This is a genomic window from Myroides odoratimimus, assembly GCF_001485415.1.
In the GTDB taxonomy this organism is placed as follows: domain Bacteria; phylum Bacteroidota; class Bacteroidia; order Flavobacteriales; family Flavobacteriaceae; genus Flavobacterium; species Flavobacterium odoratimimum.
Genome location: NZ_BCMQ01000020.1, coordinates 1 through 57,671 on the forward strand (window position 1 = coordinate 1; position 57,671 = coordinate 57,671).

General features: G+C 33.6%; 48 protein-coding genes. 15 read left to right on the top strand and 33 right to left on the bottom strand.

Features of this window, described 5'->3' with window-relative positions; all coding sequences use genetic code 11:
- Positions 1 to 252 precede the first annotated feature (252 nt).
- Together MODO_RS14465 and MODO_RS14470 are read right to left on the bottom strand one after the other, a co-directional pair.
- A complete protein-coding gene (locus MODO_RS14465) occupies positions 253 to 795 on the bottom strand; it encodes a hypothetical protein (protein WP_039328908.1) in 543 nt (180 codons plus the stop codon).
- Between the two features lie 49 nt (positions 796 to 844).
- Positions 845 to 1,840: an LLM class flavin-dependent oxidoreductase gene (locus MODO_RS14470; RefSeq protein ID WP_039328906.1), complete on the bottom strand. Its 996-nt coding sequence runs from the start codon at positions 1,838 to 1,840 to the stop codon at positions 845 to 847.
- Positions 1,841 to 2,017: 177 nt separating this feature from the next.
- Here MODO_RS14470 and MODO_RS14475 point away from each other — a divergent pair, with 177 nt between their 5' ends.
- Both MODO_RS14475 and MODO_RS14480 read left to right on the top strand, forming a co-directional pair.
- Positions 2,018 to 2,359, top strand: coding sequence for a cupin domain-containing protein (locus tag MODO_RS14475; protein ID WP_006257175.1), 342 nt, complete (start codon positions 2,018 to 2,020; stop codon positions 2,357 to 2,359).
- A gap of 111 nt (positions 2,360 to 2,470) precedes the next feature.
- Entirely contained in the window at positions 2,471 to 3,412 is a 942-nt protein-coding gene (locus MODO_RS14480) for an MBL fold metallo-hydrolase (protein WP_039328904.1), read from the top strand.
- Positions 3,413 to 3,467: 55 nt separating this feature from the next.
- On the opposite strand, the gene brnQ is transcribed toward MODO_RS14480, so the two are convergent.
- Positions 3,468 to 4,793: a branched-chain amino acid transport system II carrier protein gene (brnQ, locus tag MODO_RS14485; protein WP_039328902.1), complete on the bottom strand. Its 1,326-nt coding sequence runs from the start codon at positions 4,791 to 4,793 to the stop codon at positions 3,468 to 3,470.
- Between the two features lie 264 nt (positions 4,794 to 5,057).
- Here brnQ and MODO_RS14490 point away from each other — a divergent pair, with 264 nt between their 5' ends.
- The gene (locus MODO_RS14490) at positions 5,058 to 5,585 is read left to right on the top strand and encodes a GNAT family N-acetyltransferase (protein ID WP_039328900.1); all 528 of its coding nucleotides are present in this window, start codon (positions 5,058 to 5,060) and stop codon (positions 5,583 to 5,585) included.
- On the opposite strand, the gene MODO_RS14495 is transcribed toward MODO_RS14490, so the two are convergent.
- Complete coding sequence (locus MODO_RS14495; protein WP_006260590.1) at positions 5,571 to 5,885, bottom strand: winged helix-turn-helix transcriptional regulator; 315 nt, start codon at positions 5,883 to 5,885, stop codon at positions 5,571 to 5,573. The genes MODO_RS14490 and MODO_RS14495 overlap by 15 nt on opposite strands.
- Positions 5,886 to 6,410: 525 nt before the next feature.
- On the opposite strand from MODO_RS14495, the gene MODO_RS14500 reads away from it, so the two are divergent.
- Complete coding sequence (locus MODO_RS14500) at positions 6,411 to 7,286, top strand: helix-turn-helix domain-containing protein (RefSeq protein ID WP_006257180.1); 876 nt, start codon at positions 6,411 to 6,413, stop codon at positions 7,284 to 7,286.
- A gap of 224 nt (positions 7,287 to 7,510) precedes the next feature.
- On the opposite strand, the gene MODO_RS14505 is transcribed toward MODO_RS14500, so the two are convergent.
- The 10 genes from MODO_RS14505 to MODO_RS14550 form a co-directional block, all read right to left on the bottom strand.
- On the bottom strand, positions 7,511 to 7,945 hold the full coding sequence (locus tag MODO_RS14505) for an FKBP-type peptidyl-prolyl cis-trans isomerase (RefSeq protein WP_006262895.1): 435 nt from the start codon (positions 7,943 to 7,945) through the stop codon (positions 7,511 to 7,513).
- A 47-nt stretch (positions 7,946 to 7,992) separates the two neighbouring features.
- Complete coding sequence (locus MODO_RS14510) at positions 7,993 to 9,738, bottom strand: nuclease-related domain-containing DEAD/DEAH box helicase (protein ID WP_006257182.1); 1,746 nt, start codon at positions 9,736 to 9,738, stop codon at positions 7,993 to 7,995.
- Between the two features lie 243 nt (positions 9,739 to 9,981).
- Positions 9,982 to 11,127 (bottom strand): cytochrome-c peroxidase, encoded by a 1,146-nt coding sequence (locus MODO_RS14515; RefSeq protein WP_006257183.1) that lies wholly within the window; start codon positions 11,125 to 11,127, stop codon positions 9,982 to 9,984.
- 28 nt (positions 11,128 to 11,155) lie between these two features.
- Positions 11,156 to 12,685: a DUF6850 family outer membrane beta-barrel protein gene (locus tag MODO_RS14520; protein ID WP_006260588.1), complete on the bottom strand. Its 1,530-nt coding sequence runs from the start codon at positions 12,683 to 12,685 to the stop codon at positions 11,156 to 11,158.
- A 12-nt stretch (positions 12,686 to 12,697) separates the two neighbouring features.
- Complete coding sequence (locus tag MODO_RS14525) at positions 12,698 to 13,930, bottom strand: DUF4876 domain-containing protein (RefSeq protein ID WP_006260587.1); 1,233 nt, start codon at positions 13,928 to 13,930, stop codon at positions 12,698 to 12,700.
- Between the two features lie 4 nt (positions 13,931 to 13,934).
- The gene (locus MODO_RS14530) at positions 13,935 to 16,676 is read right to left on the bottom strand and encodes a TonB-dependent receptor (protein ID WP_006260586.1); all 2,742 of its coding nucleotides are present in this window, start codon (positions 16,674 to 16,676) and stop codon (positions 13,935 to 13,937) included.
- Positions 16,677 to 16,981: 305 nt separating this feature from the next.
- Complete coding sequence (locus MODO_RS14535) at positions 16,982 to 18,112, bottom strand: cytochrome-c peroxidase (RefSeq protein WP_006260585.1); 1,131 nt, start codon at positions 18,110 to 18,112, stop codon at positions 16,982 to 16,984.
- Between the two features lie 16 nt (positions 18,113 to 18,128).
- Positions 18,129 to 19,646: a DUF6850 family outer membrane beta-barrel protein gene (locus MODO_RS14540; RefSeq protein ID WP_006260584.1), complete on the bottom strand. Its 1,518-nt coding sequence runs from the start codon at positions 19,644 to 19,646 to the stop codon at positions 18,129 to 18,131.
- Positions 19,647 to 19,656: 10 nt separating this feature from the next.
- Positions 19,657 to 20,880, bottom strand: a complete 1,224-nt coding sequence (locus tag MODO_RS14545; protein ID WP_006260583.1) for a DUF4876 domain-containing protein — start codon at positions 20,878 to 20,880, stop codon at positions 19,657 to 19,659.
- A gap of 12 nt (positions 20,881 to 20,892) precedes the next feature.
- Entirely contained in the window at positions 20,893 to 23,721 is a 2,829-nt protein-coding gene (locus MODO_RS14550) for a TonB-dependent receptor (RefSeq protein ID WP_006260582.1), read from the bottom strand.
- A 270-nt stretch (positions 23,722 to 23,991) separates the two neighbouring features.
- Between MODO_RS14550 and MODO_RS14555 the strand changes: the two genes are divergently transcribed.
- Entirely contained in the window at positions 23,992 to 24,996 is a 1,005-nt protein-coding gene (locus tag MODO_RS14555) for a GlxA family transcriptional regulator (protein WP_036496596.1), read from the top strand.
- A gap of 102 nt (positions 24,997 to 25,098) precedes the next feature.
- Positions 25,099 to 25,710, top strand: a complete 612-nt coding sequence (locus MODO_RS14560) for a DJ-1/PfpI family protein (RefSeq protein ID WP_006260580.1) — start codon at positions 25,099 to 25,101, stop codon at positions 25,708 to 25,710.
- A 233-nt stretch (positions 25,711 to 25,943) separates the two neighbouring features.
- Here the strand turns inward: MODO_RS14560 and MODO_RS14565 are convergent, their stop codons facing one another.
- Positions 25,944 to 26,435, bottom strand: a complete 492-nt coding sequence (locus tag MODO_RS14565) for a hypothetical protein (RefSeq protein WP_006260579.1) — start codon at positions 26,433 to 26,435, stop codon at positions 25,944 to 25,946.
- 450 nt (positions 26,436 to 26,885) lie between these two features.
- The gene (locus MODO_RS14570; RefSeq protein ID WP_016650225.1) at positions 26,886 to 28,121 is read right to left on the bottom strand and encodes an ABC transporter permease; all 1,236 of its coding nucleotides are present in this window, start codon (positions 28,119 to 28,121) and stop codon (positions 26,886 to 26,888) included.
- Positions 28,122 to 28,128: 7 nt separating this feature from the next.
- Here MODO_RS14570 and MODO_RS14575 point away from each other — a divergent pair, with 7 nt between their 5' ends.
- From MODO_RS14575 to MODO_RS14605, 7 genes are all read left to right on the top strand, one after another.
- Positions 28,129 to 29,346 carry an exo-beta-N-acetylmuramidase NamZ family protein gene (locus MODO_RS14575; protein ID WP_006260577.1) on the top strand — a complete coding sequence of 406 codons (1,218 nt, stop codon included), beginning with the start codon at positions 28,129 to 28,131 and terminating at the stop codon, positions 29,344 to 29,346.
- Between the two features lie 58 nt (positions 29,347 to 29,404).
- Positions 29,405 to 30,916, top strand: a complete 1,512-nt coding sequence (locus tag MODO_RS14580; protein ID WP_006260576.1) for a sensor histidine kinase — start codon at positions 29,405 to 29,407, stop codon at positions 30,914 to 30,916.
- Between the two features lie 105 nt (positions 30,917 to 31,021).
- Positions 31,022 to 33,613 carry a zinc-dependent metalloprotease gene (locus tag MODO_RS14585; protein ID WP_039328893.1) on the top strand — a complete coding sequence of 864 codons (2,592 nt, stop codon included), beginning with the start codon at positions 31,022 to 31,024 and terminating at the stop codon, positions 33,611 to 33,613.
- Positions 33,614 to 33,646: 33 nt separating this feature from the next.
- Positions 33,647 to 37,006, top strand: coding sequence for a SusC/RagA family TonB-linked outer membrane protein (locus tag MODO_RS14590; protein ID WP_006260574.1), 3,360 nt, complete (start codon positions 33,647 to 33,649; stop codon positions 37,004 to 37,006).
- A 13-nt stretch (positions 37,007 to 37,019) separates the two neighbouring features.
- On the top strand, positions 37,020 to 38,348 hold the full coding sequence (locus tag MODO_RS14595) for a RagB/SusD family nutrient uptake outer membrane protein (RefSeq protein ID WP_006260573.1): 1,329 nt from the start codon (positions 37,020 to 37,022) through the stop codon (positions 38,346 to 38,348).
- A gap of 137 nt (positions 38,349 to 38,485) precedes the next feature.
- Entirely contained in the window at positions 38,486 to 39,247 is a 762-nt protein-coding gene (locus tag MODO_RS14600) for a LytR/AlgR family response regulator transcription factor (RefSeq protein ID WP_006260572.1), read from the top strand.
- Between the two features lie 110 nt (positions 39,248 to 39,357).
- A complete protein-coding gene (locus MODO_RS14605) occupies positions 39,358 to 39,564 on the top strand; it encodes a hypothetical protein (protein ID WP_006257202.1) in 207 nt (68 codons plus the stop codon).
- A 3-nt stretch (positions 39,565 to 39,567) separates the two neighbouring features.
- On the opposite strand, the gene MODO_RS14610 is transcribed toward MODO_RS14605, so the two are convergent.
- Entirely contained in the window at positions 39,568 to 40,065 is a 498-nt protein-coding gene (locus MODO_RS14610) for a YkgJ family cysteine cluster protein (RefSeq protein ID WP_006257203.1), read from the bottom strand.
- A 63-nt stretch (positions 40,066 to 40,128) separates the two neighbouring features.
- Here MODO_RS14610 and MODO_RS14615 point away from each other — a divergent pair, with 63 nt between their 5' ends.
- The gene (locus MODO_RS14615; RefSeq protein WP_006257204.1) at positions 40,129 to 40,839 is read left to right on the top strand and encodes a class I SAM-dependent methyltransferase; all 711 of its coding nucleotides are present in this window, start codon (positions 40,129 to 40,131) and stop codon (positions 40,837 to 40,839) included.
- 47 nt (positions 40,840 to 40,886) lie between these two features.
- Here MODO_RS14615 and MODO_RS14620 read toward each other — a convergent pair whose 3' ends face one another.
- The 8 genes from MODO_RS14620 to MODO_RS14660 all read right to left on the bottom strand — a co-directional run bounded on the left by MODO_RS14620 (position 40,887) and on the right by MODO_RS14660 (position 48,047).
- On the bottom strand, positions 40,887 to 41,291 hold the full coding sequence (locus MODO_RS14620) for a DUF2059 domain-containing protein (protein WP_006257205.1): 405 nt from the start codon (positions 41,289 to 41,291) through the stop codon (positions 40,887 to 40,889).
- Positions 41,292 to 41,330: 39 nt separating this feature from the next.
- Complete coding sequence (locus tag MODO_RS14625) at positions 41,331 to 41,963, bottom strand: 7-carboxy-7-deazaguanine synthase QueE (RefSeq protein WP_006257206.1); 633 nt, start codon at positions 41,961 to 41,963, stop codon at positions 41,331 to 41,333.
- A 116-nt stretch (positions 41,964 to 42,079) separates the two neighbouring features.
- Complete coding sequence (locus MODO_RS14630; RefSeq protein WP_006257207.1) at positions 42,080 to 43,735, bottom strand: tetratricopeptide repeat protein; 1,656 nt, start codon at positions 43,733 to 43,735, stop codon at positions 42,080 to 42,082.
- 34 nt (positions 43,736 to 43,769) lie between these two features.
- Positions 43,770 to 44,726, bottom strand: coding sequence for a PstS family phosphate ABC transporter substrate-binding protein (locus MODO_RS14635; RefSeq protein WP_006260571.1), 957 nt, complete (start codon positions 44,724 to 44,726; stop codon positions 43,770 to 43,772).
- Between the two features lie 334 nt (positions 44,727 to 45,060).
- The gene (locus tag MODO_RS14645) at positions 45,061 to 45,915 is read right to left on the bottom strand and encodes an energy transducer TonB (RefSeq protein ID WP_006257209.1); all 855 of its coding nucleotides are present in this window, start codon (positions 45,913 to 45,915) and stop codon (positions 45,061 to 45,063) included.
- A 23-nt stretch (positions 45,916 to 45,938) separates the two neighbouring features.
- Positions 45,939 to 46,478 carry an ExbD/TolR family protein gene (locus MODO_RS14650; protein ID WP_006257210.1) on the bottom strand — a complete coding sequence of 180 codons (540 nt, stop codon included), beginning with the start codon at positions 46,476 to 46,478 and terminating at the stop codon, positions 45,939 to 45,941.
- A gap of 18 nt (positions 46,479 to 46,496) precedes the next feature.
- A complete protein-coding gene (locus MODO_RS14655) occupies positions 46,497 to 47,126 on the bottom strand; it encodes an ExbD/TolR family protein (RefSeq protein ID WP_006257211.1) in 630 nt (209 codons plus the stop codon).
- Between the two features lie 81 nt (positions 47,127 to 47,207).
- A complete protein-coding gene (locus MODO_RS14660; RefSeq protein WP_006257212.1) occupies positions 47,208 to 48,047 on the bottom strand; it encodes a MotA/TolQ/ExbB proton channel family protein in 840 nt (279 codons plus the stop codon).
- 339 nt (positions 48,048 to 48,386) lie between these two features.
- Between MODO_RS14660 and MODO_RS14665 the strand changes: the two genes are divergently transcribed.
- The gene (locus tag MODO_RS14665) at positions 48,387 to 49,919 is read left to right on the top strand and encodes a helicase HerA-like domain-containing protein (RefSeq protein WP_006260569.1); all 1,533 of its coding nucleotides are present in this window, start codon (positions 48,387 to 48,389) and stop codon (positions 49,917 to 49,919) included.
- A 44-nt stretch (positions 49,920 to 49,963) separates the two neighbouring features.
- On the opposite strand, the gene MODO_RS14670 is transcribed toward MODO_RS14665, so the two are convergent.
- The 8 genes from MODO_RS14670 to dtd all read right to left on the bottom strand — a co-directional run bounded on the left by MODO_RS14670 (position 49,964) and on the right by dtd (position 57,656).
- A complete protein-coding gene (locus MODO_RS14670; RefSeq protein WP_006260568.1) occupies positions 49,964 to 51,298 on the bottom strand; it encodes an FAD-dependent oxidoreductase in 1,335 nt (444 codons plus the stop codon).
- A 305-nt stretch (positions 51,299 to 51,603) separates the two neighbouring features.
- A complete protein-coding gene (locus tag MODO_RS14675; RefSeq protein ID WP_006257215.1) occupies positions 51,604 to 52,689 on the bottom strand; it encodes an agmatinase family protein in 1,086 nt (361 codons plus the stop codon).
- A 132-nt stretch (positions 52,690 to 52,821) separates the two neighbouring features.
- The gene (kynU, locus tag MODO_RS14680) at positions 52,822 to 54,099 is read right to left on the bottom strand and encodes a kynureninase (protein ID WP_006260566.1); all 1,278 of its coding nucleotides are present in this window, start codon (positions 54,097 to 54,099) and stop codon (positions 52,822 to 52,824) included.
- A 153-nt stretch (positions 54,100 to 54,252) separates the two neighbouring features.
- Positions 54,253 to 55,302 carry a tRNA preQ1(34) S-adenosylmethionine ribosyltransferase-isomerase QueA gene (gene queA, locus MODO_RS14685; RefSeq protein WP_006257217.1) on the bottom strand — a complete coding sequence of 350 codons (1,050 nt, stop codon included), beginning with the start codon at positions 55,300 to 55,302 and terminating at the stop codon, positions 54,253 to 54,255.
- A 135-nt stretch (positions 55,303 to 55,437) separates the two neighbouring features.
- Positions 55,438 to 56,664 carry a 3-phosphoshikimate 1-carboxyvinyltransferase gene (locus MODO_RS14690; RefSeq protein WP_006257218.1) on the bottom strand — a complete coding sequence of 409 codons (1,227 nt, stop codon included), beginning with the start codon at positions 56,662 to 56,664 and terminating at the stop codon, positions 55,438 to 55,440.
- A gap of 7 nt (positions 56,665 to 56,671) precedes the next feature.
- Entirely contained in the window at positions 56,672 to 56,998 is a 327-nt protein-coding gene (locus MODO_RS14695; RefSeq protein WP_006257219.1) for a nucleotide pyrophosphohydrolase, read from the bottom strand.
- 2 nt (positions 56,999 to 57,000) lie between these two features.
- Positions 57,001 to 57,204, bottom strand: a complete 204-nt coding sequence (locus tag MODO_RS14700; RefSeq protein WP_006257220.1) for a hypothetical protein — start codon at positions 57,202 to 57,204, stop codon at positions 57,001 to 57,003.
- Complete coding sequence (gene dtd, locus MODO_RS14705) at positions 57,204 to 57,656, bottom strand: D-aminoacyl-tRNA deacylase (RefSeq protein ID WP_006257221.1); 453 nt, start codon at positions 57,654 to 57,656, stop codon at positions 57,204 to 57,206. Before dtd ends, MODO_RS14700 begins: the two co-directional genes overlap by 1 nt.
- Between the last annotated feature and the right edge of the window lie 15 nt (positions 57,657 to 57,671).

Sequence of the window (57,671 nt, forward strand, 5' to 3'; positions counted from 1 at the left end):
AAACACTTCTGTATCCCAGTAATAGCAAGCCTTTATGCCTACTTCTTCAACACCGCTTCAACATTTCTCCAAAATTACTCTACCTGAGCACCTCTTTCTTGAAGCAATATTGAAGAGGTCTTGTCGCACTCTTGAAGAGGGGGCTTAAAATATAGTAACAAAAAAGCCCTAGACTATATGATCTAGGGCTGCGGGTAATACATTCTTTAATGAAAAAAGCTCTTACCTACTGACAAGAGCTTTACTCTATAATTATTTCTTTTCTTTAAAGGATTCAAGCATTGAAGTCATCACGCTCTCATATTTCTTCTTTTTAACCATAGTAGTCCAGCTCACTATTTGATAGTATCTATCTTTTCCTTCTATACAAGCTAGTTTATAATGAACGAGAGTCCCATCTAAATCTCCATCATAACTAGTCAAATAAGCAGGTAGTCCATTCACACTAGTCTGTTCTAGTTCTGTATCTTGTTTTAAATTCAAACTAGAAGCGATAGAAGAATTTGCTAATTCAGCATATACTTTAAAGTTAGGAACTGGATTGCCATAAACCTCTTCAACAATCTCCTTAAACTCTACCTTATTATCTTCCACTATCACTACATAGAAATCATCCTTTTTATTTTCCATTTGAAAGATGGCATCTTTATTCAGGTTTTTGGCAAGAGAGAGTTCACTAGGAACCTCTATCGTCCCCAAATCACCAATATTTACTTCTTTAGGCACTGTAGACTCACTACAAGAAATCAAAAAGAAAGTAAATAAACTCATCATTATGACAATACTTCTTATCATCGTTATTCTGTTATTTTAAATATTATAGGATTGTAAAGGAACAAAACTTTTATTTGTTTTTCATAATCTCTGAAAACAATTCAACACTTCTTAAACGTTCTTCTACTCCATAGATTGGAGTAGTGATCATAATCTCGTCAACCTCAATCGTATTAAAGAAATCTGTTAAACCACTTTTTACTTTTTCTTTGTCTCCTATAAAAGAGAAGAATGTTTTTTGCTTTACAATGAACTCTTCATAGTCTGTCCAATTGCCCTCCATAGATTCACAAGGTCTCTGAAGAGGTTTTCTATCATTTCTAATAATTCCTAAAAACATTTTATAAAATGATGTAGCTAGTTGTTCAGCCTTTTCATTCGTATCTGCAACTATTACATTCACACAAGGCATAAAATAGGGTTTATCTAATTGTGCAGATGGTACAAAATTCTTTCTATAAATATTAGCTGCTTGTAATAAATGATCTGGAGCAAAATGACTTGCAAATGCATACGGCAAACCTAACTCAGCTGCTAAATATGCACTATCTGTACTAGATCCTAGTATCCACATCGGTATATCACATCCTTCTCCAGGAAATGCTCTTACCTTAGCTCCTTCATTTACTTTAAAAAAACGCTTTAGCTCCTCTATCTGTTGTGGGAAAAAATTAGCTGCATGTACGTCATTACGTCTCAAAGCAAGGGCTGTAGCCTGATCGGTACCTGGTGCCCTACCTAATCCAAGATCTATTCTACCTGGATATAACGCCTCCAAGGTTCCAAACTGTTCAGCAATAACTAAAGATGGATGGTTTGGTAACATCACCCCTCCTGAACCTATTCTCAATGTAGATGTCCCTCCTGCCAAATATCCAATCAAAACAGATGTGGCGGAAGAAGCTATATGTGGCATATTATGATGTTCTGCCAACCATAGTCTATTAAAGCCAACTTTTTCAATATGTTGTGCTACTTTTAAAACATTCTGTAAAGTTTCAGTCGTTGTTTTATCCTCACCTATAATCGCAAGATCTAAGAATGAGAATGGTATATTATGATTCATATAAAAATTCAATTAAAATGATATGACACAAGATAACATTAATAAACAGAATGCTATTCGCTGTTATAAAAAATTAACACCATGAGTTATATTAACTTATTAATAAGCTTATAAACAATAATTTATACCAATAAAAAATCGTAAATTTATAACACTAATCATTACTTAAATAATATGATGCACATACAGAACTTATTAGAGCAGATAGAGTATGGTGAGAAGAAACCAGCTATCAAAATACTAGTGGATAACGACTTTTCTAAAGAAATCAGAATTGTATTCAAAAAAGGACAAGAGATGAAAGAACATAAGACATCCTTCCCTATAGTCGTGGAAATCGTAAAAGGAGCGATAACATTCGGGGTGGAAGGAAAGCCTTATGACTTAAAAGAGGGACACTTAATCGCACTAGAACCTAATATCCCACATGACCTAACAGCTCTAGAGGATAGCATAGTACGACTAACCTTACATAAATCTGATCAGGTCACAAGAGTGATGAATGTCATCAAGGACTAAGTATAGTTATCTTCTACAAGTATTACTACGCCTATACCTGCTAAAATATATTGCTTATTAGATAACAAAGAATCCTTATAAGTACAGTAAATTTGCACAAATCAGAAAAAAATGAAAAAAATAATATCTAGCATACTGTTACTATCAAGTACATTCTGTCTGGCACAAAATCTAGAAATTATCCCATTAGGGGTCTATGGTGGTGGAGATGAGAGCAACTTATCGTCTTATCTTATCGGAGTAGAAAACACAAATAGCTATATCGCTCTAGATGCTGGTACTATACATAGTGGTATCAATAAAGCAATCGAAGAAAAAACATTCTCAGCAGATAATGGTACGATACTACGCGATTATATCAAAGGGTATTTTATATCACATGGTCATCTGGATCATCTATCAGGACTAATCATAAATTCTCCTGAGGATTCTTCTAAGCCTATATATGCGTTACCATTTGTCATTGATATTTTTAAGAACAACTATTTCACTAATGCTTCATGGGCAAACTTCGGTAATGAAGGAGAAAAACCTATACTAGGTAAATATAAATATACAAGAGTAAAACCTGCACAATCCTTCAATATAGAGAACACTTCTCTGTCTGCTGAAGTATTTGAACTTAGTCATGTAAATCCACAGTTAAGCTCTGCTATATTAGTAAGAAATAATGATGAATATGTACTCTACTTCGGAGATACAGGAGCAGATAGAGTAGAGAAAACAACTAAACTTAACTATATCTGGGAGTACATAGCACCTCTGATCATTAATAAGAACCTTAAGACTATATTATTAGAAGTATCTTTCCCAAATAGTCAGCCAGAGGATAAGTTATTCGGACACTTAACACCCAAACTGTTAAATGAGGAATTAGGTAATCTAGCAAATCATGTAGGTAAGGAAAACTTAAGAGATTTAAATATAGTTATTACACATCTAAAACCTAGTGGAACAGCTATAAGTACTATCAAAGAAGAATTAGCTACTCAAAACGAATTTAAAGTCAACTATATCTTCCCTGTACAAGGGCAAAAAATAAAGTTACAATAACCAAAAAAGCCGTCTATGTAGACGGCTTTTTTGGTTATATACTATATCCTTATCATTAATTTGATTTTTGTTTAAAGAACATCTTGTCTACAATAAACACAAGAATGAATGCTACTAAAGATGGAATCAGCCAAGGCACATCATAACTACTCATTGGCAGTGTCTTAATAAATTCTTCAGATGACTGAGAATACTCTATAAAGTCATATTTAAAAGCAATAAAAGAGCTAAACTGAATCAATGCTACAACTGTAGTAGTTAAGATTGCTCCAACGAAAGGAGCTTTTCTAGTCACAGATTTACCAAAAGCCACCATATAAATGATCAATGTCAATGTAATAGGATATATGATTCCTAAAAATGGAGCTGCATAATCAATGATACTATCTACCCCTTTCACTGCTAATATTGCAGAAGAAACACAAGTAATAACTACAACTAGCTGATAGCTAAGTTTTCCTTTCGTTAATTGGCTAAAGAATGTACCTGTAGCACACACTAACGCAATCGCAGTGGTCAAACAAGCTAAAGCTATACATAATGATAATGCTAGAGTCCCCTGACTACCTAATACTCCATTAGAGATATGCAACAATAGTTCTGTTCTCTTTAAATCATCTGTAATAGGGTAACCTGAGGTTGCTCCTAGGTATACTAATCCACCATATATGAATAATAAACATGAGATAGCAACAACACCTGACATATAAGTAACCTTAGTTTTCTCTTTAGAACTCACATAGCCAGCAGCCTTCACTGCAGAGATGATAATACCAGCATAAATCACTGATGCTAATACATCCATAGTCTGGTATCCCTCAGCAAATCCAAGTCTAAATGGATCTGGATAAGAAGTATTAACTAACTTAGAAGTATCTAAAGGATTGACTATACCAATCACTACCATCGCTACCAAAAGAACTAATAACATAGGTGTCAAATACTTACCTATAATATTAACTACCTTAGACGGAGATATCGAAAGTAACAACGTAATCCCAAAGAAAATAACAGAAGACCATACTGCACTAAAATCAGGAAAGACAGATAATACCCCTATCTCAAAGGTAGTCGCTGCTGTACGAGGAATAGCAACCAATGGTCCTATACTAAGAATAATAGCTGTAGCTAATACCCATCCTAATGTACTATTGATCCGTTTACCTAAGTCTGTAAATTCGTCTCCAGAAATCAATACAGCAACAATTCCTAAAAAGGGTGCTAGTATTGCGGTGATAGAAAACCCTGTAACAGCCGAGGTCCAAGAACCTTCTGTAAACAATCCAATAATAGGAGGCAAAATTATATTTCCAGCACCAAAAAACATGGCAAACAATGCAAAACCAATAGTTACTGCATCAAAGATGGATTTTTTATTCATTCATTAAATTTTAGGTAGTTAACATTTGTTTTATTCTATAGTAAAATCAGTAAAATTTCTTAAAATTTGTACTTAAAAATAACATTCAATATCTTTAGTTTTACTTAAGAGGAGCACAATATATAAAATAATAATCGGCTTAGATATATACATACCAATATTTTACACCATATTCATTTAGATTCAGTGATAATTTAACACCTTCTAGAATATGTTAAAAAAAACAACACCAATAACCGAATTAGAAACAAAAAAAACTAAAAAATGATTCTTTTTACTACCAATAACTTAAAAATAGAAACAATTCAATTAGGAGAAGACTTAAATGACCTATTAAAGATTCATAACTCTCCTGACACAATGAAATGGATTCCATCTAGGGCAAATCACTGGGATTCTGATGCTTTAAGAAATAAATATGCAAAAAACGATCTCCTCTACTCTCAAGGGTTAGGAATCTATAAAATTTCTCTAAACAATAACTCCCAAACTGATATAATAGGGGAAGTACTACTCATAAAATACGGAGAGCAAGAAGAAAAAATAGAAATAGGGTACATTATACATAAGGATTATTGGCAAAAAGGTTACGGTACAGAATTACTACATGGCATAGAACTCTTCATGCAACAAATATATCCTTCAAAAATCCTTATCGCACAACTCTACGAGAGTAATATAGCCTCTCGTAAACTATTAGAAAAAATGAATTATTCACTTATAGATAGACAAGAACTGGATAATAACACCTACAAGTTAATCTACCAGAAAGAAATCTTATCTACTTTGTAGCTCATTATATAGATTGTCAAATACAGGTATCACTAGTCTAGCTCTCTCTGTAAGGGAGTACTCTATATGTAAAGGTTTTTCATTAATTACACTCTTAATTAAGAACCCATCCTCTTCCAACTCTTTTAAAGCTACAGAGACAGATTGCTTATTAGCACCTTCTAACAAGCGCATATAATCTCTAAACCTCCTAGGCTCCTCTTCTGTAATATGAATGATATGAACTTTCCATTTGCCACCAAGAGTCTTTATTAGTTCTTCTGCTGGGCACTTAGTAGTTTTTTCATCGCTTTTAATCATAATCCATATTTATTTAGTTACAAAGCTACACAATTCCCTTTATAATGGAAAAACTAGTGTAATTGATATTCTTTTAATACTACAGAATATTAAAATATAACATCACTTCCAACAATTTCTCATTTTAGACTAAGCAAATAGTCAAAAAAGTCTCATTTTTTGCTTTATTATTTTATCATATAAATTACAAAATAATATGTTCCAAATATTAAATTATAATCAATCATATGTAATAAATCGTAAAAATAAAATACTCATATATACAAATCAAATGAATAAATAACAATTTTAAAACACAATAAATACAATAATCAATTCATTTTAAGTAAAAAAGACAATAAAAAACACTTTTTACACAACATTGATATATTTCATATTATTAATTTTACACTAACAAAACATCAACATATTATTAACATAAAATTTAAATATGATTAGCCATTTAAAAAACACGACTTAGTATAAACCTAATACACAAAACTCACACTCCCCAACCGAGTTTGCGTATTAAAAATCACCTACATCATGACAAGCACAGCATCAAAGATCGTAATTCCAACTAAAATAGTGGAATTTAAGAATCCACCTAAAGATGATTTTATCATTTTTCAACAAGGGGACGAAACAAAGAAAATATCTCCATATAACAAAAGGAGTTATTACAAACTTTCTTATTTAAAATCAAAGAGTAAATTCTTTGATGGAAATAAAGTGATTGAGTTAGAAGGTCCATCATTATTCTTTTCTAACCCGGTATCTCATTATACATTCGAACCAGTATCAGAAAAACCGGAAGGATACTACTGTTTATTTAACAGCAGCTTCTTAGGCTATAAAAGTCACTTATTAAAAAGCATTCTTGCCCACTTACACGAGAATCCTATTTACCTTTTAACGCCACAACAAGATGAGTTTATTTCTTATGTATTTAAGAGAATTGAAGAAGAAAACAATCAAAAGTATGCGCAGAAATACGAATTAATGCGTAACTATATTGAAATCATAATACATCAAAGCAATAAGCTCAATGCGACATATACTGTAGACCAGAGTGTAAATGCACCACAAAGATTGTGTTCAAAATTCTTAGAATTATTAGAAAAGCAATTTCCGATTGAAAAAACAAATACAGTAATCAAATTGAAAACGCCTAATGATTTTGCAAAAGTGCTGAATGTACACGTAAATCATCTCAATCATACTTTAAAGAAAACAATAGGAAAATGTACTAGTGACTGTATCCAAGAGAGACTATTAATAGAGTCACAAAAATTACTAAAGTCTAAACCATGGAGTGTAGCTGAAATAGGCTATTGTTTAGGTTTTGAATACCCAACGTATTTTTCTAGCTTTTTTAAGAAATATACTTTACTTACTCCTAATCAATATCGCAAAAATTAAATAATGATACAAAGATGTTTGAATTGTTTTACAATCAATTGAATAACTCAACTTAACTTTGTGGAAGAACATAGAAAACAACTTTACTAAAAATTACAATTGCAGAAAACTGCAAAAACACATTGCTTATCTTCAAGCTAAAAAAATGAAGAATAGTAGCCCTAAATCTTTTTTATTGTTAAAAAAGCCACCTTTTTAGAAGGTGGCTTTTTGTTTTGTCACTATTAAAGTTTATTTACTAATTCTACTTCAAATACAAGAGTGCTATAGGGACCAATCTCTTTACTAATATGCTCTTCTCTATAAGCGTATTCTGGAGGTGTGACCATTCTAAACTTAGTGCCTATTGGCAATAATGGAACAACCTGTTGATAGGCTAGAATTAATTTGCTCAGGTTGAAAGAAGCGGTCTTTCCTCTAGCAATAGAACTATCAAAAACTTCTCCATTGATATTAGTACCATGATAATGACATTCTATGCGATCAGAAAGTTCTACTTTGTCCCCTTCACCTAATGCTATAATCTCATAAGCTACACCTGAGGGCAATAAGATCACTCCGTCCTTCTTTACATATTCTTCTAAATACTTAGCTCCTTCTTCTTTATTCTTCTGTTCTAACTGCTCTTTCCTTTTTTTTAATAACTCTGCGACACTCATAAGTATTACTCTATTTTAAACTTACCTGCAAAAATAATAGATAATTTCTATCCTTCATGCTCTTTATAAGTATGTAATTGCCAAATACTAAGGTTATCCATAGCACGTGTACATCCCACATACCATTCATAAGGAGTTAGTTTATTCGGTTTATCCACTACAAGAATAACATTCTTACGTTCTAATCCTTTAAACTTAACTGCTGTAGTATACTGGAGTTTCTTAGGCTTTAATGTAAGATTCTCAACTGTAAGCTCCTCCATTCCTAATTCTAGAATTAAATCAGCAACGTTATTACGTCTCTGCCACACTTTACTTTGTACCAACACAATTACATCCTCAGCGTTTAATGAAGAACTAGGGTCATTAATACTGCGTATCACTTCTTCCATTGCTTCTTTAATCGTCACTTGATCATAGAATGAACGCAATTCAATTTCATCATACTCTTTCTGATGCACACTCACCTCATCCCAATCATCAGGATGCGTTTGAATATGTTCTGAAATCTGACGAATCTGTGACTTCTGTGCACTTCGTCGTATTTTGTGTAATTTAAAATGAGTAAAATACTCTTTCAAGAAGTAAGCATAATCAGAAACATCACGTCCAAAAAGAGAGAAGCTTTGGTCTAGATCATAAAGAAGCATAATATTCCCTTGTTTCATTCCATTGTGATTACCACATAACTTATGCATCATTAAGTGAAGATTACGATCAAACAAATCTTGTGCTTCGTCTACAATCATATAATCATAATTAGGAAGCTTATCTATTTCTTCTAAATGAGTAATCGTCTTTCTAATATAGTCTGCAAATTTCTCTGGTTCTATATATAAAAGATCACGCTCAGTAACACCAGGTAAATACTTCATCACAAACTGTGTGAATGTAATGCAGTCTATACGAACATTACTCGCCTTAAACCTCTGTGCATTATAAGCACATAACAAAGAATTCCAGCACAAATAAATACCGTGTCTTCCCACCTGCATCTCACTATACGCCATCGCCATAGTAGTCTTACCTGTACCTGGCGCTCCTTCTATCATTAAACGCGGGTTTTCAGAAAGAGAGTACAGTATCTCTAAGTTTCGTTCTTTTAGCCATTCTAACGAATTTCTAGATTGGAAGACATTGGTATCCTGAATCATTGGACTGAATGTATTCACAATATTATCCAATTCTGCTTTCGATAGATTATTAAATCTAATAGGGTGTGTATTCTCTAATTTCTGCTTAGAATAATCATAGATATGTAATAGAAATTTTTCTATATTCTTATATCTATTGCGTCGAGTGTAGTCACTAAATATAAGATTCTTATCATAAATAGTATTCTCAATAGCAATTTTAGTAGTTGGAAAGGCCACTGCTTCACAGAATAATATATGCTTAAAGCTAGGGAACACTTTATTCATCAAAGTGTATTTATATCCCTTCACTTGTTCAAAAGGGTTTTGGTTTAGCCACTTCTTACGCTTACCATCCTTAAAACAGAAACGTCCTTGGTCAACAAAAATATTCCCCCCTTTTACTTCTAAGACAATAATTCCAAATTTAGAAACAATGATAAAGTCAAGCTCAGCGTCCGCTTTAGCCCTTTTTATCTTAGAGTTATCATGAAAAGGAAGTTTCATACTATACCATACATACCAATCATGAGGGCTTTTAGACAGGGATTCTACAATATCTCCATATATTAAAAACTCTCCATAAGGAACCTTGTTCCCATTTATAAAAAGTTGCTCGAGCTCATCTAGAGGGTACTCCGGATAAATCTTTAAAGCCATGACTCTACATTTTTTTGATGAACATCTAAATTACGTCTTTTACCTCAACTCTACTCTATATTCTACAATTAAAAAAGGATAAACTAAAAATAGCTTATCCTTCTATAACATTTACATTTAAATTATGAAAAACTCCCTCTTCATCTTCATTATTCTATTGCAAAAATAGACCTAGAGAATGTCATAAGATATCATTCAAAAAATAAACGACTATTTAGAAATAAATAGTCGTTTATAAATATATTATTCTGTTGGAAACTCAGGTCTTCTCATCTTAAATCTACTTCCAGATAGAGACTCTAAGAATGCTACTATCGCTTTTGTTTCTTCTTTCGTTAACTCTAGAGGTTTCATTAAAGGATCTGTCACAGGATATAAAGGATCTTTCGCTTTTTGTTCAGCAGTAGGATCTATCATGTGCATACCACTGTTGTACATATTAACGATTCCTTCCAGATCGTCAAATAATCCATTATGCATCCAAGGTCTAGTGTTTAAAAGATCTCTTAAACCAGGAGTTTTAAACTTCCCTACATCATTAGGATCTTTCGTTACTTCATATCTACCGAGATCTTCAAACTTGCGTTTATAGTAAGTCAATCCAATATTGTGAAAAGACTCATCTGTCAAGTACTGCCCATGATGACAATTCATACATCTACCTTTCGTTCTAAACAAATGCATACCATAAATTTCTTGGTCATTAAGCGCTTTATATTTACCGTCTATAAAAGCATCTACTCGACTAGGTTGACTCTTAATTGTCTTTTGAAACGTAGCAATTGCTCCTACAATACGGTCATAGGTAATCTTCTCATCACCGAAAGCTTCTTTAAAATAAGGTTTATACCCTTGTACTTTACTCAATTTGGCAGGTAAATCTACTACGTCCATTGCCATTTCGTTATGAGCAGATAATGGTCCATTAGCCTGTTCTTCTAAACTATTAGCTCTACCGTCCCAAAAATAAGAAGTACGCTCTGCAGTATTATATAACGAAGGGGTATTACGTGCTCCTTTTAAGTGATCATGTCCAAGTCCCACCATACGTCTATCTGTCCATCCTAATTCAGGATCATGACATGAACTACACGATATCTGATTAGACTTTGACAATTTAGGATCAAAGAATAACATACGACCTAAAATTACTTCAGGTTTCGCTTGTTCTGTAAAATAGTCGTTATCACGTTTAATACTTCCCATCTCACTCCATTCCACACCTTCATCTATAGTTGGTGCCGGCCATTGTGAAATAGGCTGCTTATAGCTTTCTATTATTTTTTGATACTCAGGGTTGTCGCTTCCTAAGAATCCTACAAACTTTGGACTAAAACTAAATAATCCAAAAGCTAAGAATCCAGATAATAAAATAACTACCTTTTTCATTGTTTATTTGTTGTTAGTTAATAACTGCTTAGAAAATAACTCCTAGAGACATTCCTATATAGTTATTTGTTTTGTTTATATTATACTTTGTCTGTTCATACTGAATCTGAGCAAACATGGCTGGTATATTACTAACCTTCACATCATATCTGGCTGTAATACCATAAGTCTGATAATTAGCAGTCTGAATCGCTAAATCATGTTGTACCCATTCTGTCATAGCAGGGCTCTTATACGATGTTACCAAATTCACAGTATCCTCCTTAAGATTACGCACTCTAAAATAAGGGCTTACTGTTATGATATTAGATTGATTCAATTGTCGCATATAATCAACTTCTAATCCATAATGTAAATATGTGAATCGCTGTCTAGCCTGAGTATCTCTTCTCTTTTCTTCTGTCTGTTCTACTGTGAAAGAAGGTGAAACTACTAATCTACTAACATCTGTACTATATTGATAAAATAAAGACGTATACACATCACTTCTTACAAACTTATACAGATCTTGCTCTCCTATCTTTCTCTCTAACTTTTCTGTTTTAGAATAAAAAGACTCAATTCCTCTTGATTCACTTAGTAAGTAATTAACTTTTGCTCCTAAACGATGTTCATCTAGATCAATATATTTAATTCCTCCTATTGTATATTTTTTAGTTTTAAGTACAGACATTTCTTTTGAAGGACTACTTCCAAAGTTCTTCTCAATATCAAACTGCCCAAACGAACCTTGTATCAAAAAGTCCTTACCTTTATTCTTAGCTATAGTTCCTCCTACCTCATATCCTGTTCCCTCATAAATCATCTTCATATCTACAGCAGAACTAAAGTAATAATTATAAGCTCCTAAACCTGTCAGGTGATACGCTATGGGCTTCCCTAATAGACTGACAAACTTAATTGTACTATTCTGAGTATATTTATTCCAATTTGCATACACTCCTAATTCGTAGTCCTTATAAACATTATAGTTTACTCCAATGCGCAAATTTAAATCTGAAGAGGTATTCTTAGGTCTTGGGTCTACTTCTCTATATCCACTTTTAGCCATATAACTAACTTCTCCTCCTACTGTCCACTTATCAAACTGTTTAGCCATCCCTCCTGCAAATTGATAAATCTCTTGCTTCATGGTACCTCCTATAGAATCACCTAACACATAAGGTCCTAGGATATGTCTGTCAAGATTCTCATTCCACTTCATATTCTTTTGCTTCTGAGTATTATAAGAAGCGCTTCCCCATAGGACAGTATTATTCTTTAATCGTTGATAAGAAGAAGTATTTACCTTAAAGGCATCTAAGCCATCTCCATCCTGGATTAAATAAGCATCCTTACTATCTGATAGATAATTCAAACTTAATTCAGAAAAAGACAAAGGACTATACGATGTCATGAAAGCACGATTAGCAAAAAAGTCTTGTCCGAATACGATATTCATATCCCGTTGAGCTAGTCTACTCTCGTATAAATTAGAATCTGTTCTATCCTGAGCTTGAACCTCAGCACAAAACAATACACTAATTATTCCAACTATATTTATATATGTATTTCTCAATGTACTCCTATTTTATTTATGATGTATTCCGTCTTTTAGAGACATCTCTGACTGAGGAATAAAATCATCTGAAGAATTATTAGTATCCTTATACACATTGCGACCTTGCTCATTAGGTCCTAAGACTTTTCTTCTGATAGTCTTTCCATAACGCGCTTTATCAGATTCTGAAGTTGCACAGTATGAGTAGCCGCTATCTAAAGAAGGAGCAGTCACTAGACGTTCAAACTTATCAGGAATACTTCCATTAACAGCATCAATAACCCATGTATTAGGCATTTTATATCTGCTGAACTTTTGTTCTTTACCTGCAGCTGTCAAATAGCTATAATCAAACTTATAATTAGCTAGCCAAGTATCCACATTCTCTCCTTTAGGAAAACGAGCTACGATATATCCTGTCTGTCCACGATCATGCATAGCGAACATACTAAAGTTTAACTTCGTATAAATCATCATCACATTAGGTACATTAGGATTATCTGGTTGTACATTCTTAGGGTTTTCAGTAATAGGAAATTCAAAGTCAGCATTAGATAAATCAGCCCCTGGTACATTGGCTAAGTTATGATTCTGAGCATTATCTGCTATTACAATAAAATCTCCTGGCTCTACTGGGTACTGGGTACCGTTACCTGGTAACATCATTACAGATTGTAAAACAAAAGCTTCGTTTAATACATCTGGTGTTTCTTTATTATCTCTAGTCGTCAAAAACTCCGATTGAGCGATCAATAATCCATCTGCATAAAGCACTCTATCTGTATTGTTAACTAGTTTAAAGTATTTACCTGTTTGGTATGTTTTTAATTCTGTAGTTTGTAATCCAGCAAAGAATATTTCTTCAAAGATAAAGTCATCGTTAAGTTGTTTGACAAATAAATTAATTGTCATATTTACTATCTGATCGGTCACGTCTAGCATTTCGCTTTTACTACCTAATCCTACTTCTTCTTTATCTTCTAGGACACCTATTCCTTCTGCTGACATTCTATAAGATCCCACAGGTAGAGCGACAGAGAAATAAGGAGAACCTACTGCTTTCTCCACTATTCGTAAACCTGTATTAACTTCAACAAACTCTACTTCTAATTCTTTTATTTCTTTAATACCTTCTACTTTAAATGCCATAGAAACAGTCGAATTCTGATTACTTCCAAGCGCATTATCATCTGTCAAACACGAGCTCATTAATAAGCTCATTGTCATCATCAATCCGTATAAAAATATATGCTTTAATCTCATTGTCTTAAATATTGAAGTTTATTTCCATTCCAAAGTAAGGTCCGCTATCATCTTTTCTATTTACATTCACTCCATTATATGTATATGAAGAATAGTGTGTGAATAATCGATTAACGAACATGGATGCCTTTACTGATTTATATATTCTCTTTGATATTTTAAAATTAGCATTAAATGTAAATGGTCTTCTCTCCTCCATACCATCTGTCTTAGAAACAGGTCTAACTAGATGTTGTAGTAATGGATCATTTGCACTTTCTTCTGTATAAGGATGAACTACATTATCTATTCCCATATATGCATAAGGAGCAGCAACTCTATTTAGGTTTAGGTTTCTTCTAAACACATCTCCCTGTAAAGAGGCAGATATATTCATATCTAAGCTAGGCAAATAAGTGTCTACAACTACATTGTACACTAGAGATGATCTTCTATTCCCATTATCATCTGCATAAATACCTGTGTATAAATACTGTTGTCCATTTACAGAGATACCAGGTCTCCAAAGAATAGAAGCACTATTAGAATACGTCGTTTTAAACCATGCTCCATTTAAAGTAATACGAGTATTAATCCCTTCAAAACGAGGTGAAGAATATCCAAACTCTATTCCTTCTTTTAATGTTGAACTTCCATTTTCAGTATGTGTATACTGCATCATGTCTTGTCTGTATGAATATGGGGATTGATCTAAATCTGGCTTGCCTAACTCATCATTCCACACTATATCTTTAGACTCATATCGCTTATATTCAAACCCCATAAACTGAGTCATATCTCTAAATCCTGTTGTCATCTTCTCATCGAAGTAGGTGATATAAAACTTGTGTTTTTTATATTCTAAATCTAAACGAATCTCTTTCTTCGTATTCTTCGCGCCTATCAAACTATGGTTAGCCAAAGGCATTCTGTAAGTATAGAACTGTGCGTATGCATTATCTGTCTTAGGATCTAGGTAACTTACTTGCACCATATCGAAGTAACGATCTTGTGGATATAGAAGAGCTAAAGTAGGTTGTTTATACAGTTCTCCATATCCTACTGTAATATCAGTCTTTAGATATTCCTGTCCCATCTTTAGCTTAGGAAGTCCCCATTGGAAGTTGACACGTGGCTCTGCAAATACCCTATCACTAATGCTAAACTCTTTTCCAACACCTAATAATTTAGACATTCTAACTCCTGCATATAATTGTAAGTGATGTTGACCTAAGTCATATTCCATACGATCACCTATATAAGCAGCTAATATCTGAGAAGCTGGTACTTCGTTAAAAGGGCGAGGACGTTTCATAGTCCCTACAGAAGGAGGTAATAAAGGATCGAATAACTCTCCTCTACCATTATTCTTTGAGTATCTAAAGTCCATCCCTACTTCTCCATGATGTTTAATCCCAAAAGTAGAAAAACCTAATTCTGACTGTAACTTTGTGTTGATATTTAAAGGACGGCCTTCTGTCTTAGATGTTGCTATGTATGATGTTGGTAAAAATACACCTTCATTTTCTCCTGTTTCATTTCCAACAGGAATAGCTACACGTCCATTCTGCTGTATAAAGATAGTCTCCTTAATATCTTCTATTCCTTGAGATACATAAGCATTCAAGGTTATATTCTTGAATAAAGCTTCTTTGCCAAAGTCAAGTTTTAGATTGTTACCTAATGAAAAGTACTGCTTTTTATTCTTATAACTATCTGTTCTATCATAACCTGTATCTGGATCAAACTTATCGTTATCAACAGTACCACTATAATCAAAATTTGCTTTCCAACTCAGATCATATCCTCCTACTACAAATGTTCTATCTGATCTCAATGATGATGATACTCTCTTATAGTTCTGAAGGACATCTGTAGGATCGTTCTTAGCATCCAAGAAATCTACACTTGCATTCAGTTTCCATCCTGTCTTAGTATCTATTCCTTTCCCTACATAATACAGTTTGCTAAAACCATCTACTTTAAAACGAGCTTGTAGTGGTGTATACCCTATCTTTCTATTTATCTTAATCAGACCTGAACTCAAATCTCCATAGGCAGCTGTAGGTATACCGCGAATAACCTCAACACTTTCGATATCATTAGTTGCCAAACTACGCATATCCACTCCTATATGAGAAGTCTTAGCTCCTCCTACAGATACCTGCATATCCGCATTAGTATTGATAATATTATCGTCTACCATAAACTGTACTCCTAATGCACCTGTTGCATATTTCTCTCCTGGGTTATTCTCTCTAATTAAAGCAGCATTCGCTACCGTAAGTTTAGGATCCTTTGCTTGCCCTCCTGGTAATAATTCCATTAAATCAGCAAAGCTTGATGGTTGTAAATGTTCCATCGCTTGACGATTAATCACAGAAGTAGAAGTAAGTCCCTTACTCTCTGTAGCAGTAATAACCATTTCTTCTAATATATTAGAAGATGCTGTCAACGTAATAGGTAATGTCTGACTTTGAAGTAAATTAACTACAGTAGAAGAACTTCCATAGCCAATATGAAATACTTCAACAGTATAAGTATCAGCTTTCAAATCAAAAATAGCAATACCTTGATCATCACTAACCTTTAATTGTGACTCTTTTGTTCCAGTTACCTGAATACTAGCATTATTAATATCTTTATTTTGAGCATCTTGCAATACGATCTTCAATTGCAACTTAGAAGATTGTGCAAAAATAGAAGAACAGAACAAGACTGTGAAAGTAACAAGTAGAACTTGAATAACTTGATATAAGCGTGTCATTGAATAACTTAATTAATCGGATGCCAAAAGTAGTCAACAAAACCTATATCTTCCAAGTTATTTAGACTTGATTCAAATTAATTCTATATATCTATTTAAGAATGAATGTAAATAAGTTTAAATCTTTATTTTATACAATAATTAAACACAATCATCAAATAAAACATAATATTACATACAATTCATCAGCACATTATAAGTTACTTCGATATAAATAGTATACTTTATACTACTAATAATATAAAAAGGCTTCTTTAGAACTAACTCTAAAGAAGCCTTTTACATTTAATTAAAGTAAATAAGCGTTACTTCGTTGGAAATATAGGACGTTCCATTTTATAGTAACTTCCTGACATTGATTCTAAAAATGCTACAATAGCTTTTATTTCTTTCTCATTTAATTTTAATGGTTTCATCAGTGGATCTGTTAGAGGAAAGAGCGGATCTAATGCTTTCTCTTCCTCTGTAGGATCTATCATGTGCATCCCACTATTATACAGATTCACTATTCCTTCTAAGTCATCCATTAACCCATTATGCATCCATGGCTTAGTCACTAATAGATCTCTTAAAGAAGGAGTTTTAAATTTCCCTACATCTTCTGCTTTTTTGGTATGTAAGTACAGTCCTAAATCTTCGTACTCTCTCTTATAATATGTCAACCCTATATTGTGAAAAGACTCATCAGTAAGATATTTCCCATGATGACAATTCATACATCCTGCCTTAGTTCTAAATAAGTGCATTCCATATATCTCTTGTTCTGTTAGGTACTGATACTCCCCTTGTATAAACTTATCGAAACGACTAGGCTGACTTTTGATTGTCTTTTGAAAAGTAGCTATTGCACCCACTATTCTTTCATAAGTCACTTTATCATCTCCGTAAGTTTCTTTAAACAAGGGTTTGTACTCTTTATACTTGCTTAACTTCGCAGGTAGTGATTTGACATCCATATCCATTTCGTGATGAGCAGATAAAGGTCCCATCGCTTGCTCTTCTAACGTTAATGCTCTACCATCCCAAAAGAAAGAACTACGCTCAGCAATATTGTATAAAGAAGGAGTATTCCTAGCTCCTAATAAATGATCATTCCCCAGTGATACCTGTCTATGGTCTGTCCATCCCATTTCAGGATCGTGACAAGAGCTACAAGATATCTGATTAGACTTTGATAACTTAGGGTCAAAGAACAGTGCCTTACCTAATACCACTTCTGGCAAATCTTGTGTCTCATAGTATAATGTATCTACCTCTATTGCCCCAAACTCTTTCCATTCTACACTCTTATCTATTATCGGACTAGGCCAATAGCTTATAGGTCTTTTATATTGATCCGTAATCTCTGTGTATTCAGAAACTGATCTTACTTCGAAATTAGTGTATCCTATGAATAGTAAAACCGCCCCAATAATAACACCTATCTTTTTTTTCATCTATCTTCTCTCTCTTTTAAAACGTAATTCCTAAACTCATCATCACACTACTGTTGTTTTGAAACTGCTTATAGTTTTGGAAATAATACTCTCCACCTACAAATACATCTATTACTTTCGGCAAAGCAAAATCATAACGAACCTTAAAGCTTCCTTCCCAATACTCTGCGATCTGAACAGCATAGTTATCAAGTAGCATTTGATTTATAGCATTGCTATTTCCATAATTAAAAGCAGCCTTTTCTTTAGCAGTTTGTCTTACCTTCCAATTAGACGTTACTGTCAATAGGCTTCTATCTTTAAATGTGTACATCCATTGCAAATCTGCTCCTATATAGGTATACTGAATATCTGTTTTAGTATAAGGCTTTTTATAACGCTCTACCTCTTGAGATATTCCTATATACGGTAAGATACTATACACACTATTTAAAGTTTCATACTTAAATACTCCACTTAATCTAAGACTCTTATTCTCGTATTTATATTGTTCTTCTTGCCCTATCTTTAAATAGTTTGTAACGCTCACATTGACAAACAAATTCTCTGTACCCTTTCTCGTCTTCATGTTCCCATCTAAGCGAACACCTAACTGAGTAGCCTGTACATCAAATAGCTTCCCTATAGACAAAAAGTGTTCTACCTCTTTAATTTTAGAAACTTGCAGATCATAAAAATCAGGTAGTAACTTCTCAAAACTAAAAATATTCATTCCCACTGTGGCAAACCACTTCTTCTGAGAAGTATCATATACTTGTAGAGAAGTGCCATACCTCCAACCATCATAATAAGCCTCTCTTCTTTTTCCTTTCAATAGATTATTGAAGTTTCCCATTCCACTCATCTCATATATCACAGGAAATCCAGTAGGACTATAAAAGTCCATCTTGTGTTTCTGTGTATATTTCTCTATTGAGGTATTTACCCCTATAGTAAAAAGCTCCTTAAATACTCTACTCACCCCTATATTCCCTCCTAATCGAGCAGAGAGGTTCTTAGGTCTAGGGTCTATATTACGGTATTCCATCTTCGCTTTATAAAAACCAGAGATACCGATATTGTACTTTCCTAATCGTTGGGCATAACCACCTTCGATGTGATAATCTTCATACTTAATATCTCCTCCTACGCTATCAGCTACCACATACGGAAATATTAAGTCGTAATCTGCACTCTCATTCCACATTACATCTCTACGCTTACCCTGTTGATAAGTAGCACTGCCCCACACAGCACTATGCTTATCTAATTTATGGTAAGCTTCAGCTTGAAAAGACAAATCATCTCTGTTTTTGCCCTCTTGAGCTAAAGTTGTTTCATTCTTACTATTCTGCTTTGCGATTTCGAAAGAAGTTAAACTGTACTTTCTATAGTCTAAATAGTGAGATGGATTGACATAAATAGGTTCTTCAAAATGACGTATTACATCTTGCTTCTCCTTTACTTTTATTGCCAATGAATCTGACTGCTGACCATATCCCAATACAGTACTCAACAATGACAAGAAACATAACCCAAAATGAAAGTGCTTCATACTACACTAATTAATATTTAAATAATGACGGTCTTACTGCAGGTGCAAAGTCAACTGTCGAATTATTAGTATCTTTTAGAACATTGTTCCCTGCTGCATTTTTACCTATTACATTTCTTCTTACAGCCTTACCATATCTTCCTTCATCCCCTACATGCTGTGTGATATAAGTATATCCCATATCTACTGATGGAGATGTTACATTCCACATATACTCATCTGCAATACCTAAGTTTACAGCATCTACTATCCATGAGTTTGGAATTTTAATAGCAGAATCTACACTTGGATATACTTCTCCTCCGAATATCATTTCGTACTCATAATCATATATATTATCTACTACTAACTTCTCCGTTGTCATTCCCTCAGGCATTTTTACTAAAGCATAAGCATAACTTCCTTGAATATTAATCACTAATTCATCGTGAATCGTAATCATTTTAGCAGCTTTTAACCCTACTGCATCATGTACTCCATCTCTAAAATTCTGAAACTCTGCGTTAGTCAAATCAATTGAGTTGCTGTTAAATTCTTTATGGTTAATAGCATTCTCTGCAAAGATTACCGATTTGCCTGGCTCTACTGGGTGGTCTTTTCCTTTACCTGGGAACTGTAAAATAGCTCCAGCAGACAATGCCTCACTCATAATATTAGGTGTATAATCTTGCTTATCGTTTGTCATAAACTTAGATTGTACAAATAACATTCCGTCTAAATACAATACCTCATCAGAGTTATTTGTTATTTTGAAGTATTGGTCATCTGTATACTGAAGTCCTTGTGGTGTCTTAGTCCCTGCGAAAAATACCTCTTCTATTACAAAACCTGTACTACTTGTTTTAAATACGATATCGATAGCCTTAGTCATTTCTCTACCCGAGATCACTACACCTTTAATAAAGTTACCTACTTTACTCTCCTCTACTACACCATTTACCTTATGTGTGATTACACCTTCTACTGTGATATCATAAGTACCTGTAGGAAGTGCTTTCTGTATTTTCTTATCTCCTTCATATACTAACTCTGTTTTCTTATTAGAGTTTAGTTCTGTCAACTTGATAGTCATCTGTTTTATCTCTTCTATCTTCGCACCTTGAGGATCATTAATCCAGAATGTTACGAAAGTCTGCTCATCCCCTGTCATATTGCTATTGTCATCAGAAGAACAAGCATTAAAACCTAATACCACTAGTAGTAAGCATAATGATTGTAAAAGTCGTTTTATCATTTTTATAAGTATTTATAGATTAAAATTTATTTCCATTCCGAAGTAAGGGTCTCTTAGTCCCTTTCTATTTACCTTAGTCCCATTCACAGAATATGGAGCATAGTAGGTAAATAACTTATTAGCGAACATAGACACTGTGATCTGCTTGTTTCTAAAACTCTTAGATAGCTTTAAGTTCACATCCATCAGCATAGGTGTTCTCCTAGATTTATCTGCATTGCTATGTTGTGGGATTACTAATTGTTCTAATAATGTTCCCTTTGCCTCTTCTGCATCATAAGGTCGTAATTCTCCATCTACTCCTACATAGTAGCTAGGCATTCCATTCATCGGTTCATTCTTTGCTAAGTAGTACCAGTTAAACTGAAATGAAGTAGAGAATTGTAAATCTAGTTTAGGGATATAGGTATCTAATAATAGATTACTATTTAGCTGTTCGTATTTGCTCTTAGGTTCCATTTCATCGTATAGTCCTAGGTACGGATAAGGCTTACCATTCACATTTGCATTAGAGTTACCACGTCTATAAGTTGGCAAACTATTGCCCTGTTTAGTTCTAAACCATGCCCCATTAATTGTAACACGAGTATTAATAACAGGAATTCTATTAGAACTATACTGAAACTCTATTCCTTCCTTATCTGTTCTACTACCATTACGAGAGAAATTGTATAAGAAGTTTTCATTAAATTGTTCATAAGGAAGATCCTCTTTATTCGGTACACTTGTGATATGATCATGATCTATACTAGAAGTATCATATCTCTTATAATCAAAGATTCCATACTGGTTCATCGTTCTAAACCCGTTGCTCATTCTTTCTTTAAACACCGTAAAAGTCAGCTGATGAAAACCCCAATTCAAATCTAACCTAGCCTCTAGCTTATTGTTTAAGGCAGGAGTCAATGCTTTGTTCTGTGGGTCAAAAACGCTCGTTTTATAATTAACTGTACGATAATCAGGATTACTGTGAAAATAGTTTAACTGCTGAACGTCTCTATAATATTTCTCAGGATAAAGAAGATTTAGGTCAGGGAATAATCTCTGCTGTCCCCATCCTAACGTTAAGTCTACTTTTGCTTCCTTATTCGCTACTACAAAAGAGGGCAATGTCCATTGTACATTCACACGTGGATCGATATACATCTTTCCACTCATAGTGAAATCATTAGACAAGTTTTGCATAATAGATCCTCTCGCACCTAATGCTAATGTTAGACCGTGTTGTCCAAATTTCGCAGAAGAAATATGCTCTGCAAACAAAGCCGTCGTTACATAAGCAGGAATATCCTTATATGCTCTATTTCTATAAGTAGATTTAGGATCTAAAGGCTTATAGATATCATAGACCTGACCTCTACCGTTATTCTTACTATACTGCCAATCAATACCAGCACGTATATCTGTAGAAATAGCAGACATCTTATAACGAAATGCACTCACTACCTTAGCGAAGATATCTAGTGGCTTACCATCTACTACACTCTCTGCAATATAATTAGCCGTAGGAAAAAAACCATCGTACTCACCATCCACAGTAGAAAGTGGTAGTGCTGTAGCTGCCTCTAGCTGTACAAACTTTGTCTGGTTAATCTTATCGAAACGTTGATTAAACGTAGTCTGTAATTCTATACTTCTAAAGAAAGATTCATTTCTACTCTCATAAGTCACTATATTACTCAGACTATAGAACTGATTATCCACTTTATATTTATTCGCACCTGTCAGGTCAATATCTGGATCAGACTTAGCGTCATCTATAGACCCTGTATAACTTAGGTTAGATACCCAAGAGAACAATCCTCCATTGTTTAAATTCTTATCCTTACTCACACGTACAGTACCTGTCACACGCTTATAACTCTCTAAATCATTGCGAGGTTCTGGTTTAGCATTTAGATAATCTAACCCTACATTTACCTTAAAGCTACTATCCTTAGATTCAAAACCTTTATTAACCGCAAATAGTTTACTATATCCATCTGCTTTAAAACGTGCTTGCCATTTAGAATATCCACTCTTCTTCGTGATCTTTACTACACCAGAAGTAAGGTTACCATATTCTACAGAAGGGATTCCTCTTATGATTTCTACTTTCTCTATTTGGTCTGTTGATATTGTACGCATATCAACACCTGAGCTAATATTGATATTCTTATTAACACCTGACGAAACATTATCCATATAGCCATAAGTATACTGAAGGTTTGCACCCGAGTTCAGTTGGGCTCCATCTACTACAAATAAAGTCCCAAGAGAAGAAGTGTCATATTGTTTATTTCCAACACCCCCTATATTAGAGCTTACTCTACCTACTTCTCTCAGCTGTATTTTATTGACACCGCCTAGGTACGGATCTTGTGCTCTACCCCCAGGTATTAATTCCATTAAGTCAGTAAAACTAGAAGGCTGTAGATGTTGCATAGCTCTTCTATTAATCACAGAAGTACTCGTAAGTCCCGTTCCTTCCTTAGCTGTAATCACGACTTCTTCTAATTGATTCGTTTCAGCTTTTAAGACAACTGTAAGGTTATTGTGCGTTAAGGTATTTAGCTTTTGACTGTAAAAAGAATAACTGATGTGCTGTACTTCTAAAAGATAGTTATCAGGTACTAGTTTAAAAGTTACTTCACCTGCCTCATTGGTAAGTTCTAAGACAGACTCCTTATCACTTTTTAGCATCACCACCGCTGTAGGAATAGCCATTCCATACTCATTCTGCACTTTGATAGAGATAGGAGAACGAGTATTCTGCCCATAACTGAGAAAGTGAATGAATAACGATAAGATAATAATAGTTAGTTGGGTTGGTCGTGTGATAATAGTAAAGTGTTTGAGCATCACGACTGTATTATGTTTTATGGGACAAATGTATAATCTAAAATCATTCTAAACAATATTATTTAGAAGTAATTTAAATAACAAAACTCAAAATACAGTCAAACAAGCTTTTAACTGACAAAAATTAACATTTAAACTCAAATCAATCTAAATAAAACAATGACTCATTCCTTAATATATCTTCAATTATGGCAGAAAAAGTACGTTATGTGTCATTTATACATCATAAAGCCTTCTTACCTTTGTCTTATCATTAAACATGATAGCAGTATGAATACCCCACTACATCATATCGGATTTCTATTATTACCTCAAGTACAGCTACTGGACTTCGCAGGGCCGAGTGATGTATTCAATACTGCTAATCAAATCATGGTTCGCACAGCTACATCCGCACTTACTCAATATCAAATCCACTTAATCTCTGGAACAGTAGACAAAAGTGTACTTACTAGTGCAGGCATTAGTGTACAGTGTGATTATACCATTTATGACCAACATATTCCATTAGATACGTTACTCATCGCTGGGTCTAAGGCAGACCTAACGCATGACTATGATCCTGCTGTATTGCATTGGATAAAGGGAATACAACCTACTGTAAAGCGTATAGGTTCTATCTGTATAGGAGCTTTTTTACTAGCCAAAACAGGATTATTAACCAATAAAAAAGTAACTACACACTGGCAATATGCTAAAGTGCTTCAAGATACTTACCCTTCTATTCGACTGACCTATGATCACTTTTATATCAAAGATGACAATATCTATACTTCTGGAGGAATTACTTCTGGTATAGACTTAGCTCTAGCCTTAATAGAAGAGGACAATGGATATACCCTAGCCTCTGATGTATCACGATATCTAGTAGTAAATCTAAAAAGAACAAACACACAAGAACTCTATAGTACATTAATACCCACTGATATAGAACTAACTCCTTTAGTTAGAAAAGTAAAACAGTATATCACAGATCATCTAACTCAGCAAGCAGTGACTATTGCAGAACTTGCAGATCATGTCTATATGAGTGAACGCAACTTTTCTAGGGTATTTAAGAAAGAAACAGGAATGACTCCAGGTGCTTTTAATGACTGTGTGAGAATAGAATATGCTAAGCGTTTATTAGAATCTACAACTTACTCTATAGTAGAAATAGCTACTCAAGTAGGATATACTTCTGATCATGTATTTAGAAAAGCATTTGTCAAACTAGTCAAAGTCACTCCTACTCATTATAGAAGTGTTTTCCAATCTACGAGAATTAACCTTTAGCATTTAGTTACCCAACTAAATAATCACGAATAACCTAAGACAATACCGATATCGAAGCCAACCTTCGACAGATCTCCTATTGCCTTTTATCAACAGTAAAATATGACAACAACAAACCGCCCCCTTAATGTAGCCTTTATCATTTTTGATCAAGTAGAAGTACTTGATCTAAATGGTCCATTAGATGTATTCGTCAAAGCGAATGTACTTAAACCCAACAGTTATAATCATTACTTAGTCTCTGCTACGAAAGAAGTGGTCAAAACAGAAGCGAATACTACGCAAATAGTACCACAATACAGCTTCGAAGATTGTCCTACACCTGATATCATAGTGTTACCAGGAGCTAACCCTGACATCGTCATGAACTATCTACAAGACGAGTATTTTCAGAATACCTATACTTCTTGGATCATAAATCAACATCAGCAAGGTGCAATGTTATTTACAGTCTGTACAGGTAGTCTACTGATGAGTAATACGGATGTATTCGATGGCTTAGAGATAACGACACACTTTATGGCACTAGAGGCTCTTAAACAAGCTACCCCTAAAGCTAAAGTAATAACGGGTGTGCGCTATGTAGATCAAGATACTGTATTGACTACTGCAGGTATCACAGCAGGTATAGATGGTGCTCTATACTTAGTCAGCAAACAGCTTGGTGAAGAAATAGGTCAAACGATCACCCAATTATTTGAATACAAATCATAAAACCAAAAGGCGACTTAATTACTAAGTCGCCTTTTATAGCTTATCAAAAAAACGAATCCAGTCATGAACAATAAAACAATCATGATAACAGTCGAATTAAAATGACTGCCTTACAGTTTCTAATTTTCTTCTAGAATATACCCATTAATTTTAGCAGTATTGATTTGTACATCTAAGACATAATTCTGTAAATCAATAATCTACTCAACAATAGATTCCCTTCTACAATCTTTCTAACAATTAAACTTATTCTTAAAGAACTGTTTAAACAACTTCGCTTCTTCTTTTTGAGAAATAGGTAATTCATAACCTCCAGTGAAATTCACTATTTTTGTATTAACCTCTAGTACTTCAAATTCTATAGTACTCTTATCATTAAAAGAAAAAGAGAACACAACACCTAACATGATCAATTTAGCTTTCTTTAAATTCATATTCGTAACAAAGATAGGATCTCCATAGGTAGTTAATTCAGAGTCTATAGGTACGATAATAATCTCTCCTGTTCCCTTGTTAAAAGCGACCATATAGCTATAATAGGTAGTACGACTCGCTACTATATAATTAGAATGCTTACTAGTCTTACCATACACTATTGTATACTCTTCTACATCGTCTCGATTAAGTGCTTGTCTTAAAAAAGACTTCATCTTTAATTTCGTTTCTTTATTATCTTCTTCAGATCCAATAAAAAACTTTTTAATCATGTCCATGATTCCACTCATAGGTTTTCTTTTCTTTTAAATTCATATCTATCTTATGTTCATCCCTTATAGAACAACCTTAATTCTAGTAACAAACCGAATTATCGAACTCTAAAAACACCAACATAAAACTTATTTTTTAATAAAAAAAACAATCATTTTCTAAAATAAAAACGAAAACAAAAAAATAAAACACTTCTCCTTCTTAACACAAACTCTTTATAGACATACTATTACTCTTTCACTACCTACCTTACTATCTTCTTTTTAATGACTTCTAAGTACAACTAATATATATCCATAGTATCTCCGTTATTTAAGTCAAAAAAACGGACTCACTACGGACTCATAACGGACTCACTACGGACTTACCCCAAAACAAAATGCACTCACTCCAAAAGTAAAATAGCCTCTAATACTTCTGCAATAGAAGTACTAGAGGCTATGTATATATTTTAAAAATCCTTATTATTAATCGTAACGAATCGCTTTTATAGGGCTAATCTTAGTAATCATATACGATGGGATAAGCAATACTAAAAATGCAATGACTACTACTCCTAAATTTAATAAAAGCACATCGCTAAATCGAATCAAGACAGGGGCTTCTCTCACATAATATGCTGTAGAGTCTAACTTAATCAAACCAAAATACTGTTGTATATACAATAATCCTAATCCTATAAGATTACCATAAAGTAATCCTTTTACTATTAGGTAAGTCGCATTGTATAAAAACACTTTTCTAATCGTCCAGTTATCAGCACCCATGGCTTTTAATATTCCGATCATCTGTGTACGCTCTAGTATTAGTACTAATAAAGCTACTATCATATTAATAGACGCTACCGCAATCATAATAATAATGATAATCTTTATATTAAAGTCAAACATATCTATCCAACCAAATACATTGCTATACTTGTCTACAATAGTCTTACTGTCTACAGTAGAAGGTAAATTCACATAGAACTCTTGCCCTTTTTGTTCAATCTGATCAAAGCTATTTAAAACTACCTCAAATCCTCCTACCTCATTTGCCTTCCATCTATTCAGGCGCTGTACATGCTTTATATCACCTATTACAATATTTGCATCGAACTGCTGTAATGCCGAATTATATATCCCTACGATCTCAAACTGGCGAACATTTGGAATCTTATTTCCCCATTCTTTCATAAAGTAAGTCGTGATTTTATCCCCTACTTTAAAGTGCATTCTATCTGCTATATATTGAGACAGTAGTACTTCATTACTCATTCCATCAGCCGACTTCGGCAATCTCCCTTCTACTAGGTAATCCTTAATCTCGTTTAAATCATAAAGAGAGTCTACTCCTTTATAAATAATTCCCTCAAAAGAATCCTCTGTTCTTATAATACCAGCCTTAGAGGCATAAGACTGTATTTTCTTTACTCCTTCTATATTCTTAATATCATCAGACTGTACTACACTTACATCTATCGGCTTAAGTGTAATATCTGTAACATTACTATCATAATTAGTTATTACGATATGACCGCTAAAAGCTGAAATTTTATCTCTAATTTTGTATTTCAATCCTAAACCTGTTGCAACAGAGATAAGCATCATGATCATGCCTAATGCAATAGCTGTAATTGCAATTTTAATAATTGGTGCGGATACACTACTTTTATAGTTCTTAGTAGTGACAAGTCGTTTAGTTATAAAATATTCTAATTTCAAAATAAATATGATATCGAATTCAAGTTTCAAAAATACATTATTATTCTTAGTCTGTCTATTAGCACTAAGTGTTAATTTTAATACTTATGCAAAAAACACCTCTAATACACATGATAATAACAATACTATCTCAGTAGGAGCCGAACGATTATCTGCTTACTTTGAATTAGTAAAAGGCAAAAATGTAGGAGTACTGACTAACCAAACAGGAGTGATTAAGAATGCTGATGGTTCTTATACCTCTACAGTGGACTTCTTATTAGAAAACAAAGTGAATGTAAAGAAAATCTACGCTCCTGAGCACGGCTTTAGAGGTACAGCTGATGCTGGTGAACTAGTAAAAGATGGCAAGGATATGAAGACAGGCTTACCTATCATTTCTCTATATGGGAATAATAAAAAACCTTCTGCTGATCAATTAAAAAACATAGATATTATGTTATTTGATTTACAGGATGTAGGAGCGAGATTCTATACTTATATTTCTTCTCTACACTATCTAATGGAAGCGTGTGCAGAACAGAACATCCCTGTGATCGTATTAGACAGACCTAATCCTAATATCGCGATTATAGATGGTCCTACACTAGATATGAAGAATAAAAGCTTCGTAGGGATGCACCCTATTCCTGCGATGCATGGAATGACAATAGGAGAATATGCTAAAATGATCAATGGAGAGAAATGGTTAGCGAATGGAGTACAGTGTGACCTGACTGTAATCTCTGTAGATAACTATACTAGACAGATGAGCTACTCACTACCCGTAGCACCTTCACCTAATCTACCTAATGATCAGGCTATAAATCTATATGCTAGTTTATGCTTCTTCGAGGGGACTAATGTTAGCTCTGGTAGAGGGACAGACTTACAGTTTCAGGTATATGGTTCGCCTTTCTTAACGAAAATGCCTTACCAATTCACTCCTAAGCCTAACGCTGGTGCTAAAGACCCTATGAACAATGGTAAGCTGTGCTATGGAGAGAATTTGTCTAAAGAGCATAAGGTGTCTAAAATAGAACTAAAATGGTTGTTAAAAGCATACAATAGCTCTACGAATAAAGATAAATTCTTTACTAACTTCTTTATAAAACTAGCAGGTACTGCTGACTTAAAAGCGCAAATCACAGCTGGTAAAACAGAGAAAGAAATTCGTCAATCATGGCAAAGTGGGTTAGATAAATTTAAGATTACACGTCAGCCTTATTTACTATATCACAACTAACTTATAAACTTCAACAAAAACATTGAAGAACAAAATATTTATATCGCGCAAAACCTTTATGGCAATCGGAATCGTTATTCTAATGATTACGATAGGTGCTATATATATGTTGAGTTCTTCTATTAATCAGAGCAATGAAGACACTTATAAGTATATCACTTCTAAAAACTTTTATCAGAAGTTACGTTCGTTAGAACTAGAGTTTAATAAAATAGATCGTCATCTAAACTCTCTAGACTATATCACTAAAAACACTCCGATAGGTCAACTTTCTCTAAAGTATGAGACGCTTAATCAGATGTATAACCTAGATGGTGTAGTCTCTCTAAACTGGTACTTCAGAGTAAATCAGAACAATGAGATTATAGAGGCTCATATAGGAAGGGATAGAGAGATAGATAAGGATAATATATTCAATAAAATAATCTTAGCGAACCCTGATCATTCTCATAAAAACACTTTTGTAGAACAAAATGGTTTCCAATACTGGCTGATGTATCACAGTACGCCTATCGCCAATAACGAACGACTCATCTACGGTATCGTAGTAGATATGGCACTATACCATAAATACCTAACGAATATAGATGTGACGACACCGAACTACGCTTATATATTCACTAAAGACGGGCTATGCATTTACCATCCAGAAGATAGTCTGATGGGTAAAAATGTATTTGAGCTTAGTAACTTCTCTGCTCAAGATACCGTCCGAAAAACAGATCCTGCTAATCCTCCTATCGTTAACTCTGAGTACTTAAACTTAGAAGTATTCCGGTTTATCAGTCCTTTTAAATCCGAAAACTTCTCTGGTTATATTACAGTCAACTTTCCAAAGTTTAACGTAGATGATAATATCAAACCGATCAGACGCAATACGATTCTTATCTTTCTGACAACTGTAACTATTCTATTCTCTCTGTTTTATATCTTCAGTATGGCGAATAAGAAAGCCTATCTAGAGAAAGAGTTATTAGCTGTAGAAAATGAGAAGATTAGCAAAGAGAAAGCTTTAATTCAATTGCAACAATTAAAGAATCAGATCAATCCTCATTTCTTATTTAATTCGTTGAACTCTCTCTATATGCTCATAGAGCTAGAGCCTAAAACAGCACAGAAGTTTACATTAAATTTAAGTAAAACTTACCGTTACTTAATAACACCTCCTGCAGAAAACATTGTAGACATAGAGAATGAAGTAGAGTTTATAGAAAAGTATATCACGCTACAGAAAACTAGATTTACGAAAGAATTACACTTTGATTTACTCGATCAAAGAACAGAGAAATCACATCAAAAAATCCCGTTTTTAGGATTACAAATCTGTGTAGAAAATGCGCTTAAACACAATATAGCTACTACAGAACATCCTTTATTTATAGAGATATTAATCCATGATGATGAAGTAATTATCACGAATAATTATCAACCTAAAAAGACTACTTCAGAGAGTGAGCTTTTTGGTCTAAAATACTTAGATTCAATCTATAACTATTATAACGTTATCGGATACGAGACAAAATGTGAAGAAGGTAAATTTATTTGCATTTTGCCTTTGATCAAATGTTAAAGTTATCCACTCACTCCCCTATTCCATCCATTCACTCCCAAAAATTTTAAGCATAGAGGTAAGTCAGTTAGTTTTATAGTGACTTAATAATAACTTAACATAACAATGGATAAAAACACGGTTAAACTAAGTATCAGTGCTTTAATATTTTCTTACTGCCTGGCACAGGTACCACCAGCCTATGCTGCTAAGAAAAAGAACACCCCAAAAACTGAAAAAACAGTAACCACAGAAAAAGACTCAACAGATAGTAAAAAAAATAACTATGCTGACCTAATCAAAAAGGGAGTCTATACTAAAGGGATGTTTAATACGATTCAGGTAAAAACTGATATCTATTTTGAAATCCCAGACAGCTTACTAAACCGTCAATTTTTAATTGTTAATAAATTATCTCAGGTTCCTTTAGAAGTGAATGATGCTGGTGCAAATACTGGTATGAACTATGAGAATAAACTGATTACGTTTCACAAAGATACCATTGCAAAAAAAGTATGGGTTAAAACAATCACCCCAAGAGTTTCTTCTCCAGCTGATGATGCAATTACTAAATCAGTAAAAACAAACTTTATAGAATCAGTACTAGAAGTATTCGACATTGAAGCTCAAAGTCCAGACTCTACAGCTACTGTAATTAAAGTAAATAAAGTTTTTGACGGAAATCAAAAAAGTTTTAATGATGTATTAAATGGACTAGGTCTTCCTACGTCTATTAAAACAAACTTATCTTATATAGAGGGAGTAAAGACATTCCCTGAGAATATCGTAGTTAAATCCCTATTAACAACAAGTGTTAATGAAGGTTCTGGAGACTTACCTGTATCTTTAGGAGTAACGAGTAATATCGTATTACTATCAGAGAAACCGATGCAACCACGTATAGCTGATAAAAGAGTAGGTTACTTCACAGAGAAACATTGGTTCTTCAGTGATGCGCAACACAAAATGAAAGAACAAGAGTTCATCACGAAGTGGCGCATGGAACCAAAAGAAGAAGATGTAGAAAAATATTTAAGAGGTGAACTAGTAGAGCCTAAAAAACCAATCGTATACTATATAGACCCTGCTACTCCACCCCAATGGAGAGCTAAAATTATAGCAGGGGTACACGATTGGCAAGTAGCATTCGAAAAAGCTGGTTTTAAGAATGCAATTATTGCTAAAGAACCTACTGAAGAAGATAAAGATTTTGATATCGATGATGTACGCTATTCTGTAATAACGTATGCTGCATCTCCTAAATCTAATGCCATGGGACCATCTGTAATAGATCCTCGTAGTGGAGAGATTATCGAATCTGATATCATCTGGTGGCATAATGTAATGACTTCTGTACATAGCTGGATGCGTATACAGACAGGTCCTATTGATCCTAAGGCTAGAGCAAATAAGTTCACTGATGAACATATGGGAGAAGCTATACGCTTCGTATCATCTCATGAGGTTGGACACACTTTTGGTCTAAAACACAATATGGGTTCTTCTTATGCATTCCCTGTGGATTCTCTACGTTCAAAAGAATTCACTGATAAAATGGGAGGTACTGCTCCATCTATTATGGATTATGCTCGTTATAACTATGTAGCACAACCAGAGGATGGTGTAACTGCTATCACTCCGCAGATCGGTCTATATGACAAATATGCTATCGAGTGGGGTTACCGTTGGTATCCAAATCAAGAAGAAGAAAAAACTGCACTTCGCAAAATGATAGAAGATCATCAGGATGATCCTATGTATTTCTATGGAGAGCAACAAAGTTCACTAAACATCGTAGATCCTCGTTCTCAATCAGAAGATCTAGGAGATGATGCTATGAAAGCTAGTGAATACGGATTAAAGAATTTAAAAATAGTAGTAGATAATATTATTCCTTGGACATACGAAGAAGGAGAGGATTACTATGAAGCTGGTAAATTATACATGGGAGCTATAGGACAATGGCAAATGTATAATCAACATGTGTTAAACAATATCGGAGGGGTTTATTTAAACCATGCAGTATACGGAAACAACAAAAAAGCATACGAGCCTGTCCCTTACGAGAAACAAAAAAGAGCAGTAGAGTATTTGGCTAAAAATGCTTTACAGATTCCAACATGGTTGTTCTTTAATGAAGTAGTAGAAAACACATATAGCTTAAAAGACTCTCCTGTAGGTCCATTCGAATACTCACCATATTCGTTAGCTAGAGAACTACAATATTCTACTCTGTACTACACCCTAATGGATGAGCGTTTATTGCGCCTATTAGAAAATGAAGTACAACAAGTAGAATTAGGTAAAGAGAAAAACTTTACGATAAATGATTTGTTTTCAATGCTTAATAGTGAGATTTTTGCACCCACAAAAAAAGGAAAGAGTTTATCTATCCTAGAGCGTATGACTCAAAAGAACTATGTGGATGCTCTAATCATAGATGTAAACAAGCTATTCGAAAAGACTAGTAAAAAAGGTTTACTAACTGCGCACTCTCTTCAGTTCCCTACTCTATGTAATCATGTAGAAGAGGATAACAAGTTGAGAAACATTAATTACACTGTAATGAAGCGAGTATCAGAAGTTACTTCTTACAAGAAAAGTGAATTAATGAACATCAAAAACATTCTGAATAAAAAGAAAAATAACGGAGATAAAGCTACTCGTGCACACTATGCTGATCTAATCAATAGAATAAACGAAGCTTTAAATCTATAGAAATAAACTAACCCCAATTTTATTAAAGGAAACATGAAAAAACTTTTTCTCCTTTTCTCACTCCTTACTATTTCTCTTGCCTTCGCGCAAGAGAAAAGAGTGATCACTGGTCTTGTCCAAGATAGCGTGGACAAGCTAGGATTACCTGGTGCCTCAGTAATTGTAGAGACACAGACAGTGTCTAATGCTACATCACAAGCAGGTATCGTAGAAAGTACTAGTATTGGTACTATGACTGATTTTGATGGTAACTTTACCTTAGAAGTACCACAGGATACTAAAAGCATTCGTATCAGTTTTATCGGATATGAATCTAAATTAATCACTTTAAATACTAAAGGTCATTATGTAGTGACTTTAGGTGCTGATCCTGATATTTTAAACGAAGTGGTTATCACAGGATACCAAACAATCGAAAAAAGAAAACTTACATCATCAGTGGCTCAAGTGAGTATGGCTGAAATCAACCAAAATGGTGTAGCTAGTGTGGATCAGATGTTAGCTGGACAAGTAGCTGGTATGTCAGTAGTAAATCAAACAGGGTCTCCTGGAGCTCCTGCTAAGATTAGAATACGTGGTACGGCTTCATTAAATGGACCACAAGATCCATTATGGGTACTAGATGGTATGCCACTAGAAGGTAATGACGTACCTAACTTTAATGATAAAGATAATATCGATCAGCTACAAAACTTCTCTATTGCAGGATTAAACCCAGACGATATACAAGACATTACGATTCTAAAAGATGCTTCTGCTACTGCTATCTATGGTGCTAGAGCTGCTAATGGAGTAATCTTAATCACTACTAAAAAAGGTAAAAAAGGTGAGATGAAAGTAAACTTCACTGCTAATACCTTTGTGAATGAGAGACCTGATTTCAAGAAATTGAACTTAATGAACTCAGATCAAAAAGTTGACTTTGAATTAATGTTAGCAGGTAGATCTGATATCTATAACGATCGATCTAATCAAGGTGAAGTAATGCGTATCTTGAATGGAAGCAATGAATTAGATATGTATAGAAATGGTGGCTTTGATGCATTATCATCAGCTACTCAAGCTTCTATAAATAATCTTAGAAAAACTAACACAGACTGGGGAAAAGAAGTATTTCGCCCTACATTCAACCAACAGTATGGTTTAAGCTTATCTGGTGGTAATGATGTGTCTGATTATTACTTTTCTCTTGGATACTTTAACGAAGAAGGGACAACTATAGGTACTGGTTTTGAACGTTATAATATTACTTTAAAAAACAATTACCAAGTAAGTGATAAACTTAAAGTTGGTATTGGTTTATTCGGTACACAATCTAAAAAGAAAAACTTCGTAACAGATATTGATTCAAGTATCAATCCTGTAAATTATTCTAGAAATGCTAATCCATACTTATCTCCATATAACGAAGATGGAAGTTATATGTATGATAAAGATATCAGTGGGTTCAGTGATAGATATGTACCTTTTAACTTTGCAGAAGAAAGAGCAAATACAAGTTATGAATTAATAAATAAATCATTTAAAGCAGTATTTGATTTAGAGTATCAAATATTAAATGACTTAAAATTAACATCTCAATTAGGTCTTCAATTAGATAAAAACGATACTGAAAAATATTTAGGTAAAGAAACATACTCTACGCGTAAATTCAGAGAAGGAACTAGGTATTGGGATAGTAATGCTAAGGAATTTAAATACTTCTTACCTGATGGAGGTATTATAGAGAACTTTAATGATGATAGTTTCCAATACAACTGGAAAACACAGGCTACTTATAATGCAATCTTCAACGATATGCATGAAGTAGATGTAATGGCTGGTATGGAAATCAGAAAAACAGATAATACAATTATTAGATCTAAAGGATTTGGATATGATGCTCATACCCTAACCACTAAACCTATTATCTTCCCAGAAGGAAACGTTGATGCTACACAAAAGTTATATGAAACGTACAAAAAAACAAGAAATGAAAATGCATATGCTTCTTTCTTTGCTACTGCTTCTTATACCTTCAATAGAAAATATACAGTATTCGGAAGTGTACGTGCTGATGGATCTAACTTATTCGGTGTTGACCCTAAATATAGATATGTTCCACTATGGGCTGTATCTGGATCTTGGGATGTAACTAGAGAGAAGTTTATGGAAAACTTAGATTTTATAAGTAATCTTCGCTTACGTGCATCATATGGACTACAAGGTAATATTGATAGAACTACTTCTCCTTTCTTAATTGGAGACTATAGTACATCTACTATCTTACCTGGTTATCCAGAAAGCACAATTCAAATTAGTTCAGCTCCAAATGGAACATTGCGTTGGGAGAAAACAACGAATACAAACTTTGGTTTTGATTTAGGGTTATTCAACAATAGAATATCGATAGCTGTAGATGCTTATAACAGAAAAAGTACAGACTTAATCGGTTTAAGAGCACTTCCTTTAGAGACTGGATTTGAGTGGACAAATATGAACTGGGCTCAAGTAACAAATAAAGGATATGAGATTGCTATTACAACTAGAAATATCTCTACACCAGACTTCTCTTGGACAACTACATTCAACTTCGCTCGTAACAAGAGTAAAGTAGACAAAATACAAGTATTCGATACTGAAACGTTACCATCAAGAGAAGGATTACCTGTTAACTCTGCTTTCGTTATTAAAACAGCTGGTTTTGATGATAAAGGGAACTTATTATTCTGGAAAGATGGTGCTAAAGTAAGCGGAACTGAGTTCTTTAAATTAAGTGACCCTATGGCTGACTTTATGCCAGGTTATATGGTTCAATCAAGTTTAACAAATGAAGAATATAGAGACTTATTCACTTATGCTGGTGATAGAGATCCTAAATTTACTGGAGGTCTTATCAACACAGTAAGAATCAAAAATTTTGATCTAACAGTGTCTGCTGCCTTTAACTTAAAACAAACTGTGCAAGCAACACCTTCATACAATATGGCTAAAGTAGACCCAGGAAGAAATTATACTACTGATCTATTAAATACCTGGACCCCTAATAACCCTAATGCAACATTACCTGGAATTATTGGAAATGATTATAATGGGAACTACACAGATAATGACAACTGGATGTTAGCAAAATGGTTTGATGGAGGTGATCATGGAAGTTCATATAAACATTTAGACATTTGGACTAAAGAAATTAGTTATATCCGAATCAGTAGTATTCGTTTAGGATATACTCTACCAAAGGATCTATTAAAAAAGATGAGAATAGACAATGTACGTTTTACAGTTGAAGGACGTAACTTATTTGTATTTGGAACGAATTACAATGGCTATTTCGATCCAGAGACTTATGGTAATATTTATACTCAACCTATTCAAAAGTCGTTCACTTTAGGGTTAAACGTTACTTTCTAAAAACAGACTAATCATGAAAAAATTAATATTAATACTTAGTAGTTTATTCTTTGGGTTAACAACTGTTAGTTGTGATAGCTTTTTAGATATAGAACCAGAAGGAAAAATCATACCTAAGACAACTGAGGATTACAGAAAGCTGATGACTACAGCATACTTCAACTATCCTAAACATAAATCAACTAGTAATTTCCGTACTGATGAAGTAAGGATAGTTATGGATGAGGGATCAACAAACTTTATTTCTGTAAAAGACATCTACTCATTCCAAGATGTTAATCCTCATAAACAAACTAAGAGCTTTGGTTACTCACAGTTTTATAAATCAATCTTCTATACAAATGATTTGATTAATAATGGAGTAAATACCATGCAAGCTGGAGATCAAAAAGAACAGTTGTTAGGAGAAGCTTACGGGTTAAGAGCTTTAGCATATTTTGACCTTGTAAATTTATATGCAAAACCATATAACAAAGCTACTGCTTCAACGGATTTGGCAATCGTAATATATCTTGAACATGATATTGAAGAGCGCAAAAAGAAATCGACTATGGCAGAAGTTTATGCTCAGATTCATTCAGATATTGACAATGCTAAAAAGCATCTAAAAGTAACTATTTATGAAGCAGGGCAAAATTATCGTTTCACAGTAGCCGCAATATACGCTTTAGAAGCAAAAGTAAATCTATATCAAAAAGAATACGAAGCAGCTCTTATAAGTGTAGATAAAGCTTTACAATACAAAAGTACATTAGAGGACTTAAATAAAGATCCTAAAACGTCTGTTGCTAGTTTTAAATCAGTAGAATCAATATTAGCTTTAGAAGAAGGCCTTGATTCTGAATTAAAGCCTACAGCATTACTTTCTGATGAGCTTTACAATCTTTTTGATAGAGAAAATGATCTTCGCTTTAATGCTTCTTTCGAACTTGCAAAAGGATCTTACATTAGCAAAAAAACGGGGACAGCTGAAATGAAAGCTTCATTCCGTACTGCTGAATTATATATGATTAAAGCTGAAGCATTAGGTCATTTAAATAGATTATCTGAAGCGAAAAGCGCAATTGAGAAATTGATAGTTAGTAGATATAAGCCAGAAGCTGCTGCAAAGGTAATACAGCAACTTTCTGGTTTAGATCAAAAAGGCTTTATCTCTTTTATACTTGAAGAAAGAAATAAAGAGTTCGCTTTAGAAGGTCACAGATGGTTTGACTTAAGACGTTTACATCAAAAGCAAATCATTCATAAATTTGGAGAAGACACGTTTATTTTAACTGAAAATGATTTGAGATATACGTTGCCTTTCCCATTAGAAGCAAGAGAAAACAACCCAAATCTATAGTCTTCGCCAGACTCATAACCAAAAAAGCCACTCGATATGAGTGGCTTTTTTAATATCCTCCATCCGTTCTTATAGCCTAAAGCTCTACTTGCTAAGTATAAATTATATTTTATACTTTTGTACAAATTTATCACCACATGAAAATTGCTATAGTAGAAGACGAAAGCTTAGCTTCAAATTACTTACATTCTTTGCTTTTAAAACAAGAGCACCTTTCTATAGATGATATAGTTATCTTATCATCTGTAAAGGAAGCTACTGCCTTCTTTTTAGCAAATAAAGTTGATTTGATTTTCATGGATATCCATTTAGGTGATGGAAAGAGTTTAGAAATATTCGAACATATAGAGATAAAAACACCTATTATCTTTATTACTGCTTATGATTCTTATGCTATACAAGTGTTTAAGCAGTTCACGATTGACTACATACTGAAACCATTTACTAGTGAAGAATTAGATGATGCTCTAATTAAGTTTAAAGAGATTAGTAAACAATTTGAGATTGCTCCAACATTAGATAGTTTAGCTAAAATAGAAAATGGGAATGATTCTTCAATCAAAGAACGTTTTCTAGTAAATAATGGACATAAACTAAAGTCTATAGAAAAAGATCAAATAGCGTACTTTGTTGCTTCTGGTAAACATTTATTCCTGTATACTTTTGATAACAATTCATACATCTATGATGATACAATAAAAGATATTATTAGTAAACTAGATAGTAAAACCTTCTTCAAAATAAATAGAAAGTATATCATTAATATAAAATCAGTAGCTGATATTATTAAACATAATAGTCAAAAAATAGAACTTAAGATTACTCCAAACCCTGAAGATGAGTCTCCTATTTTAGTAAGTAAAAACCAAATACTAGATCTTAAAACTTGGTTGAGTTAATTATTCATACACTCATTATTATAAAGGCTAAATTTTCTAATACTTTTAAGATAACTCAGTACTTATAATTGTTATATTTGAGATAACACAATAACATAAACTAAAAAAATATGGATTTAGGTGAGCGCTTAATCAACTTTGTTGATACGATATTAGATATGTTTAACGCTATAAAAGGTTATTTAGAAAATGCTGTAGCTTTTTTTGAAAAACTAAAAAACAAAATCTTAGAACTTCTAGAGTATTTTACTGAACAAGTAGAAGACATCACAGAAGAAAACTTGAAAGCATTAGAAGAAGAGCACTTCTTCATCTAATACTTATTTTAATATAATTCGTCTCTTCATCTCCTCTACTACTTCATAAGCAGCAGGACATATCGCTACATTTTTAAGTGTAAGATTAGATATCTGATTAAACTTCTTTCTATCTGTGTGAGGATATTCACGACATGCTTTAGGTCGAACTTCATATATCATACAGTAATTTTCATTATCTAAAAATGTACAAGGGAGACTCTGTAAGACATAATCACGATCCTCATCGATATATAGGTATTTATCTATAAATTGCTGAGGTTTCATTTTTAAATGCTTAGCGATACGTTCTATATCCGCATTCGTAAAAAGAGGTCCAGTTGTTTTACAACAATTAGCACAACTCAAACAATCTGTTTTCTTAAACACATTGTCATGTATTTCTTGCATTTGATAATCTAAATCTTTAGGTGCTTTCTTTTTTAGTTTATCAAAATACTTTTTATTTTCATTATGCTTATCTTTGGCCAACTTGGGAAGTTGTGAAAGTGTTTTATCCATTTGTATTCTTTTGGATACAAAATTACAACAACTCTACTTTAATTTTAAAAGAAAGATTAAATAATGAAAGACCTTTTAGGAAAAGCTATTTTAGATTTTCAGACAAATAATCATCCACAGAATGTAATCACCGAAACAGATATCTCTGAAGCAGAAGAAATGGATATTGCTTATCTATTTAGAAGTTATAAAGAGATGCCAAAGATCGAACAGAAGGCTCTTAACCTAGCTAAAGGAAGAATACTTGACGTAGGATGTGGGGCTGGTACTCACTCTTTTTATCTACAAGAAAAAGGAGCTGATGTAAAAGCTATAGATATTTCTCCTAACTCTATAGAAGCTTGTAAACTAAGAGGAATCAAAAATACATCAGTTCAAAATTTACTAGATTTAACAAACGAAAAATTCGATACCATTCTACTATTAATGAACGGTACAGGTATCTTCGGAAGATTAATAAATACAACTAAGTATCTACAGCATTTAAAATCTTTATTAAACCCTGGTGGGCAAATACTAATTGATAGTTCTGATTTAATCTATATGTTTGATGAAGACGAAGATGGAGGTAAATGGATACCAATGGAAAATAAAGATTATTATGGAGAATTAACCTTTACTGTTGAATACAAAGGAGAAATTGATGATCCCCTTGAATGGCTTTATCTTGATTATAACACACTCCAAAACGCTGCTCATAGCAATGGACTAGAATGCGAACTTATTACAGAAGGTGATAACTATGATTATCTAGCAAGACTAAGTATTCAATAAATCGAACAATAAAAAAAGCTCTATGTTTTCACACAGAGCTTTTTTTATTATTCTTGCATATACTTCATCATAATACCTTGTAGTCCTACTGCCCACTCCTCACCAACTTTTTGACCTTTTTCAAAAAGCACTTCACTCTTATCACTAAGTTTTTTACCTACTGGAGACTCATAAAACTGTATAAGTTGCTTAACATCCTCATGACTAAATTCTGTCATATACATCTCTGCCATCTTATCTACTAAAACAACCATGCTTGCTTTTAATTCTTTTTCAAAATCTGCACGTTTAGTTTCCTCTACATTTAATGACAATTCTTTAGTTAACAATTCAAACGTCTTTAATTGTCCGCTCAAATCCATATACTTTTTAGTATCAGCTTTAAATGCATCTTGTGCAAAAGAAAACTGAGCTACTAATACCATTGCAAAAGCAAGTATTATTTTTCTCATAGTTTTTATTTTTAAACCTTCTTGTAAATTTAAAGCTATTTAAGGAATATCCAAATATTTATGTGTTTGAACAGAAATTTTCCACTTAGGGTTTTTCTTTACATAATCAACAATAAGAGGATTCATCTCAGCGCGTTTACTCCACTCCACTTGTAATAACAACAGTGCATCTTTATTAACTCTTGCTGCTTGCTCTTCTGCAAAAATGAAGTCATGCTTATTGTATATCACTACTTTTAATTCATTTGCTGCGTCATACACACTTTGAGTTGGTAATTTATTCTTTTTAGGAGATAAACATATCCAATCAAAATCACCTGTTAAATCATAAGCACCAGACGTTTCAATATTCGTTTGTAGACCCGCTTTCTTTAATTCGGCTGTAATTACATCTAAGTTATACATCAAAGGCTCTCCTCCTGTTATAACAGCTAAATTAGCTTCTTTACCAGCACGTGACACTATCTGTTGAACATCAGTTAAAGGATGTAATTCAGCGTCCCAACTCTCTTTTACATCACACCAATGACATCCAACATCACACCCACCTAATCTAATAAAATACGCTGCATGACCAGAATAAAATCCTTCACCTTGAATAGTATAAAACTCTTCCATTAGAGGTAATATTCTCCCTTCATCTAATGCTTCTTTATCGTAATCTTTCGTCATTTTACTTTTTACATTAAGACAGCAAAGATAAACGATAATAACATTCTAATAAGCAATAACAAAAAAAACTCAACTGTAAAATAACAATTGAGTTTTCTTGATATTTAATATTCTAATTATTGTAATGCTTTAATAGTGTTTTTTGCAAACTCATTTTGAGGATCTAACTCTAATACTTTATTAAAGAACTTAATAGATTCTGTATTCTCTTCTTGATTTGCATGATAAGTTGCTAATGAAGTATATGCTTCTATTACTCTGTCTTTATTATCGGCTTTATCTAAATCACCTGCTTCTGTAAGCTGTTTTATAAAGCCAGAATACGCTTCATATACTTTTTTATAAGCCTCATCGCCTTTAATAAGACGGTTAGTTCTAGCTTTAAAGAAATAAGCTTCAGCTAACTTTACATCACCTTCAATAGCTATTGCAAAATATTTATCAGCTTCTTTCAAAGATTGTTCATTATTCCCACTCTCATCATCTCTTCCTAATACATAATAACAATATCCTGCGTAATAATTATCGTACACATAGTTACTTTGTCCTTTAATACCTCCTGAAATCACAAATACATCAATAGCTTCTTTTAGGTTATTCTTTCTGAATAATTCTAGGCCTAATGCATGGAATTCTTCTGCTACTTCTGGATCTACTTTGATAGCTTGTTTTAAACTTTCTATGCCTTTAGCATAATATCCATTGTTCTCCTTAGCGATATTCAAGTAACTAACACCTAAATATAGATGATCTCTACCAATAGTTTTTTTCGCTTTTGAAATATACTTTTCTAAACCTTCTACAGCTACAGCATAATTAGCATTATGGTATCCAGCATAACCTAAGTATCTAAAAATACGATTATTCACTCCTTCTTCATTCTTAAGAGAATTAGCTAAGCTTTCTAATTTTGTGTACTCTCCTGTTACCAAAAGAAAATCAGCATACTTCATTCTTGCCTCAAGAGAGTTATCTGATGCACTGATATACTTTTGAAAATACTCTTCAGCTTTAACCATATTTTCCTCTTTTTTAGAACTATCCTGAACAGACCATAAATAGTAACTATCAGCAATTTCTCTTAATGCAGGAGCATACTTTGGATTAACAGCTAAAATCTCTTCACATGCTTTTATAGCCTCAGCAAAACCACGACCTCTTTTAGTGATGATAGCCAATTGTAATTTAGCATCTAGCAGTGACTCATCATAAGATATCGCGTTTCTAAATGCAGAAAAAGCCTCATTAAAATTATTTTCAGCCAAATAAGCCTTACCTAAGATATTGTAAGCATTTGCATTAGTATAATCAGCATTAATAACATCTTGAGCTATTGCTATCGCTTCTTTTGGTAATTTATTCTCTGAAGAAATATAAGCTGAAGCAACTAATAACTTTTCATCATAATCCTTTTTTCGAATACTACTTAAAGCTTTATCAAAATTCTCCTTCGCTAAGGATACATTGTTTTCTTCCAAGGCTAACTGTCCTAATCCAATGTAATTAAGAAAACCTTTACTCTTAATTGCTATACCCTTCTCAAAATAAGAGCGAGCAGATTCTACTTCATCTTCTAGTAAGAACACATCCCCTAGATAATAGTAGTTCTTACCATCATTAGGTTTACTTTCAACTAAAGACTTTAAAATAGCCTTTGCTTTATCATATTGTTCATCCTGAATAGCCTTCTTTGCTGTTTCTAAGTCTTGAGCAAAGCTAGTCGCACTAATTAGAGCTATTGCAAGTAATGATTTTAGATTTCTTTTATTCATAATCTAGATATATAATTTGATTTAACGATTTTTCTTATATTTCCTTTCTCACGTTTAATTCTCTAGGAGGAACTTTAAATGGTACTAGATTTGATTTTAAAACAATTCTCTGTCCTTTATATCCAGCGATATAAGAAGCATATCCAACACCCAAACCAGACTTCCCTTGAATATCTACCACATAAAGATCCCTAATTAATGGATAGGTACCTTCCGCGATATTATTTTGTGATGGCTTATAATACTTACCATCCTTAACATTCTTAACTGATAGTACTTTTAATTGAGCTAGTTTCTCTTCTAATTCTACAGTTGGCTGAGTAAGCCAATTCAATCCAATAACACCTATCGCATCAGAATTCTTACTAACATAATCAATCACACTTTCAGTATCACCACCAAAGTATGCATAGTCCTTCGCGAACTCTTTTACATTAGCCTTTTCTTTGAAAGTTGAAACTATACTAGAGTTAACATTATCAAATACAAGTATATGATTACCTCTTTGTTCAGAATTAGGTTTTTGCAAATTACTTAACACCTGCTCATAATCAATAATACTGTCATTAAAAACCTTACTTGTTACAAAAACTATTGCATCTGTTGCAAAATGAGTCATCTTAGGTTTTACTCTACCTTTAAAGTGTTCAACTTCTTTATCTGTAAGTTTACGAGGTAATACAGCTACACGAATAGAATCATTCATTAGCATATTCAATACTTCACCTTCTGATTTTCTAACCAAATCAACCTTTACTCTGTTATACTCATACATAAATATTTCATTCACTTCATTCGCTATTGGATAAACTGATTCATCAACAAGAATACGTGTATAACCAGAAACTGGTGTTTCATCTAATGCTTTATAATCTATCTCAACATTACTTTGAGTAGATTGTACTTCTTTCTTTTTACACTGTATGAAAACAACTGAAAATGCAGTAAAAGCCAAAACATAGCTTAAAACTCTAAAACTTCTTTTTATCATTTAATAAGTAGTATCTAAAAAATCTTATTCCATAAAGATAGAAAAAACAAATAACTTCCATTGTTAAGATTTGAACAAAAAAGAAAGCCGCTAAAAGCGGCTTCATATTTTAAGAATCATTCTTGATTCCAAAGTCTTATAAATCTAAATACTCCATACACAATTAATAGTCCTCCAAAAAGCATTCTATGTGTGTATTCAAGGGCTATAGGCATATTATCCCAAAACAAAAACATGCAACCTAATCCTAAATAAAGTAAAAAGAAGCATAGTCCGAAAACAAACAGAAATCGCTGTACTAGCGATTTCTGTTGAAATTTATTTTTAAACATACCTATTGTACTTGGATAGTAATTGGTAATGTAAATTGTGATCTAACACTTCTATTGTTTTGAATAGCAGGTTTCCATTTTGGCATAGATTTAAGTACACGTACTGCTTCTTTACCAGCACCGTAACCTGGGTCACGAGCAACTTTAATATCTGTTAATGAACCATCTATCTCAACAATAAACTGAACGATAACCTGGATTCTCTTCACTCCTGAGTCGATATCTGGTGTTCTGAATCTACTGATAAATTGCTTGTTGAAAGCTGCCATACCACCAGGATATTCTGCTCTAACTTGTACTGCTACGAATACCTTATTAGGGTCTCCATCTCCAGATACTTCTTGCTTTTTATCTTTATCAGCTTCACCTGTACCTTCTCCCGTTTTGATTTCTCCTTTTTCCTTATCCCCTTTAGCATCTTTCACTCCAGGATCTGCATCCTTAAGATCTTCTTGAGTAGTTAACTTTTCTGTTACTTCCTCTTTCTTCGCTACTTCTGGTTCAACGAATTTTTTAGTATCATTCACGTTCTTCACTTCCTCTACTGGTGGTGGAGGTGGTGGTGGAACATCTTCTGGTGGTGGAGGTAATTCCTCTACCGGCGGTGGAAGATCGATCTCTTTAATTTCTAAAGGCACATCGTATTTCTCCACATTTTTAACTCCAAAAGTACCTTTTGCCATGTCTATCAACATTGGAGAAGCTATTGCTATTCCAAAAAGAGCCATACCAGCAAACAAAGCTACTGTAGTAACCTTTGGGTTTTCTGATCTTAATTGATAAGCTCCGTAAGATTTGTTACGTCCTTCGAAAACAATATCAATCCAATCTTTTTTAAAGATATTTAATTTTGACATTTCTTTTATTATTTAGACGTTAACTATTTCTCACCTAAGAACTCTAAATCCTTATCAGAGATATCAACGATAGCATAAGTTTTAGTACCTGTAATTGCCATTTCGTCTAAGATATCTACTAGATTACGATAATTTGATTTCTCACTAGCTTTGATAATTACAATTAAGCCATCTTCAGGATTTTGAGAATAAGCCAAAGCTTTTTTGGTATTCTCCATAATTACTTTTCTTATCCCGTTTTGACCGTATGAACTATCTGTAGGTCCCACTAATGGTTCATGAGGCATTCCCATATACCATTTTATTTTATTATCCGCACCGATTAAGACAGTCATCGTACGATTCTCATCTACTTTCGTTTTATCTTCTTTCTTTGCTTCTTCAGACTTGTCTGGCATAGCTAAGTTCATCGACTGCGGTTTATTCATTGATGTAGTCAACATAAAGAAAGTAATCAATAAGAAAGCAAGATCCACCATCGCAGTTAAATCCACTCCAGCATTCTGCTTTTTACTTCTTACTTTTTTATCCTTGTCGCCTCCACCTGTATTTAATTCAGCCATTTACAGTTTGTTTAATGATTAAAAATCCTCATTTCTTAGACCTGTCACCAAGTAGAATTTGTTTAGACGTTGCTCCTGCATAACATCCATAACACTTTTCACTTTTGGATAGTTTACAGTTGCATCTGCTTTGATCGCTACTTCAAGAACTTTATTGTTCAAGTCTTTAGCTACAACACGAGCTGTCTGAACCCAATCCTTTAATTGGTTATTTACAGAATCTGTAGGAATCCCAGGTTGGTTTGAAGTAACTTTATTTCTAACATCTGGCGGAAGATTTAAGAAACTTTTCAAATCTTGCATTGGTGTACCAACACCTTCTAAGAATGAAAAAGTCTTTTTCTCTTCATCATTAAATTCTATATTGTAGCGCTCTCCCATTTTTTCAAGAGTTGCGATACGATCCTCTCTACCTAAAACCCCAAAGAAAACCTTTTCTGATCCTTCTTCACCTCCGATAGTAACTGTAGCTAAATTAACCTCTGGTAATTTAGTTTGTACTGTTGAAGATGGAGTATCCACAGGTAATGGTTCTGGCATTTTAGCAGTAGAAGTCAATACGAAGAAAGTCAAAAGTAGGAATGACACGTCACACATTGCGGTCATATCCACTCTCATACTTTTCTTTTTCATTTTACCTTTTGCCATTGATAGTGTTTTTTATAAACTAAACCTGTATTGATTCTAAGTCTACACAGGCTTAGTATTATTATTATTTACTTATTCTAATTACTTTACTAAACCTTTGAATCTTCTGTAAGATTGAGTAATAGCAAATCCTGCTTCGTCAATTGAATAAGTTAATCTATCAATTTTAGTTGTAAATGAGTTATACATAACAATAGCTAATGTAGAAGTACCAATACCTGTTGCAGTACATACTAACGCCTCAGAAATACCTGTTGCTAATGCTGCTGAGTCAGGAGTACCAGAAGTTGCTAAAGCTGAGAACGCTTTAATCATCCCTGTTACTGTACCTAATAATCCTACTAACGTACCAATAGATACTAATGTAGCTAATACGATCATGTTTCTTTCTAACATTGGCATCTCTAATGTAGTAGCCTCTTCGATTTCTTTTTGAATTGCTTCAGTAGCTTCTTCGCTATTGAATCCTTCTTTTTTCATTTCTTCATACTTGATTAATCCAGCCTTTACTACGTTAGCTACTGACCCTTGTTGAGCGTCACATGCATCCATAGCCTCGCTGATTCTTCCAGCATTGATGTTTCCTTGTAAGTCTTGTACGAATTTACCTACGTTACCTTTTCCTGATGCTTTAGAAATTACAAAGAATCTCTCTATTGAGAAAACTACAGTCATTGTTAATAATCCAATTAACGCCGCTACTACAATTCCTCCTTTATAAACCATTCCCATGAAGTTTCCTGGTAGTGGATGTCCGTTTTCTGGATCACCGTTTTCAAAGTTAGCTGGGTTACCCATTACAAATTTCCAGATAATGTAACCAAATACAATACAAAATACTACTGCTAGTGATGCAATTACTCTGCTTGCTCCTGAACTAGATCCTTTTTTCTCAACTGATTCGTTTGATACTTTTGTCATCTTTTTAAAAATTTAATTCTTTTTTTTTCAATTATTACTTATTACTTATTTTCTCTTTTAAAACTAATGAGAGTCGCAAATTTATGTTTTTAGATCAAATAAAAAAATTTATAATGATTTTTTTCAACTCTTTCTTTCTTGATTTAACACAGAGGAAATTTAACACCCCGTATTAAAAGGAAATGTTAAGCTAAGGTAAAGATAACAACTCTAAATGAAATAAACTAAAGCATTTTTTACATTACCTTCAAATTTAACATTTCAAATTTATATATAATTTATTTTGCGAATACATTATCTTTGTTAAAGTTTAAAGATGTTTTTTACAAAATGACAACTATGAATAAAGAAAACTTCAGCACTAATCTCCAACAAGGCTATTCTTTTAAAGGAGATTATATTACTATAGGTGCAGCAAAATTAGAAGGTGAGATTCTAGCCGATCACTTTATCAATATTCCACTCAAAACCATTAATAGACATGGACTTATAGCGGGGGCAACGGGTACTGGTAAAACCAAAACAATACAAGTATTATCTGAACAACTTTCTGCTAAAGGTATACCTGTTTTAATGATGGACATTAAAGGTGACTTTAGTGGTATAGCGATGAGTGGTGTAGAAAATGACTTTATAAAAGACAGACATTCTAGGATGAACTTGCCTTTTACCCCTTCTGGATTCCCTGTGGAGCTATTATCAATTTCGCAACAAAATGGCGTAAGACTTAGAGCTACCATAACTGAATTTGGTCCAATCTTATTCAGTAGAATACTAGATTTAAATGAAACTCAGTCTGGTATCGTCTCTCTTGTGTTTAAATACTGTGATGACAAACAACTTCCTTTACTTGATTTAAAAGACTTTAAAAAGACACTTCAATACTTAACTAACGAAGGAAAAGAAGAAATAGAAGCAGAATATGGTCGTATTTCTGCAGCTTCAACTGGGGCTATTATTCGAAAGATAATAGAATTAGAACAGCAAGGAGCAGATATATTCTTTGCAGAACCTTCTTTTGATATACAGGATTTAATGCGTATTGACGAGAATGGGTATGGATATGTAAACATTCTTCGTCTAACAGACATACAAGATAAGCCTAAACTTTTCTCTACTTTTATGCTAAACCTACTGGCGCAAGTCTATTCTCAGATGCCAGAACAAGGGGATAGTGGACAACCAGAACTAGTAATCTTCATAGATGAAGCGCACTTAATATTTAACGAAGCAAGTAAAACACTATTAAATCAGATTGAAACCATCGTTAAGTTAATTCGTTCTAAAGGAATAGGAATTTACTTTATCACACAGAATCCTACTGATATTCCGAATGGTGTACTAGCACAACTAGGTCTAAAAATACAACATGCACTACGCGCATTCACAGAAAAAGATCGCAAAGCAATAAAAACTGCTGCAGAAAACTTCCCTTCTACAGAATATTATAAGACGGATGAGATTATTACTTCTATGGGAACAGGAGAAGCTTTAGTAACTGCTCTAAACGAAAAAGGTATCCCCACCCCACTTGCAGTATGTACTATGCGTGCACCTATGAGTAGAATGGATATCTTATCTGATCAAGAAATAAATGACCTCATAACCAAATCTTCTCTTGCTAAAAAGTACAATGAGTATTTTGATAGAGAAAGTGCTTATGAGATACTAACTGCTAAACTAGAGGCTCTAAAACAAGAAGAGCAAAAAGTAAAAGAAACAAAAACAAGTACTACTAAAACACAACAAGGAAATAGTGATGTTACAAAAGGAATTATTAAAGTTGTAACTAGTGCTACTTTTATAAGAGCCGCTTTTGGTATCTTAAATAAAATATTATCTGGAGGAAACTCTAAGGGTAAACGCAAATAAATAAAAAAGGGTATATGCAATTGTATATACCCTTCTTCTTTATATTATAGAAGAGACTTTATCTTATTCATTACTTCATCACTATCCCATTTATCTTCGATATTGTCCATCAACATCACTTGATCCATTATATGAGTTTGCCTATCTCCTTCTGCTAAAGCAGAAACATAGCTTTCTGTACTAAAAGTTACTCTATCATATAAAGGCAACCATAACTCAGGGTATACCTCAGCAAACTTGCCTTCAATTTTCTTACGTAACAAGAACATATCATCTGCTGTATCTTCACTCATCTCCTTAAAATTTCGATAAGACAGTTCTGCTATAGCATCTCCATTAGGTTTTCTTTCTTCTTGATATTTTTTCAAGATACCCAGCCAACTATCATTTTCTCCTTGGCTTATTATTTGGTTAAGAACATACACATCTTCTAATCCAGCATTTAATCCTTGCCCATAAAAAGGCACTACTGCATGCGCGGCATCACCGATAAGAGCGACCTTATCTTCAGATACCCAAGGATAACACTTCATTGTTACCAATGAATTCACTGGGTTCTCTTTAAATTGTTCTAAATAATTTGGTATCAAAGCATCTACATCCTTAAAGTAAGTAGTAAAAAACTGATTTATTTCAGCATCTGAATTGATTGTCTCAAAAGACACATCTCCATCATAAGGCATAAATAATGTGCAAGTAAAAGAACCATCAACATTCGCCAAAGCAATAAACATAAAGTCTTTTCTTGGCCAAATATGAAATGCGTTCTTAGATAACTGATGTTCTCCATTAGGCATTGCTTCTATACGAAGTTCCTTATATCCTAAATGTAGATATGATTGTTGGTACTCAAATCTACTTTGTTTTTGCATTTTAGCTCTAACCCTAGAATACGCTCCATCAGCACCAAAGATCAAATCCGTTCTAATTTCATTCCACTGATCACTTTCTTTTTCTGCTGTATATAGAATTCCTTTTTTCAAATTAACATCCCATATCGGAGTATCAAACTTAAATAATACACCTTCTTTCTCTGCAATAGAAATCAACTCCTTATTTAGTCCTCCTCTGGATATTGCCCATATAGAGTTTCCTTTTATACTATAAGGCTGGTATTTAATATCCCCCTCTTCTGTATGAATTGCTCTTTCGGACATGGGAATACCAAGTTCTCTTACTTCATCTTCTATACCCAATTCTTTTAATATCCTCCATCCTCTATCTGATAAAGCTAGATTAATAGATCTTCCTCTAAAGTCTATATTTCGAATATCCTCACTCTTATCGTATACTGTAACCGTATAGCCTTTCTTTTTTAAGCTGATTGCCAACACTACACCAACCAATCCACTACCAACTATCGAGATATCTTTTACCATTACGCTAACTAATTTATTTTTAACAAATTAAAATACATATCCTTTGATTACTTATATTTTAACTCTAATATTCTCTGTACATTTAAGCAACAACACAACTAACAGATTCCCTATGAAAGATTTAATTTGGATCCTAGTGATACTTCTTTTAACAGGGTGGTATCTCTTTTACATCGTATTTAATATAGAACATATCTTAGTCTCTATATTACTATTTGCTGCTACTATACTTTCTTTGTATAATATATTCTTTTGTGACAAACCTATAAAAAAATAAAGAGTCTCGTGAGACTCTTTATTTTTGTTTATTTCTTAAACTCTATTTTTTGTCCTACTGCTAAGCCTTGTGATTTTGCAAATGCTCCACACATATGGAACAATAATCTAGCCCCTACATTTCCATCCCAATCATCTTCTCCTGGCGCTACCTCTACTAAATCCATTCCTATAATTAACTTATTAGATTCTGATAAACGAGTAATCATATAAGTTGCTTGCTCATAAGTTAATCCTCCTGGTACTGGTGTTCCTGTATTTGGACAATACCAAGCTAATAAAGCATCAATATCAAAACTAATCGCTACTTTCTCAGGTAATGAAGCGATGATTTGATCACATTTATCTTTCCAACTCATTCCTTCAAATTCATCTTTCTTCAAATCTGCATCAGTATGCACCAACACTCTTCCATCTGCTTCTACTACTGTTGCAACTTCTTGTTCACAGAAATCACGAATACCTACTTGCACAATTGTCTTTACTTGAGGTAATTTTAATGTATTGAACATAATAGATGCGTGAGAGTAAGTAAACCCTTCATAAGCATCTCTTAAATCCATATGTGCATCAAAGTGTAAAATACCAAAAGCATCGTGATGTTTTGCTAAAGCATTGTAATATCCAAATGGAGTACTGTGATCTCCTCCTAATAATACTACGCGTTTTCCTTTTGCCATCCAGTAAGATACTTTCTCTTCTACTTCTTTGTGAAATTTATCACATACTGCATTAATTGTATCTAAATCTTTTTGTAATTCTGGTAAGTCTGCAATATTCTCACCATTCTCAAGTGCTTCAATGATTGGCTGAGCCATTTCTTTATATTTTGCACTTTCTACAGCCCAATGTTCTGGAGCCTCATCTATATAGATACCTAGCTTCCATAAATCAGGATATTGTTGGTGTAATAAGTCTACTTGATAAGAGGCTTCTAATATAGCTTCTGGTCCTTCTGATGCTCCTGCTCCGTAACTTACTGTTACTTCCCATGGTGCTGGTACCACTATAATCTCACTCTCCTCAGCTGTAAAAGGTAATCCATATATCGTCGCATCTGCTAATCCTGGCTGAGATGGATCGAAATTATCTATCTTATTTTGTTTAGTTGACATCGTATTTTATTTTTTGCAAATGTAATTTAATTTAAATGATAGACAAATCAGGCAAATTAAATTCTATTAAATAACTATTCATTCCTTATTTTTCTCTACTACACGAATACAGTAATCTATCATACTAATAATCTAAAAAAGACTATCTGCCTTTTTTAGAATCTCTCCGAAACGATATATATCTTCATAAGAAGTATAAAATGGCACTGGTGCTAACCTAACTACATTAGGTTCTCTCCAGTCTACGATTACTCCTTCATTCATTAAATACGAAAACAAATCTTTACCTTTTCCATGAAGAAATACAGAAAGTTGGCTTCCTCTCTCACTTTCTTCCTTAGGCGTAATTAACTCATAATTAGCATTAACAGCTTTAGCTACATCTTCCATTACAAATTCAAGATAAGCAGTAATCTTTCTTTGTTTTGTTATCAAAGCCTCCATACCCACTTCATCGAACATCTCTATAGATGCTAAATAGGGAGCTAAGCTAAGAATAGAAGGATTACTAATTTGCCATCCATGTGCACTCTCTACTGCATCAAATTTTTTCTCCATTAAGAAACGACGTTCTTTATTATGTCCCCACCATCCAGCTAATCTTACTAAATCTTTATCTGTATGGTAACGTTCATGAATGAAACAGCCTGATGCACTACCTGGTCCAGCATTCATATATTTATAACTACACCATGCAGCGAAATCTACATTCCACTCGTGCAACTTCAACTCTATATTACCAGCAGCATGAGCTAAATCCCAACCTACCTTAGCTCCATATTGATGCGCATGGGCTGTGATAGTTTGAATATCGAACACTTGACCTGTATAATAGTTAAGTCCTCCTATTAACACTAAAGCAACCTCTTCTCCTACTTCATCTATCTTTTCTAATATATCCTCTAGTCTAAAGTTATGTTCTCCTGGTCTTTTCTTTAACTCTATAATAGCCTCTTTAGGATCTAGCCCATGTAATCTTACCTGAGACTGTATCAGATATTGATCACTCGGAAATGCTTTTTCCTCACATATAATCTTATACTTACTAGCAGTAGGACGATAAAAAGTAGTCATCAATAAGTGAAGATTAACAGTCAATGTATTCATCACCGTAATTTCTGACGACTTCGCTCCTACTATTCTACTCAATGGTTCACTTAAACGTTCGTGGTAATCCCACCAAGGTTTCTCTGCGTAGAAATGCCCCTCTACTGCTAAAGCCCCCCAATCATTCATAACCTCATTGACATACTCTACAGCTCTTTTGGGTTGTAGTCCCAGCGAATTACCTGTAAAATATATAACCTGTTTTCCATTCACCTCTGGAAAGTTAAACTCATCTCTGTACTTAGCTAAAGGATCTTTTTCATCTAAGCTCTTTGCATAAGCAAGTGTATTTTCAAAACTCATTATATAGGAGTATTTCTGATTAAGTATTAACTGTAAATTTAGTTCTTTTTATACAAATAAGCTCCTAAACATAAGATAAAAGTCCACTCGTGCTATTCATAAAAAAAGCCTTTGAGAATCTCAAAGGCTTTCTAATTTATTCTGATTGATCTATTACAGAATCAACATTGCGTCTCCGTAAGAGTAGAATTTATATTTCTCTTCTACAGCTTCTTTATAAGCTTTCATCATTAAGTCATGTCCACAGAACGCAGAGATCATCATTAATAATGTTGACTTAGGCATGTGGAAGTTAGTCACCATACAATCAGCGATACTGAAATCATAAGGAGGGAAAATAAATTTATTTGTCCATCCCACGAATGGGTTTAACGTTTGACTAGAAGAAACAGAACTTTCTAATGCACGCATACTTGTTGTACCGATAGCACATACTCTATTCTTTCTCTCTTTAGCTGCGTTTACAATATCACAAGCTTCTTGATTCACAAACATCTCTTCTGAATCCATCTTGTGTTTAGATAAATCTTCTACCTCTACTGGGTTGAAAGTACCTAAACCGATATGTAATGTTACATTAGCAAATTCAACACCTTTTATCTCTAAACGTTTTAATAAGTGTTTAGAGAAGTGTAATCCTGCTGTTGGTGCAGCTACAGCTCCTTCTTCAGTAGCATAGATAGTTTGGTAACGCTCAGCATCTTCTGGCACTACTTCACGATTAATGTACTTAGGAATCGGAGTTTCTCCTAATTCTTGTAATTTAAATCTAAACTCTTCGTAAGAACCATCGTATAAGAAACGTAAAGTTCTCCCTCTAGAAGTTGTATTATCAATTACTTCAGCTACTAATGAATCATCATCTCCGAAGTATAATTTATTACCGATACGTATTTTACGAGCTGGGTCTACTAATACATCCCATAAACGTTGTTCAGCATTTAACTCACGTAACAAGAATACTTCAATTCTCGCACCTGTTTTTTCTTTATTACCGTATAAACGTGCAGGAAATACTTTCGTGTTATTTAACACCATCACATCTCCCTCGTCAAAATAGTCAATTAAATCCTTGAATAATTTGTGCTCTATCGTCCCAGTTTTACGATCTACTACCATTAGGCGTGCCTCATCTCTGTTCTCTGCTGGAAACTCTGCCAATAATTCTTCAGGCAAATCAAAATTAAAGTTTGATAACTTCATTGAATATGTGTTTTGTTAGAAAATAATACTAAACTAATTTGGAAAATCTAAGAGTATAGATGTCCAAATTGAGTACAAATATACAACCTCAGAGTAGGGGTTGTCAAGTATTTAGCCATATTTAATTTTACAGCTCTATTTTTTAACAATATTTACACCGATTTCAGCCAAACAATCCCAGTAATTTATAAATGACTTAGTTACAACCTCTGCTTCTAAAATAGTAACCTCTCCTTTCAGAGATAATGGAGCAAAAGCCATAGCCATTCTATGGTCTTGATAAGTTTCAATCTCTATTCCTTCTCTCATCCCTTTAGAAGGGTGAACAACAATAGATTCTTCTGTGATATCAACCACACCACCTAATTTAGTTAGCTCATTCTGTAAAGCCACTAAGCGATCTGTCTCTTTTATTTTTAAAGTATGTAGCCCAGTCATTTCACAACGAATGCCTAAACCAAAACAAGTCACAGCTATAGTCTGTGCCAAATCAGGAGTCTCTATCAAATCTGCTTTAAACTCAAAGTCTGTCTCTCTTACTTTTTCTAATTTTATGGTATAGTCTTCTAAGTATGTAGTCTCTACACCTAGTATAGTATACAGTTGACTTACTTGACTATCTCCTTGTAAGCTATCCTCTTTATAACTCTTCAGTTGCATAGTCGTTCCTATAGGTGACAGTGCTACAAAAGAATAGAAGTAAGAGGCAGATGACCAATCTGATTCTACTGTAAACTGTTCTGTACTAGCCTTGACTAAAGGTTTTACACTAATGATGTTCCCATTAAAAGAGCTCTCCACTCCTAATTGGCTTAATAGCTGTAGAGTCATCTCTATATAAGGACGAGAAGTAATATTACCTACCAAGTGTAATTCTATTCCATTCTTTAACCTAGTCCCTACTAATAATAGTGCTGTGATATACTGACTACTCACATCCGCAGGTAATTCTACCTTACCTCCTATTGCGATTTGGCCTTTTATATGAAGTGGAGGATATCCCTCTTTCTTACTATATGTGATATCAGCCCCTAACTGTCTTAGTGCTTCCACTAGTACACCGATAGGTCTTTCTTGCATACGACTACTCCCTGTCAGAGTAAGCTCACGAGTACTACACAACGAATAATAAGCTGTCAAAAATCGCATAGTAGTCCCCGCGTGATGTATATCTACTACATCACCCGTAGATGCTAATGCACCTTGCATGGCACATACATCATCAGAATCAGATACATTCCCTATCGTTAAAGATGGAAACAACTCTTGCAATATTAATAATCTATTGCTTTCGGATTTACTACCAGAGATAACAAGCGTCTTGTCATGCTCTACTTTACTTTTTAACAGCTTAATATTCACGTATTCTCTATTTTAATTTTTCATTATTGTGGTGACGGTCGTGATCTCTCTTTGTTTTCAAGTCCATCTTTTTATCAAATGCCTCTTGTAGATTCACACCAGTCTGATTCGCTAGACACATCACTACGAATACTACATCTGCTAGCTCCTCACCTAAATCTTTGTTCTTATCACTTTCTTTTTCAGATTGCTCTCCATATCTTCTAGCGATGATACGAGCTACCTCTCCTACTTCTTCTGTAAGCTGAGCCATATTCGTCAATTCGTTAAAATAACGAACACCGTGTTCCTTAATCCAATTATCAACTGCTAACTGTGCATCTTGAATATTCATAATTACTTATTTTTTGTTTTAAAAATTCTTCCTTTTACCCATTTGTCATAAACGAACATCAGTGCGATAAAGATAATATACTTTACCACAAAACTAATTAAACACTGCTCATCACCTGAAAAAGCACAACCGACCTCATCTGTTAAGAACCACGTCATCATCACATAGATAACCGTGAATAAACTAAACTTTACTAAACTATTCATTATTCTTTATTTTGACTATCTATTACGATTGTTACAGGTCCATCATTTAGCAATTCTACTTTCATATCCGCTCCGAATTTACCTGTTTGTATACGTTTACCTAAATCATTTTCTAACTTATCTATAAACTTCTCATACATAGGTATAGCGAAGTCTGGCTTAGACGCCTTAATATAAGAAGGTCTATTTCCTTTTTTCGTAGAAGCATGTAAAGTGAATTGACTTACTAATAATACCTCACCATCTACTTCTTTTACAGACTTATTCATCACTCCATTCTCATCTTCGAAAATACGCAAATTCACAATCTTACCTGATAACCATTCTATATCTAGTTTTGTATCAATATCCTCTACCCCTACTAAAACTAAAAGTCCTTGTCCTATATTACCAACTACACTACCTTCTACAGTCACAGAAGCCTTTGTCACACGCTGGATTACTACTTTCATCTCTTTGTTCTTTTA

What these genes read in the sequence shown, in the direction of transcription:
- MODO_RS14560 (WP_006260580.1), top strand. Translation starts at nt 25,099, where the DNA reads ATGACAACAACAAACCGCCCCCTTAATGTAGCCTTTATCATTTTTGAT.
- brnQ (WP_039328902.1), bottom strand. Translation starts at nt 4,793, where the DNA reads ATGAATAAAAAATCCATCTTTGATGCAGTAACTATTGGTTTTGCATTG.
- MODO_RS14510 (WP_006257182.1), bottom strand. Translation starts at nt 9,738, where the DNA reads ATGGCTTTAAAGATTTATCCGGAGTACCCTCTAGATGAGCTCGAGCAA.
- MODO_RS14495 (WP_006260590.1), bottom strand. Translation starts at nt 5,885, where the DNA reads ATGATTAAAAGCGATGAAAAAACTACTAAGTGCCCAGCAGAAGAACTA.
- MODO_RS14565 (WP_006260579.1), bottom strand. Translation starts at nt 26,435, where the DNA reads ATGAGTGGAATCATGGACATGATTAAAAAGTTTTTTATTGGATCTGAA.
- MODO_RS14580 (WP_006260576.1), top strand. Translation starts at nt 29,405, where the DNA reads ATGGCAATCGGAATCGTTATTCTAATGATTACGATAGGTGCTATATAT.
- MODO_RS14665 (WP_006260569.1), top strand. Translation starts at nt 48,387, where the DNA reads ATGAATAAAGAAAACTTCAGCACTAATCTCCAACAAGGCTATTCTTTT.
- MODO_RS14600 (WP_006260572.1), top strand. Translation starts at nt 38,486, where the DNA reads ATGAAAATTGCTATAGTAGAAGACGAAAGCTTAGCTTCAAATTACTTA.
- MODO_RS14465 (WP_039328908.1), bottom strand. Translation starts at nt 795, where the DNA reads ATGATAAGAAGTATTGTCATAATGATGAGTTTATTTACTTTCTTTTTG.
- MODO_RS14585 (WP_039328893.1), top strand. Translation starts at nt 31,022, where the DNA reads ATGGATAAAAACACGGTTAAACTAAGTATCAGTGCTTTAATATTTTCT.
- MODO_RS14635 (WP_006260571.1), bottom strand. Translation starts at nt 44,726, where the DNA reads ATGATAAAAAGAAGTTTTAGAGTTTTAAGCTATGTTTTGGCTTTTACT.
- MODO_RS14535 (WP_006260585.1), bottom strand. Translation starts at nt 18,112, where the DNA reads ATGAAAAAAAAGATAGGTGTTATTATTGGGGCGGTTTTACTATTCATA.
- MODO_RS14695 (WP_006257219.1), bottom strand. Translation starts at nt 56,998, where the DNA reads ATGAATATTCAAGATGCACAGTTAGCAGTTGATAATTGGATTAAGGAA.
- MODO_RS14550 (WP_006260582.1), bottom strand. Translation starts at nt 23,721, where the DNA reads ATGCTCAAACACTTTACTATTATCACACGACCAACCCAACTAACTATT.
- MODO_RS14650 (WP_006257210.1), bottom strand. Translation starts at nt 46,478, where the DNA reads ATGGCTGAATTAAATACAGGTGGAGGCGACAAGGATAAAAAAGTAAGA.
- MODO_RS14525 (WP_006260587.1), bottom strand. Translation starts at nt 13,930, where the DNA reads ATGAGATTAAAGCATATATTTTTATACGGATTGATGATGACAATGAGC.
- MODO_RS14645 (WP_006257209.1), bottom strand. Translation starts at nt 45,915, where the DNA reads ATGTCAAAATTAAATATCTTTAAAAAAGATTGGATTGATATTGTTTTC.
- MODO_RS14555 (WP_036496596.1), top strand. Translation starts at nt 23,992, where the DNA reads ATGAATACCCCACTACATCATATCGGATTTCTATTATTACCTCAAGTA.
- MODO_RS14530 (WP_006260586.1), bottom strand. Translation starts at nt 16,676, where the DNA reads ATGACACGCTTATATCAAGTTATTCAAGTTCTACTTGTTACTTTCACA.
- MODO_RS14595 (WP_006260573.1), top strand. Translation starts at nt 37,020, where the DNA reads ATGAAAAAATTAATATTAATACTTAGTAGTTTATTCTTTGGGTTAACA.
- MODO_RS14605 (WP_006257202.1), top strand. Translation starts at nt 39,358, where the DNA reads ATGGATTTAGGTGAGCGCTTAATCAACTTTGTTGATACGATATTAGAT.
- MODO_RS14505 (WP_006262895.1), bottom strand. Translation starts at nt 7,945, where the DNA reads ATGAGTGTCGCAGAGTTATTAAAAAAAAGGAAAGAGCAGTTAGAACAG.
- MODO_RS14625 (WP_006257206.1), bottom strand. Translation starts at nt 41,963, where the DNA reads ATGACGAAAGATTACGATAAAGAAGCATTAGATGAAGGGAGAATATTA.
- MODO_RS14545 (WP_006260583.1), bottom strand. Translation starts at nt 20,880, where the DNA reads ATGATAAAACGACTTTTACAATCATTATGCTTACTACTAGTGGTATTA.
- MODO_RS14475 (WP_006257175.1), top strand. Translation starts at nt 2,018, where the DNA reads ATGCACATACAGAACTTATTAGAGCAGATAGAGTATGGTGAGAAGAAA.
- MODO_RS14470 (WP_039328906.1), bottom strand. Translation starts at nt 1,840, where the DNA reads ATGAATCATAATATACCATTCTCATTCTTAGATCTTGCGATTATAGGT.
- MODO_RS14660 (WP_006257212.1), bottom strand. Translation starts at nt 48,047, where the DNA reads ATGACAAAAGTATCAAACGAATCAGTTGAGAAAAAAGGATCTAGTTCA.
- MODO_RS14655 (WP_006257211.1), bottom strand. Translation starts at nt 47,126, where the DNA reads ATGGCAAAAGGTAAAATGAAAAAGAAAAGTATGAGAGTGGATATGACC.
- MODO_RS14700 (WP_006257220.1), bottom strand. Translation starts at nt 57,204, where the DNA reads ATGAATAGTTTAGTAAAGTTTAGTTTATTCACGGTTATCTATGTGATG.
- MODO_RS14515 (WP_006257183.1), bottom strand. Translation starts at nt 11,127, where the DNA reads ATGAAAAAGGTAGTTATTTTATTATCTGGATTCTTAGCTTTTGGATTA.
- MODO_RS14670 (WP_006260568.1), bottom strand. Translation starts at nt 51,298, where the DNA reads ATGGTAAAAGATATCTCGATAGTTGGTAGTGGATTGGTTGGTGTAGTG.
- MODO_RS14480 (WP_039328904.1), top strand. Translation starts at nt 2,471, where the DNA reads ATGAAAAAAATAATATCTAGCATACTGTTACTATCAAGTACATTCTGT.
- MODO_RS14615 (WP_006257204.1), top strand. Translation starts at nt 40,129, where the DNA reads ATGAAAGACCTTTTAGGAAAAGCTATTTTAGATTTTCAGACAAATAAT.
- dtd (WP_006257221.1), bottom strand. Translation starts at nt 57,656, where the DNA reads ATGAAAGTAGTAATCCAGCGTGTGACAAAGGCTTCTGTGACTGTAGAA.
- queA (WP_006257217.1), bottom strand. Translation starts at nt 55,302, where the DNA reads ATGAAGTTATCAAACTTTAATTTTGATTTGCCTGAAGAATTATTGGCA.
- MODO_RS14500 (WP_006257180.1), top strand. Translation starts at nt 6,411, where the DNA reads ATGACAAGCACAGCATCAAAGATCGTAATTCCAACTAAAATAGTGGAA.
- MODO_RS14630 (WP_006257207.1), bottom strand. Translation starts at nt 43,735, where the DNA reads ATGAATAAAAGAAATCTAAAATCATTACTTGCAATAGCTCTAATTAGT.
- MODO_RS14575 (WP_006260577.1), top strand. Translation starts at nt 28,129, where the DNA reads ATGATATCGAATTCAAGTTTCAAAAATACATTATTATTCTTAGTCTGT.
- kynU (WP_006260566.1), bottom strand. Translation starts at nt 54,099, where the DNA reads ATGAGTTTTGAAAATACACTTGCTTATGCAAAGAGCTTAGATGAAAAA.
- MODO_RS14490 (WP_039328900.1), top strand. Translation starts at nt 5,058, where the DNA reads ATGATTCTTTTTACTACCAATAACTTAAAAATAGAAACAATTCAATTA.
- MODO_RS14610 (WP_006257203.1), bottom strand. Translation starts at nt 40,065, where the DNA reads ATGGATAAAACACTTTCACAACTTCCCAAGTTGGCCAAAGATAAGCAT.
- MODO_RS14540 (WP_006260584.1), bottom strand. Translation starts at nt 19,646, where the DNA reads ATGAAGCACTTTCATTTTGGGTTATGTTTCTTGTCATTGTTGAGTACT.
- MODO_RS14620 (WP_006257205.1), bottom strand. Translation starts at nt 41,291, where the DNA reads ATGAGAAAAATAATACTTGCTTTTGCAATGGTATTAGTAGCTCAGTTT.
- MODO_RS14675 (WP_006257215.1), bottom strand. Translation starts at nt 52,689, where the DNA reads ATGTCAACTAAACAAAATAAGATAGATAATTTCGATCCATCTCAGCCA.
- MODO_RS14590 (WP_006260574.1), top strand. Translation starts at nt 33,647, where the DNA reads ATGAAAAAACTTTTTCTCCTTTTCTCACTCCTTACTATTTCTCTTGCC.